The following is a 55,818-nucleotide window of genomic DNA, read 5'->3' on the forward strand; positions in this document are numbered from 1 at the left end:
TGTGCCGACTTCAAAGGGCAGTTCAGGATGCAGGACGGCAATTGGTGCTATCCGCTGACCATTACCGATCAGATGAGTCGCTATCTGCTGCTCTGCCGGGCGCTGCCCGGCACGCACAGCGAGCCGACGCGACAGGGATTCGAGTGGGCTTTCCGGGAGTTTGGATTGCCGGACGTAATCCGCACAGATAACGGGGCGCCTTTCGCATCGACCGGTTTGTCGCGGCTGTCGAAGCTGTCCGTCTGGTTCATCAGGCATGGCATCCATATCGAGACAATCACACCAGGGCGTCCTGACCAGAACGGTCGACACGAACGGATGCACCGCACCCTCAAAGCAGCGGTACTGCGAACACCGGCGGAAAATCTCGTACGCCAACAGCTGGCCTTTGAAGAGTTCGTTCAGGACTTCAACCATGATCGACCACACACCGCACTGGGCATGAAACCGCCGGCTTCCGTCTACAGACCTTCGTTGCGCCCGTATCCGGGCTACTTGCCCGCGGTCGAATATGGCCCTGAGGTTGAGGTACGCAAGGTTCGCTCGAACGGCGAGTTCAAGTGGAAGGGGCAACGAATGTTTTTGGGCGAGGCGCTGATCGGCGAGGACATCGCGCTGAAGGAAGTGGCTGATGACGTGTGGGAGCTGTACCTTTGCAACTTCTGTTTAGGCAGGCTTGAGCGCGGTGCCAACCGCGTATCAAGCCTGTAAAAGGTGTAAACGATGTCCCCGGTCTAATGTGTAAAGGATGTACCGGTCTCTACAGTGAGGGCCGGCGGTTTAACGCGGCAGTTCAATCCGCTCGACTTCCCCGGGCACCGTCGGCCAGTCCCCGGCCGCCCACTTGCGTCGCGCCTCATCGATCGCCGCCGGATCGCTCGCGACAAAATTCCAGTTGATTCGCCGTGGCCCATCCAGTGGCGCACCACCGAACAACACCGCGTGGCTGTCGCTCTCGGCGAACAGACTCATCTCTTCCCCGGCCGGCAATACCGCCAGCGCATGGGGTTCCACCGTCTCGCCATTCAGCTGCACATCACCACTCAACACATACAGCGCCCGCTCTTCATGTTCGGTCGGGATCAGCAACGTGGTCGCGGTTTGCATCTTCAGTTCGGCATACAGCGTAGGAGAAAGCACCGGCACCGGTGATTCCAGGCAAAAGCCTGACCCGGCAATCATGCGGATCTGCACGCCGAGGTTGTCGCTGACCGGCAAGGTCGCGGCCGGGTGGTGGCTGTAATGCCCCGGGCCTTGTTCGTGATCCTTGGGCGAGGCGAGCCAGATTTGCAGGCCGTGCATCTTGAAGCTTTGCTCCCACAGCGGTTCGGGCGTGCGCTCGACGTGCGCGATCGCCGTACCAGCCGTCATCCAGCTGACATCGCCGGCGCTGACCACCTGATCCGAACCCAGGCTGTCCTTGTGCTGGATCTGTCCTTCGAACAAATACGTGAGGGTCGACAGACCGATGTGCGGATGCTGTCGGATGTTCATGCCTTTGCCCGCCGGATAAACCGTTTCGAGCATGTGGTCGAAAAACACAAAAGGCCCGACGCTGCGGCATTTGGCTGACGGCAGCGGGCGCAGGATCGGCTGGCCTTCGACGTCTTCGGCGCGCGGGCGGATGATCAGGGGTTGGGTGTCCATGGTCCATTCCAGGCTGAGCGGGTGATGCGTGGAGCATAACCCGCCGGTGTCATCGAGGTGATTACTGGCTGTCGAAGCCGACTGGCGCGTGGGTTTCGATGGTGACTTCGCTGGTGGTCATCAGCTTGTGGATCGGGCAGCGATCGGCGACGCGCAGCAGTTCTTCGCGCTGGGCATCGGTGAGCACGCCCTTGAGGGTGAGGGTCACGTGCAGGGCGTATTTGCCTTTCTGTTCCTGGCTGTTGTCGCGTTTGACCTCAACGCCGACGCCGGTCAGCGGGATGTCCTTTTTCTTCGCGTACAGCTTCAGGGTCAGGGCCTTGCAGGCACCGAGGGCGGCGTCGAAGTAATCGTGCGGCTCCGGAGCCGAGCCTTCGCCGCCAGCAGTCGTCGGGACGTCTGCAAACAGCTCATGCTCATCGATCTGAACGGTGTGGCGAAAACCTTCGGCGGACACGGTATTGACGGTAACGGTCATGTGAACCTCGCAAGCTGTAGGAAAAGGGATTCGATCAAAAAAGACCTTGCAGGTATAGAGCATTTCCCACACAGGCGCGTTCCACTTTCTTGCCGGGTGAACCCTCGTTGCCCGGCGAGGGTCTAGGCTATGCCTGTCTGCCGGAGAATGCTTGTGTCCGTGTTTCGTTTGAGCCTTGCCTGCCTGATGGTTTTCACCGGCGCCGCCAGTGCCCGGGAATACACCTACAGTGACGCGCACTTGCATTACGTGGATTTTTTCCAGGAAACCGCCGGCATGCCGAAATTGCTGACGGCCATGAAGGAGAACTCCATCGAGCACGTGATGATTTCCGGCATTCCCGTGGCGAAGAAATGGCACGAAGACGAGCCAAAGCGCCCGCGTTACTACGCCGGCGATGACGCCGATGCCTATTGGTACAGCGCGACTGACGTGATCGTCGCCGACGCGGTGCAGAAGCTGACGCCGGAGCAACGCCAGTACTTTCACCCGTTTCTTTCAGGCTTCAACCCCAACGACAAGAACTCCGCCGCGCACATCCAGCGCATGCTCGATCTGTATCCCGGCTTGTGGCAGGGCATCGGCGAGGTCTTCACCCGTCACGACGATCTCACCGCACTCACCTCAGGCGACACGCCACGCGCCAACAACGAAGCCATGACCCGCATCTATCACCTGGCCGCTGAAAACGATCTGCCGGTGATGCTGCATTCCAATATCACCTCCAAGCGTGAGAAGAATCCGCTGTACCTGAAGGAAATCGAAGAGCCGCTGCGTAATCATCCGCACACCCGGTTCATCTGGGCGCATGCCGGCACCAGCGCCGAAATCCACCGTCATCAGACGCAGCTGGATTTTCTGCTGCCGACCCTCACGCGAATGCTGGAGGATTACCCGAACCTGTTCATCGATCTGTCGTGGAGCTTGCTTACGCCTTATCTGCTGGACGAAAAGGGTCAGCCGCGAACGGAGTGGGTGCAACTGGTGGAGCGCTATCCGGATCGCTTCATGATCGGTTCGGACGTGGTCGGGCGATTCAACAAACTCGGTAAGGAAATCCACGGCTTCAAGCCGTTTCTTGATGCCTTGCCCGAGACGGTCGCGAAAAAAGTCGCACGGGACAACTTCCTGGCGATATTGCCGCGAACAGCGCTCAAGTCCGGCAAACCCGCGCTGAATCGTTAATGCCGAGGGGTTCGTAGGATCAAGGCCTTTTGATATCGCGTTTTGGTCTTACGCATTTTTTAAAAGGGCCGATACCTTCTAGAGCAACCAGCTGCAGGGTTGATGCAGCGCTTTTGGAAGGAACCAGAGCAATGAGTATCCGTAGTCTCAATATTGCGCCCCGGGCCGGGCTGGGTTTTGGCGTGCTGGCGCTGATGGTGTTTGCCCTTGGGGCGTTCGCCCTGTTGCAGATGTCGAACATGCGTGCGCAATCCGACGAGGTCGACAACAACTGGCTGCCCAGCGTGATGGCGGTGGGCGAGATGAGCCAGGACATGCTGCGCCTGCGCGCGCTGACCATGCGCCTGTTGCTCAATCGCGATCCGCAGGCGCTGGAGCAGAACGTGGCCAAGCTCAATGATTTGCGCGGTGTGCTGAGTGAAGCCCAGCAGCGTTACGACAGCCTGATCGCGTTGCCCGCAGAGCGCGCGCTGTTCGACCGCTTCAAGGTCGCTGAACACAAGTACCTGGAGCTTCAGGCACAGGTGATGACGTTGTCTGCTCAGGGACGAGTGGAAGAGGCGGCCGCCATTCTCAATGGACAGATGAGCCCGCTGGCGGATGAAATTGCAGTGACCCTGCGTGAGTTGGTCGAATTGAACAAGCACAACGCCAACCTCGCCACAGAGGCCGCACGGCTGGTGTTCACCAACTCGCGGGTGTGGGTCGGGGTGATGATCGGCATCACTGCGCTGATTACCATCGCGCTGGCGTTATTGCTGACCCGCAGCATCGTGCTGCCGCTGTCGCAATCGCTCAATGTCGCGGAAGTGGTGGCAGGAGGCGATCTGACCGGGGATATCAGCATTTCCGGCAAGGACGAACCGGCGCGGCTGCTGCACGCGCTCAAGAGCATGCAGCACAACCTGCGTGACACTATCCGCCGGATCTCGGAGTCCTCCAGTCAGTTGGCCTCGGCCTCGGAAGAGTTGAGCTGCGTCACCGAAGACGCGACGCGGGGGCTGCATCAGCAGAGTCTGGAAATCGAACAGGCGGCTACGGCGGTCAACCAGATGACGGCGGCGGTGGAGGAGGTGGCGAGCAATGCCGTCGCGACTTCCGAGGCGTCCCGTGAGTCTGATCGTATTGCCCAGCATGGCCGCGAGCAGGTGCAGCAGACCGTGTCGTCCATCGAGCTGCTGGCGGACGATGTCACCGCCAATGCCACGCAGGTGGAGGATCTGGCGCAGAAGGTCTACAGCATCAGCAAAGTGCTGGACGTGATCCGCTCGATTGCCGAACAGACCAATCTGCTGGCGTTGAACGCGGCGATCGAGGCCGCACGGGCGGGAGATGCCGGACGGGGTTTTGCGGTGGTGGCGGACGAAGTGCGGGCGCTGGCCCATCGCACTCAGCAGTCGACGCAGGAGATCGAGCAGATGATCGGCGGCATCCAGCAGGGCACCGATTCGGCGGTCAGCTCGATGCAGCAGAGCAACGTCCGGGCGCGCTCGACCCTGGAGCTGGCGAAGGCCGCCGGCATTGCGCTGGAGGAAATCGCTTCGGCGTTTACCTTGATCAACGAGCGCAACCTGGTGATCGCCAGTGCGTCGGAAGAGCAGGCGGCCGTGGCGCGGGAGGTTGACCGCAATCTGATGAACATCCGTGACCTGGCGATGCAGACGTCTGCCGGGGCCAATCAGACCAGCGCTGCGAGTCAGGAGCTGTCGCGGCTGGCGGTGGACCTGAACAGCATGGTCGCCAGGTTCTCGGTCTGATCAGCGTTCGACAGGCGAAAAAAAGCCCCGCGTTTGCGGGGCTTTTTGTTGAATCAGCTGCCTTTGACTGTCTTGCCGTTGACCGTACCGTCGAGGAGCATGATGTTGTACTCCTTGCCGTCGGTTTCGACCTGTTGCAGGCGAACCAGCAGGTAATCCCAGTCCTTGGCGAACCACAGGACGGTGATGCGCTTGCTTTGTGTCGGATCGCGGACACGCTCGACCTTGATCGCATCGATCTGACCGGCCTTGGTTTCTACCTTCTCCGAACCCAGCACGCGGAAGTCGTAGGTATCGACTTCGCCATCATCGACTACCTGATAGCTCATGCTTTTCTTGCCGGCGGCCACGTCATGCTGCAGCGCCAGTTGATAGGTGGATTTGTCGACCATGCCACGGTTGAGCGGGATTTTCACCGCGTCGCCGCGGTCGGTGCCGGTCACCAGCTTGTTGGCCCAGTCGAAGTCCAGGTCAGCCTTTTTCGCCTTGCCCAGACCACCGCGTTCGAAGTGGTAGGACTGTGGCAGCAGGGTGTCCTTGTCCAGGGTCAGGGTGCTTTCCTCGGACAGGCTGGCAATCATCATCGAGGCCTTGAAGCTGAGCTTCCAGACGCCGTTGGCCTGTTTGGTCAGGCTGCGCTCGGCGGTGCCGCTCATGGGCAGCTGTTTCCAGTCGGCGGTGTAGCTGGCGGAGAACGGTTGAAGGTCTGCCGCCTGCGCGAAGGGCAGGGCGAGCAGAGCGCAAGCGAAGAGCAGGGCGCGACGCATAATATCTCCTAGTTTCGAATCAAGTGACCGCTGGCCGGCAGTGGCTGGCCATCCAGTAAAGCACCTTGCTCGCCGAGGCTCAGCCGTCCTTCGGCGAACCAGCGTACGGCCATCGGGTAGATCAGGTGTTCCTGAGCATGAACCCGCTGCGCCAGACTTTGCGGCGAATCGTGCAACTCTACCGGGATTACTGCCTGTACGACCAGTGGTCCGCCATCGAGTTCCTCGGTGACGAAGTGCACGGAGCAGCCGTGTTCGGCGTCGCCAGCCTCCAGCGCGCGCTGATGAGTGTGTAACCCTTTGTATTTGGGTAGCAGCGACGGGTGGATGTTGAGCAGGCGACCCTGGTAGTGACGGACGAAGTCAGCGCTGAGAATGCGCATGAAGCCGGCCAGTACCACGAGTTTGGGGTTGAATTCGTCGATCAGTTCGATCAGGGCGGTATCGAAGGCCTCGCGGCCCTCGAATCCCTTGTGATCCAGCGAGCGGGTGGCGATACCCGCGTCACTGGCGCGTTGCAAGCCGTAGGCGTCGGCGCGGTTGGAAATCACCGCAGCGATGCGGACCGGGCTGTCGCCGGTCCGCGTGCTGTCGATCAGGGCCTGCAAGTTACTGCCGGTGCCGGACAGCAGCACCACGACATCACAGGTGTTTGGCATCAGTGAGCCTTGAGGTTCTTCAGTTCGACCTGAGCCGCGCCTTCGGCAGCGGCAGCGATCTGACCGATGACCCAAGGCTGCTCGCCGGCGTCACGCAGGGTGTTCAGGGCAACTTCAACGTGCTCCTGAGCCACGCAGATGACCATGCCCACGCCGCAGTTCAGCACGCGGTGCATTTCGGTTTCGTCGACGTTGCCTTTCTCTTGCAGCCAGTCGAAGACGGCCGGGCGGTTCCAGCTGGCCACGTCAACCACGGCTTGAGCGCCTTTTGGCAGAACGCGCGGGATGTTGTCCAGCAGGCCGCCACCGGTGATGTGGGCCATGGCCTTGACCGCGCCGGTGTCCTTGATCAGCTTGAGCAGCGGCTTCACGTAGATGCGGGTCGGGGCCATCAGCAGTTCGGTCAGCGGCTTGCCGTCGAGCTGCACGGTTTCGATGTCGGCACCGGACACTTCGATGATCTTGCGGATCAGCGAGTAGCCGTTGGAGTGCGGGCCGGACGATGGCAGGGCGATCAGGGCGTCACCGGTGGCGACTTTCGAGCCGTCGATGATTTCGGCTTTTTCCACGACGCCGACGCAGAAACCGGCCAAGTCGTAGTCTTCGCCTTCGTACATGCCAGGCATTTCAGCGGTTTCGCCGCCGACTAGCGAGCAGCCAGCCAGTTCGCAGCCTGCACCGATACCGGTAACCACGGTGGCGGCCACGTCGACGTTCAGCTTGCCGGTGGCGTAGTAGTCGAGGAAGAACAGCGGCTCGGCGCCGCACACCACCAGATCGTTGACGCACATGGCGACCAGGTCCTGGCCGATGCTGTCGTGCTTGTTCAGGTTCAGCGCCAGGCGCAGTTTGGTGCCGACGCCGTCAGTACCGGAAACCAGTACCGGCTGCTTGTAACCGGCCGGGATCTCGCAGAGGGCGCCGAAACCGCCCAGGCCGCCCATGACTTCCGGGCGCGCAGTGCGCTTGGCGACGCTCTTGATGCGTTCGACCAATGCTTCACCGGCGTCGATGTCTACACCGGCGTCCTTGTAGCTCAGGGAGGGTTGCTTGCTCATGATCCAGGCCTTTAGGGGAGGGGATTCAGGGGTAACGACCGAGTTCAGCGGGAGCGCCGAATCCGACAGGGGCGATTGCCTCACGCGAAGTTCGGAGTGCCCGGCTGTTGCCGGTCTGCGAAGGCGCGCGATTTTATCAGGCTTGAGGGGCAGCGGCCATCCTCACGCCGACGGGCAGGGGCATATCGGTGGAAAAATTTTGCAATTGACGCTGTGGGCGACATCACGGGTGCCTGTATAAGGAACCGTCTATCGTTAGGACTGTGCAAAAACTTACCGACCGCGTGTGAATGTTTTGCGACGGCCTGTGGTCACAGGCTTGCCACAACGGTACACGCGGCCTGTTCCAGCCGCTCTTGTCGACGGGAATTCTCCATGCGTTTGTGTAAATTGCTGTTAGTGGGTGGTTTGTCTCTGATCAGCCTGGCGAGCCAGGCGGAAAATCTCAAAGGTCTTTATCAGGTGCGCGAACCGGTCACTGGCCAGTCGCCAGAGGAGCGCGATCGCGCGACCCAGGCTGCGCTGGATACGCTGGTGCTGCGCCTGACCGGCGACCCGAAAGCCCCGCAGAACCCGGGACTGGCGCCGGTTCGCAAGGATCCGCAGCAGATCATCAGTCAGTTCGGTTTCGATGCCGGGCCGCCGGAAGTGCTGAAAGTCGATTTCGATCCGGGGACCACCGAGCAGGCGTTGCGCCGCGCCGGGCTGGCGCTGTGGGGCGCCAACCGGCCCTCGATCCTGAGTTGGTGGCTGAACGATTCGACCGAGGGTTCGAGCCTGGTGGGTGACGGTCAGGCCAGTGCCACACCGTTGCGCCGCGCCGCCCAGCACCGTGGATTGCCGTTGCGCCTGCCTTTGGCGGACTTGAGCGAGCAATTGGTCGCAACCGCGCCTGCGCTTGAAGGTGCCGACCCGGCGCCGCTGCGTAACGCTTCCGAGCGCTACAACGCTGACGCCTTGCTCGCCGTGCATGCCCGCGAAGACGGTGGGCAATGGCAGGCCAAATGGCAATTGTGGCTGGGCGACAAAAAAGAGGCGGGCAACGTGCAGGGCGCGGATCAGGCCGCCGTGGCCGATGCGGTGATGCTGGCGGTGACTGAACGGCTGGCGCCACGCTTTGTGGCCAAGCCGGGCGCGTCCGGCCAGCAGACCCTGGAAGTCCAGGGCATGAATCTGGAGCACTACGCGGCGCTGCTGCGGTTACTCGAACCGTTTGGCGTGCGTCTGCAGAGTGTCGATGCCGATCGCATCCTGTATCGGGTCAACGGCAGTGCCGATCAGTTGCGGGCGCAGTTGTCGCTGGCGAAGTTGCAGGAATTGCCGGCCGAGGCGCCGGCTCCGGTCGCTGCACCTCAGCCTGCGGTCGCCGGGGCGCCACCAGTCGTTGCGCCGACGCCTGCACCGGTGGCGCCGTCTTTGCGGTTCCGCTGGTAGGTTTTCTTTCTTATATATAAGCAATGGAGTGTTACATGGCCGATACGCGGCGTTGGTTCTGGCTCGGTGGGGTGCTCCTGCTTTGCGCGTTTGTCTGGTTGCTGCATCCGATCCTTACGCCGTTTCTGGTGGCGCTGCTGCTCGCCTATCTGTTCGATCCGCTCGTCGATCGTCTTGAGCGCCTGGGGCTGTCTCGCACTTGGGGTGTGATCGCGGTGTTCGCCTTGTTCACCCTGATCGTCACCGCGTTGTTGCTGGTGCTGGTGCCGATGCTCGCCAAGCAATTAGTACGGCTGTATGAACTGGCGCCGCAAATGCTCGACTGGTTGCAGCACACTGCCGTGCCATGGGCGCAATCCAAGCTGGGGCTGTCGGACGGCTTCTGGAAGTTCGACAAGGTCAAAGCCGCGATCAGCGAACACATGGGCCAGACCACGGATATCGTCGGTGTGGTGCTGAGTCAGGCGACGGCCTCGAGCCTGGCACTGATCGGCTGGCTGGCGAATCTGGTGCTGATCCCGGTGGTGAGCTTTTACCTGCTGCGTGACTGGGACGTGATGATGGCAAAGATCCGTGGCCTGTTGCCCCGTGATCGCGAAGAGCGTGTGGTGGCGCTGGCGGGTGAGTGCCATGAAGTGCTGGGCGCGTTCGTGCGCGGGCAGTTGCTGGTGATGCTGGCGCTGGGCGTGATCTATGCGGCCGGTCTGATGATTGTCGGGCTGGAGCTGGGCCTGTTGATCGGTCTGATCGCGGGGTTGGCGGCGATTGTGCCGTACATGGGATTTGTGATCGGCATCGGCGCGGCGCTGATTGCCGGGTTGTTCCAGTTCGGTGGCGATCTGTATCCGATGATCGGGATCGTGGCGGTGTTCATGGTTGGTCAGGCACTGGAAGGCATGGTGCTGACGCCTTTGCTGGTGGGGGACCGGATCGGTCTGCACCCGGTGGCGGTGATTTTCGCGATTCTGGCCGGTGGCGAGCTGTTCGGCTTCACCGGTGTGCTGCTGGCATTGCCGGTGGCGGCGGTGATCATGGTGCTGGTGCGACACGTCCACGATCTGTACAAGGATTCCGACATCTATAGCGGGGTGGATGAGCCGGAGTTGTAATGTGATGCGCGGGCTGCCCGGTGGATTGCCGGGTTGGCCCGTCTCCTGCAGGCCATGGCGCCAAAGAAACTGTCATAAAACCAGCACGTTAACGCAAACCTTTGATTTTGCTTGGGGTCTGTCGCATTGTGCGCTCCGCTTCACGGGTATAAACTTCGCTCACTTTACACAGAGGCCACTAACGGTTCCTTGGGAACTGTTCAGTCAGCATGAAACCGATTCAGCTGCCCCTAGGTGTGCGTCTGCGTGACGACGCCACCTTCATCAACTACTACCCAGGCGCCAATGCCGCTGCACTCGGCTATGTCGAGCGTCTATGCGAAGCCGACGCCGGCTGGACCGAAAGCCTGATCTATCTGTGGGGCAAGCACGGGGTAGGGCGGACGCATCTGTTGCAGGCCGCGTGCCTGCGCTTCGAACAGATGGGTGAACCGGCGGTGTACCTGCCGCTGGCCGAGTTGATGGATCGCGGCATCGAAATTCTCGACAACCTCGAACAGTACGAACTGGTCTGCCTGGATGACTTGCAGGTGATTGCCGGCAAGGCGGACTGGGAAGAGGCGATGTTTCATCTGTTCAACCGTCTGCGTGACAGCGGTCGGCGTCTGCTGATCGCGGCGTCCACTTCGCCACGTGAACTGCCGATCAAACTGGCTGACCTGAAATCGCGCCTGACCCTGGCGCTGATCTTCCAGATGCGTCCTCTCTCCGATGAAGACAAATTGCGTGCCCTGCAATTGCGCGCATCCCGTCGCGGTCTGCACCTGACCGATGAAGTCGGGCATTTTATTTTGACTCGCGGTACCCGCAGCATGAGCGCGCTTTTCGATCTGCTGGAGCAGCTCGATCAGGCCTCTTTGCAGGCTCAGCGCAAGCTGACCATTCCCTTCCTGAAAGAAACCTTGGGCTGGTAAAACCGGGGCTTTCAGCCGATTTCGGCATATTTCAGGCGCCAGAAAACCCGCTTTCCTGTGGGGTGCACAGGCCGCGTCTCGATTCAAATAGGCTTAAGCGCTTAGATGTAAACGAGAAACCGGGAAGTCACAAAAAGATCGATTGAATTTGCAAATGAGGCTGATAGCGGGCATAGTCTCGGCTTCTTTACAACTATCAGCCACGGTCGTGCCCATGCTAAAGCGCTTCGCACCCCTCGTGCCTCTCGCACTCGTCACCCTGTTGTTCGGTTGCGCTGCTCATTCACCTGTTAATCAAGAGCAGCAACAACAGGTTAAAAATTCTGCCACCGCCCAGTCCTCCGTTATTTACCAGGAAGAGCTGGACACCGAAAAAGAACTCGCCGACTTCAACGGCAAGAAGCCTTACCAGCTTCCGGTTCTGGCCGACAGCATCCTCGAACGCGGCATGTCCCTGATCGGTACCCGTTACCGTTTCGGTGGTACCTCTGAAGCCGGTTTCGATTGCAGTGGTTTCATCGGCTATCTGTTCCGCGAAGAGGCCGGCATGAACCTGCCACGCTCCACTCGCGAAATGATCAACGTGGATGCGCCGCTGGTTTCGCGCAGCAACCTCGAGCCGGGCGACCTGCTGTTCTTCGCCACCAATGGTCGTCGCGGTCGTGTCAGTCACGCCGGGATCTACCTGGGCGACAACCAGTTCATCCATTCCAGCTCTCGTCGCAGCGGCGGTGTTCGCATCGACAGCCTGGGCGACAGCTACTGGAGCAAGACCTTTATCGAAGCCAAACGCGCTTTGGCGAACGCTCCAACCGTGGTTACCGCTCGCAAGTAATCACGCATTTGTCGCCACGCTCGTGGCGACAAAGCGGCCCTTCAGAGGCAATAGACCTAAACTTTACAAGGTGAAGTTAAAGTCTTACTTGAAGTTTGCCGCGTAGCCGCTAGAATCCTGATCTATATTGATGGCAAACCGCCTGCGTCCCAACGCAGGCGGTTTTGTTTTCTATCGAATCGGCAGTCAAAGCCGCAGCCAGATCAGGATGTTCTGCATATGACGATGTCGGCCCGCTTTGCCTTGATGTTCTTCGCCGCGCTGCTCAGCGCCTGCGCCAGCCGCACTCCGCCGCCTGCGTCGGTGGTTCGCGCTCCGATCGTATTCGGATCCTCCCAGGCCTTTTCCCCCGCTGCCGAAGACGTGCTGTTCCGCGCGCTCGGGCTGGTCGGCACGCCTTATCGGTGGGGCGGCAATACGCCGGATTCGGGCTTCGATTGCAGCGGTCTGATCGGTTTCGTCTACCGCGATGCCGCCGGCATCAGCCTGCCGCGTTCGACCCGCGAGATGATCGTCATGCAGGCGCCGAATGTCGGCAAGGAAGGGCTGCAGACCGGCGACCTGATCTTCTTCGCCACCAATGGCGGCTCACAGGTCAGCCATGCGGGGATCTACGTCGGGGAAGGGCGCTTCGTTCATGCGCCGGCCACCGGCGGCACGGTTAAGCTGGACAGCCTGTCGAAGGCGTATTGGCAGAAAGCCTATCTGAGCGCCAAGCGCGTTTTGCAGCCAGAGCATCTGGCGCATAACCCGTAACCCAGATACATAAAAACCCGTGGGAGCTGAATGGCTCCCACGGGTTTTTTTATGCCTGCAACACACTAGCGGGTCGCTGACACCCGCCACACCTTGTTCCCCACGTCATCGGCTACCAGCAATCCACCTTGCTGGTCGATCACCACGCCGACCGGACGACCCAGCGCGTTCTCGTCCTTGTCGAGAAATCCGGTCAGCACGTCAACCGGTGTGCCGCTCGGCTTGCCAGCGGCAAACGGTACGAAGATCACTTTGTAACCACTGTGCGGCTTGCGGTTCCACGAGCCGTGCTGGCCGATGAATGCGCCTTCCTTGAACTGTGCCGGCAGGCGATTGCCCTCGGCGAAGGTCAGGCCCAGTGACGCGGTGTGCGGGCCGACGGCGTAGTCCGGAGCGATGGCCTTGGCCACCATGTCCGGCCGCTGGGGTTCCACGCGCACATCAACGTGCTGGCCGTAGTAGCTGAACGGCCAGCCATAGAAACCACCATCCTTGACCGAGGTGATGTAGTCCGGCACCAGGTCGCTGCCAATCTCATCGCGTTCGTTGACGGCGGTCCACAGCGCACCGCTTTGCGGCTCCCAGGCCAGGCCGTTGGGGTTGCGGATGCCCGAGGCGAAGATCCGGTGGTTGCCGGTGGCGCGATCCACTTCCCAGATCGCCGCGCGGCCTTCTTCCTGATCGAGGCCGTTTTCGCCGACGTTGCTGTTCGAGCCGACGGTGACGTACAGCTTGCTGCCGTCTTTGCTGGCGATGACGTTCTTGGTCCAGTGATGGTTGAGCGTGCCGCCCGGCAAATCCACGACCTTGATCGGCTGGCTGTTGATTTCGGTCGCGCCGGGCTCGTAGTTAAAGCGCAGCAGGCGATCGGTATCGGCGACGTACAGATCATTGCCGACCAAGGTCATGCCGAACGGCGAGTTGAGGTTCTGCAGGAACACCGTGCGGGTCTCGGCCACGCCGTCATGATCGGCATCGCGCAGCAGGGTGATGCGATTCGGGCTGGGGACGCCGGCACCGGCGCGGCCCATGACTTTTTTCATCACCCAGCCGCGAATGCCCTTGCCGTCGTCGGGCTTGGGCGGAGCGTTGGTTTCCGCCACCAGCACATCGCCATTGGGCAGCACGTAGAGCCAGCGTGGGTGATCGAGATTTTCGGCAAACGCCGCCACCTGCGTACCTGTCGCTGCCATCGGTTTGGCGCCGGCCGGCCAGCCGATGGCCGGGGCGATGTTCACCGTCGGGATCAGGGTCTTGTTCGGTTCGGGCAGTTTCGGTGACGGACCGGTGCCGTCGGTAACTTGCAGGCTGGAGGATTCACCACAGGCGGCGAGCCCTCCGGCGATCATGATGACGAAAACGAGCTGGGGCTTGCGCATTGCTGATCTTCCCTATGAATGCATTCCTAAACATAGAGAAGCGCACAAGCCCGATGGTTCAACCCTCAGCCGCGGGCTTCCTTGAACAGCACGGCAATGCCGGGGTGATAGTTGCCGGCTTCGCTGCGCAATTTGCGGTAGGCGTAGGGGAAATACCAGGCGACGGCGCAGGTGTGTTCCTTTTGCAGGTCGTCGACCATGTCCTGCAATTCTTCCGGGCTGGCGCTGTGTTGGGCTTTTTGCGGGGCGACGAACAGGCAGCCGAGTTTCAGGTCGCTGGCGTAGCTGATGCGCTTGGCGTCGCTGGTGATATCCGCCAGGGCCTGGGTCAGATTCAGGCTGGTGACGCGCGGCCAGCGTTGAGTCGCCTGAATGAAGGCGCGATCCTCGGTGCCGGCAATAAACAAATCGGCGCGGGCGTTGCGCTCGCCTTCTTCGTTCTGTTTGCGGGTGGCAGTGTCGCGCAGGGTGACCAGTTCAGCCATCCACGCGGCGGCCGACAGCAGACCGAGGTTGGCTTTTTCGTCGTGCCAGTAGGGCGTGTCATTGTCGCCGCGCACGGCGTTGTAGCGGTCGATACAGTCAAACCAGCGTTCCAGCACCGGGCGCAGGAATTCCAGCCGCGGATTGCTGATGATCATGCCTTGCATGGGGTTCTCCCTTGTTATTGTGATGGGCTCTCTGCAGTCAAAGAGCATGGCTCTTTGATATCACTCATGTCAGTGTGGCACAAGATTGGCGTCAGTTAATTGATCGATGGCAGTTATTCGCCGCACAAGCCCCTCTTCAATTGACGCTCCACCCCCAACCCTCTAACCTTCGCGGCTTGTTTCAGGTGCTCTGTGGCGCATGTCGACAGAGTGAAACAGGGAAGCCGGTGAGGCGGGTCTTCGAGCGAAGAACCCTCACGATCCCGGCGCTGCCCCCGCAACGGTAAATGAGTAAAAGCTGCGTCTGATGCCACTGCTTAACAGCGGGAAGGCGCGCAGCCAGGCACCAGCCGCTCATGAGCCCGGAGACCGGCCTGATCCATCCAGCGGCATCACGGTGGGCGATGCCAGGCTTGTTGCCGTCTATTCTTGTGCCTGCCCGCCGTTATCCAGCCTCAACGGAGAGCTCCCCCATGACTGATTCCCCCGAGCGCGACGAGCGCCACCTGGCGCGCATGCAGCGCAAAAAAGCCGTGATCGATGAGCGCATCGCCAATTCGCCAGACGAATGCGGCCTGGTGCTGGTGCTGACCGGCAACGGCAAAGGCAAAAGCAGCTCGGCATTCGGCATGCTCGCCCGCGCCATGGGCCACGGCATGCAGTGCGGCGTGGTGCAGTTCATCAAGGGCCGCAACAGCACCGGTGAAGAGCTGTTCTTCCGCCGCTTCCCCGAGCAAGTGCGCTTTCATGTGATGGGCGAGGGCTTCACCTGGGAAACCCAGGACCGTCAGCGCGACATCGCCGCCGCCGAAGCGGCCTGGGAAGTCTCCCGCGAGCTGCTGCGCGATCCGTCGATCGGTCTGGTGGTGCTCGATGAACTGAACATCGCCCTCAAGCACGGTTACCTCGATCTGGATCAGGTACTCAGCGATCTGCAGGCCCGTCCGCCGATGCAGCACGTGATCGTCACCGGCCGCGCTGCCAAGCCGGAAATGCTCGAGATGGGCGACACCGTCACCGAAATGGGCATGATCAAGCACGCCTTCCAGGCCGGCATCAAAGCGCAGAAAGGCGTCGAACTTTGAATCAACCACGTCACTGCCCTGCGGTACTGATCGCCGCGCCGGCTTCCGGCCAGGGCAAGACCACCGTCACCGCCGCGCTGGCCCGTCTGCATCGCAATCAGGGGCGCAAGGTCCGCGTATTCAAGTGCGGCCCGGACTTTCTCGACCCGATGATCCTCGAGCGCGCCAGCGGTGCGCCGGTCTATCAACTGGACATGTGGATGGTCGGCGAGCAGGAAAGTCGACGTCTGTTGTGGGAAGCCGCTGCCGAAGCCGATCTGATCCTGATCGAAGGCGTGATGGGCCTGTTCGATGGCACGCCGTCGAGCGCCGACCTGGCGCGGCATTTCGGCGTACCGGTGCTCGGCGTGATCGACGGCACGGCCATGGCCCAAACGTTCGGCGCACTGGCCTTGGGCCTGGCGCGCTATCAGCCTGATCTGCCGTTCGCCGGCGTGCTGGCCAATCGTGTCGGCACCGTGCGCCATGCGCAGTTGCTCGAAGGCAGCCTCACCGAAGGCCTGCGCTGGTACGGCGCGTTGTCCCGGGAAACCGGGATCGAACTGCCAAGCCGCCATCTCGGTCTGGTGCAGGCCAGCGAACTGAATGATCTCGACGTACGTCTCGACGCCGCCGCCGAAGCACTCGCCGGCACATGTGAGGTAGCGCTGCCACCGGCCGTGGAATTCGCCGCGCCTGGAGTCGTTGAGACCGAAAAGCTGCTCGAAGGCGTGCGAATTGCCGTCGCCCGCGACGAAGCCTTTGCCTTCACCTACGGCGCCAGTCTCGATCTGTTGCGGGCGATGGGGGCGGAGCTGAGTTTCTTCTCGCCGATCCGTGATGCGCAATTGCCTGAAGCCGAAAGTTTGTACCTGCCCGGCGGTTATCCGGAATTGCACCACGTTGCCTTGTCGCAGAACACTGACATGCTCAAAGCGATCCGCGCTCACCACGCCGCCGGCAAACCGCTGCTCGCCGAATGTGGCGGCATGCTTTATCTGCTCGACTCCCTGACCGATGTCGAAGGCACCCGCGCTGATTTGGTCGGCCTGCTGAGTGGCGACGCCGTGATGCAAAAGCGCCTCGCTGCGCTGGCCTTGCAAGAGGTCGACCTGCCGGAAGGCCTGTTGCGCGGCCACACCTATCACCATTCCCTGACCACCACCGAACTGACGCCGATTGCCCGTGGCCACAGCCCCAACGGCGGGCGCGGCGCGGAAGCGGTTTACAGGGAAGGGCGGATGACCGCCTCGTACGTTCACTTCTATTTCCCGTCAAATCCGTCGGCGATTGCCGCGCTGTTGGTGCCATGAGCGACAACGCCTTCACTGACGCCGAGCGCGAAGCGGTCTACCGCGCCATCGCTGAACGCCGCGACATGCGCCACTTCAGCGGCGGTATGGTCGAGCCTGACGTGTTGCGACGATTGCTTGAAGCCGCACACCAGGCACCGAGCGTCGGCCTGATGCAGCCGTGGCGCTTCATCCGTATCAGCGACCGCGCCTTGCGTGGTCAGATCCAGAACCTTGTTGAAGAAGAACGCGTGCGCACCGCCGAAGCCCTCGGCGAACGCAGTGACGAGTTCATGAAGCTCAAGGTCGAAGGCATCAACGATTGCGCCGAAGTATTGGTCGCCGCGTTGATGGACGATCGCGAGCGGCATATTTTCGGTCGTCGCACGCTGCCGGAAATGGACATGGCGTCGTTGTCCTGCGCGATTCAGAACCTGTGGCTCGCCGCGCGTGCCGAAGGCCTGGGCATGGGCTGGGTGTCGCTGTTCGAACCGCAGGCGCTGGCCGACTTGCTGAAACTGCCGGCCGGGGCCAAGCCGCTGGCGGTGCTTTGCCTGGGGCCGGTCAAGGAATTTTATCCGGCGCCGATGCTGGTACTCGAAGGGTGGGCGCAGGCGCGTCCGCTCAATGAGCTGCTGTATGAAAATTTTTGGGGAGTGAGTCAATGAGTGTGGCGTTGTTGAGTGTCGCCGCGGTTGCGCTGGATGCGCTGCTGGGTGAACCGAAACGCTGGCATCCGCTGGTGGCGTTCGGCAATTTCGCCGGGCGCATCGAGCAACGTTTCAACAGCGGCGGTCGTGGCTGGCGCAGCCATGGCGTCACCGCGTGGGTGATCGCGGTGTTGCCGCTGACCCTGCTGGCCACGGCGTTTTCCTGGGCGCCTTACGTGGGCTGGATCGTCGAGATTCTTGCGCTGTATTGCGCCCTCGGCATGCGCAGCCTGGGTGAGCACGTCGAGCCGGTGGCCAAGGCCTTGCGTGCCGATGATCTGGAAGAGGCGCGCAAGCGTGTGGGGTATCTGGTCAGCCGCCAGACCGATGAGCTGGACAGCACCGCCGTCGCCCGCGCCGCCACCGAGTCGGTGCTGGAAAACGGCAGCGATGCGGTGTTTGCCGCGCTGTTCTGGTTTGCCGTGGCCGGTGCGCCGGGCGTGGTGCTCTATCGTCTGAGCAATACGCTCGATGCAATGTGGGGCTATCGCAACGAACGTTTCGAGCGTTTCGGCTGGGCGGCGGCAAAAATCGACGACGTCCTCAACTACATTCCTGCGCGGCTGGTAGCGTTGACCTACGCGCTGCTCGGCAAAACCCGACTGGCGCTGAAATGCTGGCGCACCCAGGCGCCGAAATGGGACAGCCCGAACGCCGGCCCGGTTATGGCCGCCGGCGCGGGTGCCTTGGGCGTCGAACTGGGTGGTCCGGCGATTTACCACGGCGAGCTGCACGAGCGTCCGCAACTGGGCGAGGGCGTGCCGGCGGATGCCGATTCCATTGATCGCGGCTGGCAATTGGTCCAGCGCGGGGTATGGTTATGGCTGCTGATTCTCTGCGTGGGGGCTGAGTTCTATGCTTGAGCACGGTGGCCGGTTGCGCAGGGCGGCGCTCGAATACGGCATCGCGGAAGAAGACTGGCTCGACCTGTCCACGGGGCTTGCGCCGTGGCCGTTTCCGGTCCCGGATATTCCGCTGCGGGCCTGGGCACGCTTGCCGGAAAACGATGACGGTCTGGAGCAGGCCGCCTGCGATTACTACGGTACCAGCCAGGTGCTGCCGGTGGCCGGTTCGCAGATGGCCATTCAGTTGTTGCCGCGATTGCGTCGGGCCGGCAAGGTCGGCGTGCTGTCGCCGTGTTATGCCGAGCATGCTGAAGCCTGGCGGCGCAGCGGCTATATCGTGCGTGAGGTGCTGGAGCAGGAAGTCGATTTCTTTCTCGACAGCCTCGACGTGCTGGTGGTGGTCAATCCGAACAACCCAACGGGCCTGAACCTGACCCCGGCGCGCCTGCTCGACTGGCACGCACGGCTGGCCCAGCGCGGCGGCTGGCTGGTGGTCGATGAAGCGTTCATGGACAACACGCCGCAGCTGAGTCTCGCCCCGCATGCGCATCAAGTGGGGTTGATCGTGTTGCGCTCGTTCGGCAAGTTTTTCGGTCTGGCCGGTGTGCGGCTTGGGTTCGTGCTGGCCGAGCGCAAGTTGCTCCGGTTGCTGGCCGAACAGGTCGGGCCGTGGGCAGTCAGCGGGCCGACCCGCGTGCTCGGCCATGCCTGTCTGCGCGACACCGAAGGCCACACGCATCAGCGCATCCGCAGCGACGAGGCCTGCGAACGATTGGCTGCGCTGCTCGAACGTTCCGGTTTCAAACCGCAGGGCGGCTGCGCGCTGTTTCAGTGGCTGATCACCGAACAGGCCTCCGCGTTGCACGAATTCATGGCCCGCCGTGGCATTCTTCTGCGCCTTTTCGCGCACAACAGCAGTCTGCGATTCGGGCTGCCCGCCGATGCCGCCGACGAGGCGCGCCTTGAGCAAGCCCTGCAAGCATTCGCCCTGCAACGCTCTATGGAAAACAAACCAGCATGACCACTTTAATGGTGCAGGGCACCACCTCCGACGCCGGCAAAAGCACGCTGGTGACGGCGCTCTGCCGCTGGGCAACCCGTCAGGGCGTTGCCGTGGTGCCGTTCAAGCCGCAGAACATGGCGCTCAACAGCGCGGTGACTGCCGACGGCGGCGAGATCGGCCGCGCGCAAGCGGTGCAGGCCCAGGCGGCGTTTCTCGAGCCGCACACCGACATGAACCCGGTGCTGCTCAAGCCCAACAGCGACACCGGCGCTCAGGTCATCATCCACGGTCGTGCGGTCACCAGCATGAACGCCGTCGCCTATCACGACTACAAAGCCATCGCCATGCAGGCCGTGCTTGCCTCCCACGAGCGTTTGCGTGCCGCCTATCCGCTGGTGATGGTCGAAGGCGCGGGCTCGCCGGCCGAGATCAATCTGCGCGCCGGTGACATCGCCAACATGGGCTTCGCCGAAGCGGTGGATTGCCCGGTGTTGCTGATCGCCGACATCAATCGTGGCGGCGTCTTCGCCCATCTGGTGGGCACGCTGGAACTGCTGTCGCCGAGCGAACAGGCACGGGTCAAAGGTTTCATCATCAACCGTTTTCGCGGCGACATCGCCTTGCTGCAACCGGGCCTCGACTGGCTGGAACAGCGCACCGGCAAACCGGTGGTGGGCGTGCTGCCATACGTGATGGATCTGCATCTGGAAGCCGAGGACGGCATCGACCAGCGTCAGACCGACAAGGCGGAGCAAGTCCTGAAAGTGGTGGTGCCGGTGCTGCCGCGCATCAGCAACCACACCGATTTCGATCCGCTGCGTCTGCATCCGCAGGTTGATCTGCAATTCATCGGCTCGGGGCAAGCGATACCGCCGGCCGATCTGATCGTTCTTCCGGGCTCGAAAAGCGTGCGCAGTGACTTGGCGTATCTGCGCGCCAATGGCTGGGAATCCGCCATCCGCCGTCACCTGCGTTACGGCGGGAAATTGCTCGGGATCTGCGGCGGTCTGCAAATGCTCGGCGAGCAGGTGCACGATCCGCTGGGCCTTGAAGGTGCGCCGGGTTCCAGCGCTGGTCTGGGGTTGCTGGCGTTCGAAACGCAGCTCGAAGCCGAGAAGCAGCTGCGCAATGTGCACGGGCGTCTGGCGCTGGAAGATGCCGAGGTCAGCGGTTATGAAATTCATGCCGGCGTGACCACGGGAGCGGCGCTGGAAAATGCTGCCGTGCATCTGGACGACGGCCGCTGCGACGGCGCGCAAAGTCTCGACGGGCAGATTTTCGGCACCTACCTGCATGGGCTGTTCGAGTCGCCGGCGGCCAGTGCCGCGCTGTTGCGCTGGGCCGGCCTGAACGATGTGCAGGAGGTGGATTACCACGGCTTGCGCGAACGCGATATCGAACGGCTGGCGGATCTGGTGGAGAAGCATCTGGATACCGGGCTGTTACGCGAACTCTGTGGAATCTCCCCATGCTCCAGTTGATCCTCGGCGGCGCCCGCTCCGGCAAAAGTCGTCTGGCCGAAAAACTCGCCACTGACAGCGCGCTGGCCGTGACATACATCGCTACCAGCCAGCCGCTGGATGGCGAGATGAATGAGCGTGTCGCCCATCATCGCGCTCGTCGTCCTGCCGAATGGGCGTTGATCGAAGAGCCGCTGGAACTGGCCCGTGTGCTGCGCGAAAACGCTGGCCCCGAGCGTTGCCTGCTGGTGGATTGCCTGACGCTGTGGCTGACCAATCTGCTGATGCTCGATGACGCTGAACGCCTCGCCGCCGAGCGCGAAGCCTTGCTCGAATGCCTGGCGTCGCTGCCGGGTGAAATCATTTTTGTCAGCAACGAGACCGGAATGGGTGTCGTGCCGCTGGGCGAATTGACTCGCCGCTACGTCGATGACGCCGGTTGGCTGCATCAAGCTCTGGCCGAGCGTTGTCAGCGAGTTGTCCTGACGGTCGCCGGCCTGCCCCTGACTTTGAAAGGACCTGCGTTATGACCCAAGCCTGGTGGCTGAACCCGTGCAAACCGGTGGACGCGAACGCCGTTGAAAACGCGGCGGCGCGTCAGCAGCAATTGACCAAACCCGCCGGCTCCCTCGGGCGGCTCGAATCGGTGGCGGTGCAGCTGGCCGGATTGCAGGGCCGAATCAAGCCGACACTGGATCAAGTCTGGATCGCGATTTTTGCCGGCGACCATGGCGTTGTCGCCGAAGGGGTTTCCGCGTTCCCGCAGGAGGTCACCGGGCAGATGCTGCTGAACTTCGTCAGCGGCGGTGCGGCGATCAGCGTGCTGGCGCGGCAACTCGGCGCGCAGCTGGAAGTGGTGGATCTGGGCACCGTGACCCCGTCGTTGAACCTGACGGGCGTGCGTCACCTGAACATCGGCCCGGGCACGGCGAATTTCGCCAAGGGCGCGGCGATGACTCAGGCCCAGGGTGAACTCGCTTTGCAGGGCGGTCGCGACAGTGTGCTGCGGGCGAAAGCGGCAGGCGTGCAATTGTTCATCGGCGGCGAAATGGGCATCGGCAACACCACGGCAGCCAGTGCGCTGGCCTGTGCTTTGCTCGACTGCCCGGTGGCACACCTGACCGGCCCCGGCACCGGGCTGAATGCCGAAGGCGTCAGCCACAAGGCGCAGGTGATCGAGCGGGCGCTGGCACTGCATGCGGCGCAACGTGGCGATGCGTTGCAGACGCTGTTCAATCTCGGCGGCTTCGAGATTGCGGCTTTGGTCGGCGCGTATCTGGCGTGTGCTCAGGAGGGTGTGGCGGTGCTGGTGGATGGGTTCATCTGTACGGTCGCCGCGCTGGTGGCAGTGCGCCTGAATCCGGCCTGCCGTGAATGGCTGCTGTTCGGGCATCGCGGTGCCGAGCCGGGCCATCGTCATGTGCTGGAAACCCTCGGCGCTGAACCGCTGCTCGAGCTGGGCCTGCGTCTGGGCGAGGGCAGTGGCGCGGCGCTGGCGGTGCCGTTGTTGCGCCTGGCCTGCGACCTGCACGGCCAGATGGCAACCTTCGCTGAAGCCGCGGTAGCGGACCGCCCGGCATGACGCTGCGTCTGGATCTGCTGCGCCACGGTGAAACCGAACTCGGCGGCGGCCTGCGCGGCAGCCTCGACGATGCGTTGACCGAAAAAGGCTGGGCGCAGATGCGCGAGGCGGTGAGCGGGCAGGGGCCGTGGGATCGGCTGGTCAGTTCGCCGTTGCAGCGTTGTGCGCGGTTTGCTGAAGAGTTGAGCGCGCAGTGGGAGCTGTCGGTTTCTCTGGACAAGAATCTGCAAGAACTGCATTTCGGTGCCTGGGAAGGGCAGAGCGCGGCGGCGCTGATGGAAACCGATGCCGAGGGCCTGGGCTTGTTCTGGGCGGATCCCTATGGGTTTACCCCGCCGCAGGGGGAGCCGGTCAGCGATTTTTCGGCGCGGGTGCTGGCGGCGGTGATGCGACTGCACGCGGCGCACGCGGGTGAGCGGGTGTTGCTGATCAGTCATGGTGGCGTCATGCGTCTGTTGCTGGCGCAGGCCCGTGGCTTGCCCCGTGAACAACTGCTCAATGTCGAAGTCGGCCACGGCGCGCTGTTTTCGCTGATCGTCGAGGCCGACGGTTCGCTCAGGGAAGTGCTCTGACATGCTGCCTCTGTGGATCGCCCTGCAATTTCTCAGCAGCCTGCCGATTCGTCTGCCGGGGATGCCGACGCCCGAACAGCTTGGCCGGTCGCTGCTGTTTTATCCGCTGGTGGGACTGTTGTTCGGTGTCATTCTCTGGGCGCTGAACATTTCCTTGGTCGGCACGCCGTTGCTGTTGCATGCGGCGCTGTTGCTGGCGGTGTGGGTGCTGCTCAGCGGCGCGTTGCACCTTGATGGGCTGGCGGACAGCGCCGATGCGTGGCTCGGCGGCTTCGGTGATCGCGAGCGTACGCTGACGATCATGAAGGATCCGCGCAGCGGGCCGATCGCGGTGGTGACGCTGGTGCTGGTGTTGCTGCTCAAGTTCGCCCCGTTGCTGGCGTTGATCGAACAACAGCGGGGCACGGCATTGATCATCGTGCCGCTGATCGGCCGAGCGGCGTTGCTCGGGCTGTTTCTCACCACGACTTATGTGCGGGCCGGCGGGTTGGGGCAGGCGCTGGCCGATCATCTGCCGCGCAAGGCGGGTTGGCAGGTGCTGGCAGGGAGTGCGGCGGCGTGTGTGGCGATCGCCGGGTTCAACGCTGTCGTGGCGTTGCTGCTGGCGGTTGTCGTGTTCATCTGGCTGCGGCATTTGATGGTGCGGCGACTGGGTGGAACCACCGGTGATACGGCGGGAGCGTTGCTGGAACTATTGGAGATGTCAGTGCTGGTCGGGCTGGCCTTATCTTGATCTGTAACTTGATTTAACACAGTCGCGGGTATATACACGCATCATGCTTCCATCTCAGTGTTTGTGCACCAACCTGCGTCGCGCCGCGCGTGGCGTCAGCAGGCATTACGACGGCGCTCTCGACGGCTTCGGGATCAACGTTGCCCAGTATTCTCTGCTGTGCAATCTGCAGCGCCTGGATCAGCCGAGCATTTCCGAACTGGCCGAGGCCATGGGCCTGGATCGCAGCACCCTCGGGCGCAATCTGCGGGTGCTGGAAGGCGAGGGCCTGGTGGCGCTGGCCGAGGGCGAAGACATGCGCAACCGCATCGTCCGGCTCACTGAAACCGGTGCGCAACGCCTGGCAGCAGCCTTGCCGGCCTGGGAAGCGGCGCAACAGCGGTTGATCGACCGACTGGGTGCCGAGAAGCGTGAAACCTTGCTGCGGCTATTGGATGAACTGGCCTGAGGGCCGGTTTTTTCCGAATCTAAGCGGGTATATACCCGCGACTGGAGAATAATAATGAGTTCGATGTGGCGTACGTGCGGTTGGGTGTTGCTGGGGAGTGCGCTGATTCTGGCGTTGTCATTGGGCGTGCGGCATGGCTTCGGCTTGTTTCTGTCGCCGATGAGCGCCCAGTTCGGCTGGGGGCGCGAGGTGTTCGCCTTCGCCATCGCCTTGCAGAACCTGATCTGGGGGCTGGCGCAACCGTTCACTGGCGCGCTGGCCGACCGCTTCGGCGCGGCGAAAGTGGTGTTGATCGGCGGTGTGCTCTACGCCTTGGGCCTGGTGTTCATGGGCCTGTCGGAAACCGCTTTGGGCTTGTCCCTGAGCGCCGGTCTGTTGATCGGTATCGGACTGTCCGGGACCTCGTTCTCGGTGATTCTCGGTGTCGTCGGCCGCGCCGTGCCGCCGGAGAAACGCAGCATGGGCATGGGCATTGCCAGCGCCGCCGGATCCTTTGGCCAGTTCGCGATGCTGCCGGGCACCCTCGGGCTGATTGGCTGGCTCGGCTGGTCGGCGGCATTGCTTGTGCTGGGCCTGCTGGTGGCGCTGATCGTGCCGCTGGTGAGCATGCTCAAGGACAAGCCGCTGCCGGTGCTCGGCCACGAACAAACCCTGTCCGAAGCCCTGCGCGAAGCCTGTTCGCACTCCGGTTTCTGGTTGCTGGCATTCGGTTTTTTCGTCTGCGGATTTCAGGTGGTTTTCATCGGCGTGCACTTGCCGGCGTATCTGGTTGATCAGCATCTGCCGGCCACCGTCGGCACCACCGTGCTGGCGTTGATCGGCCTGTTCAACATCTTCGGTACCTACACCGCCGGTTGGCTCGGTGGGCGGATGTCCAAACCGCGTCTGCTTACCGGGCTCTATCTGCTGCGCGCGGTGGTGATCGTGCTGTTTCTGTGGCTGCCGGTGACGACGACCTCGGCCTATCTGTTCGGCATGGCCATGGGGTTCCTGTGGTTGTCGACGGTGCCGTTGACCAACGGTACGGTGGCGACCTTGTTTGGCGTGCGAAACCTGTCCATGCTCGGCGGCATCGTGTTTCTGTTCCATCAGTTGGGTTCGTTCCTCGGCGGCTGGCTGGGCGGGGTAGTGTATGACCGAACCGGGAGTTATGACTTGATCTGGCAAGTGGCGATTCTCCTGAGCCTGCTGGCGGCGGCGCTGAACTGGCCGGTGCGCGAGCGCCCGGTCGAGCGCCTGCAACCGCGTGCGAGCGCTGCATGAACCGTTTCTGGCCGCAGATCGTCGTCACCGCGCTCGGCGCCGCGTTGCTGGCGCTAGTGTGGTGGGGCTGGCATCAGGGCGGTTTGGCGCTGATGCAGTTGGGCATGGGTGCTTGCTAGACCGGCGGGAGGGCGAGTAACGTCGAGGCCTGACGATTGCTCAAGGATGCCCGACATGCTCAAGCGCTGGTGTGCTGTTCCCGCGTTGCTGATGGCGTTGACCGGACTGGCCCAGGCCGCGGACTGTCCGGATCTGTTGCAAGGCTCGTTGCCCAAGTTGCGGGCCAAGGAATCCATCGACCTGTGTCAGCGCTACGCCGACAAACCGCTGGTAGTGATTAACACGGCCAGCTTCTGTGGTTTTGCGCCGCAGTTCGAGGGGCTGGAAGCGCTGAATCAGCGCTACAAGGCCCAGGGCCTGGAAATGCTCGGCGTACCTTCCAATGACTTCAAGCAGGAGTCCAAGGACAGCGCCGAGACCGCCAAGGTCTGCTACGCCAACTACGGCGTGACGTTCACCATGACCGAACCGCAGAAGGTGCGGGGTGACGATGCGACTCATCTGTTCCAGGTGCTGGCCAAACAGAGCAGCGCACCGAAGTGGAATTTCTACAAATACGTCATCGACCGCCAGGGCAAGGTGATCGCCAATTTCTCCAGCCTGACCAAACCGGATGATCCTGAATTTCTGGCGGCCATCGAGAAAGCCATTGCCTCCCAGCCGCTGAAACCCTGATCGACGCCCATTAAAAAGCCCCGCCTCTGTGAAGAGAGCGGGGCTTTTTAGTGGGCGAGGCATTAGCCTCGCCGTACAGCATCAGAAGCGGTAGGTTGCGCCGACACCGAAGCCGTTCGCCGAGTTTTCATACTGCGAGTTGTAGCTCTGGCCACGATCGTTTTCGTTGCGGATGTTGACCTTCTCTTCCTTCAGGTACGAGTAGGCAACGTCGATGGTCAGGTCTTCGGTCGGGCTCCAGCCGGCACCGATGCTGAAGATGGTCCGGTCGCCGGTCGGGATGCGTGGCGAACGGTCGACGTTGTTGGTCGGCGACTGGTCGAACGTCAGGCCGGTACGCAGTACCCATTCCTTGTTCAACTGGTAGGACGTACCGATGGCGTACGCCCAGGTGTCATGCCAGTTCTGTTCTTCGGTGATCTCGCCGAACTGGCCAGCCAGCAGAGGCTGTACACCGGAGTTCTTGACGGTGATCTTTTCCAGCTGGCTCCAGCGGGTCCAGGTGGTACCGGCGTAGACGTTCCAGCGATCGTTGATCGCCTGGGTGACCGAGAGGTCCACGGATTCAGGCGTGGTGATCTTCAGCGAAGCGTCGTACTTCTGGTTCGCACCCAGGCCGATCGCGCCCAGCACACCGTAGTTGACCTTGGTGTTGCCATCGAGCTTGTAGTCGACTTTCGAGTGGTAGGTCAGACCCAGGCGAGTGCTGTCGGTAGCCTGTACCAGGACGCCGATGTTGTAGCCCAGTGCGGTGTCGTCGCCCTTGATCTTGACCTTGCCATCCGGCGCTGCCTGAGTGATCGACAGGTTGGATTCCAGCGAGCCGTCGATGCGGTTGATGGTCGGGCCGAAACCGATCGACACGACATCGTTGAACTTGTAGCTGACCGTTGGCTGGAAGGTGATGATCTTGACTTCTGACTTGCTGCCGAAGTAACGGCCGGCGAAGCCGTTTTCATAGTCGGTGATCAGGCCGAAGGGTACGTACACACCCAGACCGAATGCCCAATGCTCGTCGATCGGCTTGACGTAGTAACCCATAGGTACGGAGGTGAAGGGCACCATGTCGCCTTTGTTGCTGCCGCCGTTCGGGCTGGAGCTGGCGTCGCTGATATCGGTTTTTGCGTCGAGGAATGCAACGCCACCGGTGACTTGTTCGCGCGTGATGCGCGACATGCCGGCAGGGTTGCCATAAACGGTGCTTGCGTCGTCGGCAGAAGAAGATCGCCCGGCGTACCCAGTCCCCATCCCGCTGATGCTGTGTTCGTTGATGGCAAAGCCAGCTGCGAAGATCTGGGTGGATGCCACGGTTACGGCAAGGCTAAGGGTGGTTTTGAGCATGACTTTTTTCATTATTAGAACTCCTGGTGATCACCGGGGCGAAAATTACCAACATTTTCGTCCCGGCGCTATAGTCCGTATGCCTTGAGTTAGAGCGGTTTTGTAGGACAATCCGACCAAAATCACTGCCTGTTGGGCGATGTTGTGAAAACAGCGGGTCAGCAAGCGACCTGATTCAGCGGTGAAACACAGGTTTGCCAGGCGCAGGTGAAGTCGCGCAGACGACCTTGGGGCTGAAAGGTCTGACGCCAGATACGCGCCATGCCCAGCAGATCGTCCGGCTCGGGGAGGGTAGTGTTTTGTTCTTCGACCAGCAGCCAGGCGATGGCTGTGGCATAACGCAAATTGACGGTCAGTTCCAGGTGCGGGCCGCTGAGGAAAGCATGCTGGCTGGCGAGGCCGCGAACCAGGCTGGCGCGTTCCGGATCCAGCGCCAGGTAATGATCCCAGAGGGCCTGATGGCGATGTTCGGCAATCCGGTACAGGCCGTGGCCGCGGCGGTCATGCAGGGCGGAACCGAGAGCGGACTGGCTGGCGGCAATGCCCAGCAGCAGGGATTCGGCGGTTGCGCAGTGACGTCCCAGGTAGATCAGCGTAGGACGAATCACATAGCGGCACAGTTCGCTGGCAGCGATACCCATAAATCCCTCGGATCTTGTTATTGGGCGGCGAGGCCTGAAGGGGGAGCTTGGCAGCTGTGGATCGACTCAGGCTCGCCGGAAGCGGATCACGCCGCTTGAGTTGAAGTGTAGTGTCATATTCGCGACGTAAAGGACTGTTTTTAAAATATTTCCGGCGCGCCGTTATAACCGTTATACCGGTTGGTGCTTAAGCGGAAAGAGATAAAAGTGAAACATCGGGCAATAAAAAGCCCCGCATTTCAGCAGGGCTTTTGCTTTTGCAGCCATTTCGGCTTCTCAGGCGATCAATGCCTGACGGGTGCGATCAATCACGGCCTGCAGCGGTTCGGCGCTGGAATACTGATCGGGGTACAGACGCTCGCTATGGCGGGCGATCCCGTGTTCATTGACCACGGTGAAGCTGAAGCAGCCTTTGCGAGCGGCCATGATCAGGCAGTTCATTGGAGCAAAAGCGTTGGTTAGGGTGCGAATGGCATCCTGAGTCTGGATTTGAGTCGACATAGTTATTAGGTGTTCCTACAAATGACACGGATAAGAACCGTGCAACGTTAAAACGTTCCAGTAACGTCAACCACCATTGGTCGAACGAAGAACCCGACTGGAACAAGGCAGCCAGTTCGAGCGCTATAAAAGTTGGCGCGCTTGGGCTGGCAGGTAGGTACTTAGGAGGACAGGCAACATATCAAGGGCAGAGGTTCTGGGCCCTTGGTGAAGATCCTGATCAATTTGCAGGTTGGTTCGGTCAGAGTAAGTGGTCTTCGCAACACTCTTTGCATTCGATTCAAAGACTGTGTCGTCGCAAGATTTACCTGGAAACCATCAAGGGGTCGATCCCGCTTTTTTCAGTGAAGATCTCTGTGAGAGAAACTTGACCGTGGGGGTGTGTTCGACCGGAATTGACTTTCAGCTTGGTACTAACGCCGCGGATACTAACGGAACGAATCGCAGAAGGCAAACCCGATGATCAAAAAAATCAGAATCCGCTACCCGGGCTCCCCCGCCTGCCCCGATCTGGCTCACTTTACGTCCGTCGGTCGCCACGACCCGAAAGATGCTGACGCTCTGCGCAGCGGCTTATCCCCAGCACGAATGCCAAAACGACCCGAAAAGGCGCATCGATATAACCGCGTAACAGGTACTTGTGCACATTAGTTGCGCAGACTGTAACGGCGCTGTCACAACAATCCTGACCCCGACGGCTGCCTGCATCGAAAGTTTAAGTCAATGAAAAACATCGCTTTTTTTAACTGGTGAAAAAATCGTCAGTTTGACTGCGAGCCCCGTTCCACAAGGCTTTGCGGCGACTGGAGGGCGGTTGTCCACTGAGTTATCCACAGCTTCTGTGGATTGTCCCGAGCGCTTGCTCTAGCACGGGCGTGCCGGGTTTTTTTCGACTTTACCTGTGCGAAAAAAAGAGTAGAGTGGCGCGCCTTCCGATCTGTCCCACAGTGCTTTATGAAGTTTCGTTCAGCTCCAGAATCTGTTACCTCCCAACTCCCTCGTGTTACCGCTCCCAAGCGATTTTCCGTGCGCGTGGCCGAATGGCTGCTGGACAGCCCGCGTCTGGGCGACAGCCAGAATGCCAAGCACCTCGCCGGCCGCCTGCTCAAGCAACCGGCCCGGGAAGGGGTGGTCGCGGCGCAGAGTCGCCTCGGCCAGTTGATGTGCCGCGAGTGCGGCAATGCCCGGGATCGCCGGATCGGCCAGGACCTGCTGCGCCAGGCCGCCCGCGCCGGTGACCGACGCGCGCAACAGGAACTCGGCCTGATCGAAGACTGAGCTGTCCAAGACCAGACGCCTTGGTTAACCTTCAGGCTTTATCGGATCGGCGGGAATCACTATGGCGATGGACTTGACCAGCATCCTGCTGGGGCTGGCAGGTGCGGCGGTGCCGTTGCTGGCATTGGCCTGGCAACTGCAACGTCGGGCCAGTCAGAACCAGTCTGAAGTCGCGTTGCTCGAGGAGCGGCTGGCCATGGCGCAAATGGCCCAGGACGGCCTCACTGCACAACTTGAAGCCTGCCGCGATGAAGTCGCCGATCTCGGCCAGGCCAATGCCTCGAAACAAGCGGAGCTCGCCGCCGTACGCCGGGAAGTCGAGCTATTGCAGATCGAGCGCGACGACGCCCGTGACGCCGCCCACGCCTGGAATCTCGAGCGCGCCAACAAGGAAGCCGAATTGCGGCGCCTGGACGCCCAGGCGGCTTCGCTGAATGCCGAATTGCGCGAGCAACAGGAAAGCCATCAACAACGTCTGGATGACCTGCAAGGTTCCCGTGACGAGTTGCGTGCCCAGTTCGCCGAACTGGCCGGCAAGATCTTCGATGAGCGCGAACAACGCTTTGCCGAAACCAGCCAGCAGCGCCTCGGCCAATTGCTCGACCCTTTGAAAGAGCGCATCCAGTCGTTCGAAAAACGTGTCGAGGAAAGCTACCAGGCCGAAGCCCGCGAGCGTTTTTCGCTGGCCAAGGAACTGGAGCGTTTGCAGCAACTGAACCTGCGCCTGAGCGACGAAGCGACCAACCTGACCCGCGCCCTGAAGGGCCAGAAAACCCAGGGCAACTGGGGCGAGCTGATTCTCGAGCGTGTGCTTGAGCATGCCGGGCTGGAGAAGGGCCGGGAGTACCAGACCCAGGTCAATCTCAAGGGCCCGGATGGCGAGCGTTTTCAGCCGGACGTGATCATTTACTTGCCGGGCGACAAGCAGGTAGTGGTGGATTCCAAGGTCAGCCTCACCGCGTATCAGCAATACGTCGCGGCGGACGACGATGCCATTGGCCAGATCGCCATGAAGCAACACGTGCTGTCCCTGCGCAGTCACGTCAAAGGCCTGGCCGGCAAGGATTACAAGCGACTGGAAGGTTTGCACAGCCTCGATTTTGTCTTGCTGTTCGTGCCCATCGAAGCAGCGTTTTCCGCTGCATTGCAGGCCGAGCCGTCACTGTTTCAGGAAGCTTTTGATCGCAACATCGTGATCGTCAGCCCGACCACGCTGCTGGCAACGCTGCGGGTCATCGACAGCCTGTGGAAGCAGGAGCGTCAGAGCCAGAACGCCCGGGAAATCGCCGAGCGCGCCGGTTGGCTGTATGACAAGTTCGTGTTGTTCATTCAGGATCTGGACGAAGTCGGCAATCGCTTGCAGCAACTGGACAAGGCCTACAGCGCGGCGCGCAACAAGCTGACGGAAGGGCGCGGCAACCTGGTCAGCCGCAGCGAACAGCTCAAGTTGCTCGGCGCGCGGGCCAGCAAAAGCCTGCCGGCGGATCTGCTGGAGCGCGCGATGACCGATGCCGACGGCCTGGTCGAGCTGCCTGAATAAGCCGCTCTGCTAGAGCGGCAAATAACGACTCAACAACGCCCGCAACGCCGCCGGTTTCACCGGTTTGGCCAGATAATCCAGCCCCGCCGCGTGCACCTGCGCCACCGTTTCCGGATGCCCGTCGGCGCTGATCACCACGCCAGGCACCGGCTCGCCCAGCCTTGTGCGCAACCAGGCCATCAGATCGGTGCCGGTTTCGCCGTGATCGAGGTGATAGTCCACCAGCGCCAATTGTGGCCGCACGCCGTCATCGAGCAGCGCCGCACATTCTTCGCGGTTTCGCGCGGTCCAGACCTGACAGCCCCAGCGCGTGAGCAGGCTGTTCATGCCGATCAGAATGCTGTCTTCGTTGTCGATGCACAGCACCTGCGCGCCGCTGTGCAGTTTGCCATTGATTTCCACTGTTGCTGGCGGTTGCACGGTCTGCGCTTTGGCCAACGGCACGCGGACACTGAACACGCTGCCGCGCCCCGGCCATGAGCGCACGCGCAAGGTATGGCCGAGCACGCGGCACAGACCGTCGGCTATCGCCAGACCCAGGCCCAGACCTTTTTCGGCGCGGGTCTGGTGGCTGTCGAGGCGTTTGAATTCCTCGAAGATCACTTGCTGTTTGTCCTCCGGAATTCCCGGCCCGCGATCCCACACTTCCAGACAGATTTCGCCTTTGCGCCGACGCACGCCCAGCAGCACCGGGCCTTTTGCGTAGCGGAAAGCGTTGGTGAGGAAGTTCTGCAGAATCCGCCGCAGCAACTTGATGTCGCTGTCGATGCGCAACTGGCTGCCGCGTACCCGGAAGCTCAGGCCCTGTTCCTGAGCCAATGCCTTGAACTCCGCGCCGAGAATATCGAACAGCTCATTGACCGCGAACGGCTTGCGATCCGGGTTGATCTTGCCGTTCTCAAGGCGGGAAATGTCCAGCAGGTCGCTGATCAGGTCTTCGGCCGAACGCAGCGAACTGTCCAGATGCTGCACCAGTTTCTGCGCCTCGGCGCTCAGGCCGTCTTCCTGATGGGAGAGGGCGGCGGAGAACAGCCGTGCGGCGTTCAAGGGCTGCATCAGGTCGTGACTGACGGCGGCGAGAAAGCGGGTCTTGGACTGGTTGGCCGCCTCGGCATTGCCCTTGGCTTCGGTCAACGCGACGTTGAGTTGCGACAGTTCCTGGGTCCGTTCGCTGACCCGTTGCTCCAGCCCTTCGTTGGCCTCGGTCAGCGCCTGCTCGGCTTCGCGGAACGCGGTGATGTCGGTGAAACTCATGACGAAACCGCCGCCAGGCATCGGGTTGCCGATCAGCTCGATCACCCGGCCATTGGGGAACAGTCGCTCGGAGGTGTGGGCGCGGCCCTGACGCATCCAGTGCAGACGACGGGCGACGTGAACTTCCGCTTCACCGGGGCCGCACAAACCACGCTCGGCGTTATGGCGAATGATGTCGGCAATCGGTCGGCCAACGCTGATCAAACCGTCCGGATAGTTGAACAGTTCGAGATAGCGGCGGTTCCAGGCCACCAGTCTCAGCGACTGGTCGACCACGCTGATGCCCTGGGTAATGTTCTCGATCGCGCCTTGCAGCAGCGCGCGGTTGAACTGCAGCACTTCCGAGGCTTCGTCGGCGATCCGCACGACGTCCTCCAGCTGCATTTCTCGACCTTCGATGGCGGCTTTCACGACCGCTCGCGTTGACGAAGCGCCAAGGACACCGGCCAGCAAACGCTCAGTGTGGGCGATCCATTCGCCGTCGGCGTTCTGGTTCGGGTTGAAGCCTTTGCCCTGGCGGTAGGCGAAGCGGATGAAGCTCTGCCGCGCGCGTTCTTCGCCGACAAAGCGTGCCGCCAATTGCAGCAAATCGTCGATCTGCACCGCCAGCATCGAGCGTGCATTCGGCCGGGCGCTGATTTCCTGGCCGATAAAACGCCCGGCCTGCCAGTGCTCCGACACGCGGGTGCGCGACAGCACCGAGACCCAGGCGAACAGGGTGAAGTTGCCTGCCAGCGACAGCACCACGCCTTGGGTCAGCGGGGTGATCGGCAGGTTCAACGGGTTGCTGTGCAGCCAGGCGAGTCCGGGGAAACTGTCCAGCGACCAACCGAGGCTGCGCGCAGCGATCGGCAGGATCAAGGTGTAGAACCACAGGAACGTACCGGCGGCGAGACCGGCGAATACACCACGCCGGTTGGCCTGTTTCCAGTACAGCGCGCCAAGCATCGCCGGGGCCAGTTGGGTGACGGCGGCGAAGGCGATCTGGCCGATGGTCGCCAAGCTCGCGGTCGAGCCGAGCAAACGGTAGCTGACGTAGGCCAGTAACAGAATCAGCACGATGCTGACGCGGCGCACCGAGAGCATCCACTGACGGAACACTTCGAACGGCCGCTCGGCATTGTTGCGGCGCAGCAGCCACGGTAACAGCATGTCGTTGGAGACCATGGTCGACAGCGCCACACTCGCTACGATCACCATGCCGGTGGCCGCCGATGCACCGCCGATAAACGCCAGCATCGCCAGCGCCGGATGGGCCTGGGCCAATGGCAGGCTGATGACGAAAGAGTCGGGGATGACCGAGCTGGGCAGCATCATCTGACCGGCCAGGGCGATCGGGACTACAAACAGCGCGGCCAATGCGAGGTAGGCGGGGAACACCCATTTGGCCAGACGCAGATCCTGCGGGTCGATGTTCTCGACCACCGTCACGTGGAACTGCCGGGGCAGGCAGATGATCGCCATCATCGCCACGCCGGTCTGTACCACCATCGACGGCCAGTTGATGGTTTCTTTCCAGTATTCCTCCAGGCGCGGGGCGAGCATCGCCTGATTGAACAGGTCGTCGAAGCCGTCATACAGGCCATAAGTGACGAAGGCGCCGACGGCGAGGAAGGCGAACAGCTTGACCAGCGATTCAAAGGCGATCGCCAGCACCATGCCGCGGTGGTGCTCGGTGGCATCGAGGTTGCGCGTACCGAAGACGATGGTGAACAGCGCGAGCACCAGCGACACGATCAGCGCGGTGTCCTGGGCGCGGGTGCCCATGGCGTCGGCGCCGGCACCGATCAGCAGGTTCACGCCGAGGACGATGCCTTTGAGCTGCAAGGCGATATAAGGCAGAACGCCGACCAGACAGATCAGCGCAACCACCACCGCCAACGACTGGGACTTGCCGTAACGGGCGGCAATGAAGTCGGCGATGGAGGTGATGTTCTCCTGCTTGCTGATCATCACCATTTTCTGCAGCACCCACGGCGCACCGAGCAGCAGCAGGATCGGCCCGAGGTAGATCGGCAGGAACGACCACAGTTGTTCGGCAGCCTGACCGACCGCGCCAAAGAACGTCCAACTGGTGCAGTAGACCGCCAGCGACAGGCTGTACACCCAGGCACGCACCCGTGGCGGCAGCGGTGTGCTGCGACGGTCGCCGTAGAAGGCGATGGCGAACATGATGGCCATATAGGCCAGGGCGACGGCGGCGATCAGCCCGGTGGACAACGACATGGAACACTCCCGACAGAAAACGACCGGACTCGCGCCCGGTCAGACAGTCTCGCACGGGCGCGGCGGTTAGTCAGTGTCGACCAAGGTCGTGGCGCGGCGGGGTGTCGCAGGAACAGAACCGGCCGGTTCTGCGGTCAGTCCGGTTTCAGCGCGATGTCGATCAAGCGGTGCAGTTCTCCGACTTCCAGCGGCGCTGCCGAAAACAGAATGCGAAATACCACCGGGGACACCACCAGATTGATCAGCCGATCCACGCTCGGCGCCGGTTCCTTGGGGTGGCGCTCGATGATGGTTTGCAACTGCGCGCCGATGATCGCCACGCAATAGCCCGGCGTCGCACTCGCCTGCACGTCGCGCATCATGTTGCGCCCGGGTTCCGAACTCATTTCGTCGAGGTATTGTTCGGCCCACGCGCGGATGTCGCTGCGCAGGCTGCCGGTTTCAGCCGGCTCGCTGTCGGGGCGCATGTGGGCGAGGGCAACGTCGGCCAGCAAGGTCGCCAGATCGCCCCAGCGCCGATAAATGGTTGATGGCGTTACCCCGGCGCGCGCCGCGATTTGCGGGACGGTCACCGTTGAGCGCTCCTGTTCTTGCAGAAGCGCGCGGACTGCCGAGTGAATCGACTCCTGCACCCGGGCGCTGCGACCGCCGGGGCGTAAACCTTCTTTAATAGCCATGCGGCAGACCTTAACACAAAGAATTTGCTTTAAGCGCAAGCCAAGAGCACACTCCGCAAAAGCAAAAAATTAGCTTTTGCGGAGTGTGCCCATGACCAGCCTTGCTTCCAACCGTTCCAGCCTGTGGTTTCTGGCGATCACCTTACTGAGTTTTCTCGCCGCTTCCACTGCGCCGACGCCGTTGTATCACCTGTATCAGGATCAGCTGCATTTTTCGGCAGCGGTGCTGACCCTGATTTTCGGCGTCTATGCCCTCAGTCTGCTGGCCGCGTTGCTGACGGTCGGGTCGCTGTCGGATCACCTGGGACGCAAACCGGTGATCTTCACCGCCGTGACGCTCAATGCGCTGGCGATGTTGCTATTTATCTACGCCGACAGCGTGGGCTGGCTGATCGGCGCGCGAGTGCTGCAAGGTTTCGCCACCGGCATGGCCACCGCCGTATTGAGTGCGACGCTGCTGGACACCGACCGTCAGCAAGGGCCGCTGATCAACAGCGTTGCTCCGTTGCTGGGCATGGCATTGGGTGGCATGGGCTGCGGCTTGCTGGCCGAGTTCGCTCCGGCGCCGTTGCAATTGACCTATTGGTTGCTGCTCGCGCTGTTTGTGTTGCAAGGCATCTATGTGTGGCGCCTGCCGGAAAGTGTCTCGCCGCAGGCCGGGGCGTGGGCCTCGTTGCGACCGACCCTGCACGTGCCGGTCCAGGCGCGTTCGACGTTATGGCGAGTATTGCCGCTGAATACCGCGACCTGGGCGCTCGGCGGTTTTTATGCCTCGCTGGCACCGTCGCTGGTGCGCACGGCCACTGGCTCCACCTCCAACCTGATCGGCGGCGCGACCGTGGCGGCGTTGACCGTGACCGGTGCGTTGATGATCTTCACGTTGCGCAATCGTCCCGCCTCCCGGGCGCTGCAACTTGGGGCGAGCCTGCTGCCGGCCGGCATCGTGCTGATTCTATTGGGCGTGCACAGCGCCAGTCTCTCGCTGTTCTTCTTCGGCACGCTGGTGGCCGGTTGTGGCTTTGGCTCCGGTTTTCTCGGTGCGGTGCGCAGCCTGGTGCCGCTGGCATTGCCTCATGAGCGGGCCGGATTGATGTCGGCGTTTTATGTGCTGAGTTACCTGGCGTTCTGCCTGCCGGCGTTACTGGCCGGACATTTCACCCACAGCGTGGGCCTGCTGACCACCACCGATGTGTATGGCGCGGTGCTGATCGTGTTGGCGGTCGGAGCGCTGCTGATGAGCTTCCGCGCGCAAGCGGCGAAGACCTGCAGCGCTCCATAACATCTCTGGATTCGGTTAGCCTTGGCCAGCCAACTCTTCTCACGGATCGACGCATGAAGATTATCCGCAGCAAGACCTTCACCGCCGAGCGCGCCTGGGGCGCGCTCGACATCGCCAACATGAACGGCATCACCACGCGTCTGCACTGGACCGATCAGCCCTACAAATGGCACATCAATGACGGCGAAGAAGTGTTTGTTGTGCTCGACGGTCAGGTGCTCATGCACTATCGCGAAGAAGGTGAGGAGAAGCAGGCCTTGCTCGACGTTGGCGATATCTTCTACGCCTCCATCGGCACCGAACACGTCGCTCATCCTCAGGGTGCGGCGCGGATTCTGGTGATCGAAACCGAAGGCAGTGTCTGACTGAATATCTACAAAACAGATAACAGTTAGAGATATTACCCGTTATATAGATATTCGATTCGGTTCTACCATGATCTCAACCTCACCTGAGGACAGGAGTTCATGATGATTTGCCCCAACAGCGTCAAACCCGGTATCAAGCCATTCAGCCAGCTTCAGCACCCGCTTGAAGTAATCCGCCAATTCACCCCGAACTGGTTCGCCGCCACCATGGGCACCGGCGTGCTGGCCTTGGCGCTGGCGCAATTGCCGGTGTCCATTCCCGGCCTGCGCGCGGTGGCCGAAGGGCTGTGGCTGTTCAACATTCTGTTGTTCGTGCTGTTTACCGCTGCCTACGCCGCGCGCTGGATTCTGTTCTTCGACGAGGCGCGGCGTATCTTCGGCCACTCCACGGTTTCGATGTTCTTCGGCACCATTCCCATGGGCCTGGCGACCATCATCAACGGCTTTCTGCTGTTCGGTCTGCCGCGCTGGGGCGATGGGGTCATTCAACTGGCCGAAGTGTTGTGGTGGCTGGACGTGGCGATGTCGCTGGCCTGCGGCGTGCTGATTCCCTACATGATGTTTACCCGTCAGGAACACAGCATCGATCAGATGACCGCCGTCTGGCTGCTGCCGGTGGTGGCCGCGGAAGTGGCGGCGGCCAGCGGTGGACTGCTGGCGCCGCATCTCGCCGATGCGCACTCGCAACTGGTGGTGCTGGTGACCAGTTACGTGCTCTGGGCCTTTTCTCTGCCGGTGGCGTTCAGCATCCTGACCATCCTGTTGCTGCGCATGGCCTTGCACAAACTGCCCCACGAAAACATGGCGGCATCGAGCTGGCTGGCCCTGGGGCCAATCGGCACCGGCGCCCTGGGCATGTTGCTGCTGGGTGGCGACGCCCCGGCGATCTTCGCGGCCAACGGTCTGCCGGGCATCGGCGAAATGGCGTCGGGCCTGGGCCTGGTCGCCGGGATCACGCTGTGGGGCTTCGGTCTGTGGTGGATGCTGATGGCGCTGCTGATCACCGTGCGTTACCTGCGTGATGGCATCCCGTTCAACCTTGGCTGGTGGGGTTTCACCTTCCCGTTGGGCGTTTATTCGCTGGCAACCCTGAAACTGGGCAGCACCTTGCACCTGACTTTCTTCAGCGTGGCCGGTTGTGTACTGGTGACGTTGCTGGCGGTGATGTGGCTGATCGTCGGTAAACGCACGCTGCAAGGCGCGTGGCGCGGTGAGCTGTTTGTTTCACCGTGCATTGCAGGTTTGAAGAAATAACCTGCAAAGATTAGGTAATGTGTGGCCTGGATCGCGGTTCGAGATTCTTATAAGCGTAGCCAGGCCACTCGCTACCTTCTCTTTCCAAAAACAACAGGGTCACACGGAAGATGAGTCACCCCTCACAGTTCAACCTGCTGCGTACCCGGCGCTTCCTGCCGTTTTTCATCACCCAGTCGCTGGGCGCGTTCAATGACAACGTGTTCAAGCAGTCGCTGATCCTCGCCATTCTCTATCGGCTGACCATCGAGGGTGATCGCTCGATCTGGGTCAACCTGTGTGCGCTGCTGTTTATTCTGCCGTTCTTTCTGTTCTCGGCGCTGGCCGGGCAGTTCGGGGAAAAATTCGCCAAGGACGCGTTGATCCGTCTGATCAAACTGGCAGAAATCGCCATCATGGCCGTGGGATCCATCGGCTTTCTGTTCGATCACCTGTCGCTGATGCTGGTGGCGCTGTTCGCCATGGGCACGCACTCGGCGCTGTTCGGGCCGGTGAAATATTCGATCCTGCCGCAGGCCTTGCGCGACGATGAACTGGTCGGCGGCAACGGGCTGGTGGAGATGGGCACGTTCCTGGCGATCCTGGCCGGGACCATCGGCGCGGGGGTGATGATGTCGTCGGTCAATTACGCGCCGGTGGTGTCCGCCGCGATTGTCGGCATCGCCGTACTGGGTTATCTGGCCAGTCGCAGCATTCCTCGCGCGGCGGCGGCGACCCCGGAAATGCGCCTGAACTGGAACATCTTCAGTCAGTCGTGGGCGACCTTGAAACTCGGCCTGGGGCAGACGCCTGCGGTGTCGCGCTCGATCGTCGGCAACTCGTGGTTCTGGTTCGTCGGGGCTATTTATCTGACGCAGATTCCGGCTTATGCCAAGGAGTGGATGCACGGCGACGAAACCGTGGTCACCCTGATCCTTACAGTGTTTTCAGTTGGTATCGCGCTGGGTTCGATGCTGTGCGAGAAACTTTCCGGGCGTAAAGTCGAGATCGGCCTGGTGCCGTTTGGCTCGTTCGGCCTGACCGTTTTCGGACTGTTACTGTGGTGGCACTCCGGTGGAATTCCAGAAAGCGCCGCCGGCCACAGTTGGACTGAAGTACTGGGCTTCGGCCATGCCTGGGCGGTGTTGATCGATGTGCTGGGCCTCGGGATCTTTGGCGGTTTCTACATCGTGCCGCTGTACGCGTTGATCCAGTCGCGCACCGCCGAGAACGAGCGGGCGCGAGTGATTGCCGCCAACAACATTCTCAACGCGCTGTTCATGGTGATTTCGGCAATTGTCACCATCGTGTTGCTGAGCGTGGTCAAACTGTCGATTCCGCAGCTGTTCCTGGTGGTGTCGCTGCTGAACATCGGCGTCAACGCCTACATCTTCAAGATCGTCCCCGAGTTCAGCATGCGTTTCATGATCTGGCTGCTGAGCCATTCGATGTACCGCGTCGAGCATCGCAACCTTGACGCGATTCCGGATGAAGGCGCGGCGTTGCTGGTGTGCAACCACGTGTCGTTCGTCGATGCCTTGCTGATTGGCGGCGCGGTGCGTCGGCCGATTCGCTTTGTCATGTACTACAAGATCTACAACCTGCCGGTGCTGAACTTCATCTTCCGCACGGCGGGGACCATTCCTATCGCCGGACGCCAGGAAGACATTCAGATCTACGAAAAGGCCTTCACCCGGATTGCCCAGTACCTGAAGGACGGTGAACTGGTTTGCATCTTTCCGGAAGGCAAATTGACCGCCGATGGCGAGATCAACGAGTTCAAGGGCGGGCTGACGCGGATTCTCGAAGAGACACCGGTGCCGGTGATTCCGCTGGCGTTGCAGGGGTTGTGGGGCAGTTTCTTCAGCCGCGATCCGAACAAGGGGGTATTCCGGCGCTTGTGGTCGCGGGTGACGCTGGTGGCGGGTTCGCCGGTTGCTGTTGAAGCAGCGCAGCCAGCGGAGTTGCAGGCGTTGGTCGGGGAGTTGCGCGGGACTGTCAGATAATCATTGGCTGTGCTGGCCTCATCGTGGGCAAGCCCGGCTCCCACAGGATCTCCAGTGAACATGGACTTTGTGCACAACCGAAAACCTGTTGGAGCGGGCTTGCCCGCGATGAGGCCAGTGGCTTAAGCGCTGACCTTGAGCCCGATCAATCCGGTGATGATCAGTGCAACGCTGGCCAGGCGTATCAACGCCATCGATTCGCCAAACAGGATGATCCCGGCAATCACCGTGCCCACAGCGCCGACGCCAGTCCAGATCGCATAAGCCGTGCCCAGCGGCAATTCCTTCATCGCCAGACCCAGCAAACCCAAGCTGACTGCCATGGCGGCAACGGTGAGAACGGTCGGAAGCGGACGGGTGAAACCATCAGTGTATTTCAGGCCGACAGCCCAGCCGACTTCGAACAGGCCGGCGAAAAACAGAATGATCCAGGACATGGAAGACCTCCATCGATTGACGGGGCCGTCCCCTGATTGAAAACTCGATTGAGCCGCAGGGTCGTCCCCGCGTGGCGCACATACTACCTAAAAATGTGCGCCGCACCGCGATCCGGAATCAGTCGGCCGTCTGTTGTGCCAACGTCTCACGGTCTTCTTTTTCGCTCATCCGCCGGAACCAGGTCGACAGCAGCGCCCCGGAAATGTTGTGCCACACACTGAACAATGCACTTGGCACCGCCGCCAGTGGCGAAAAGTGCGCACTGGCCAGCGCAGCACCCAGCCCCGAGTTCTGCATGCCGACTTCCAGCGCCAGGGACTTGCGCTGCGGCAGCGGCAGGCCGAACAGGCGTCCGGTGAAATACCCCAGCAAATAGCCGAAGCTGTTGTGCAACATCACCACGGCCATGATCAGCAGACCGGATTCGGCAATTTTCGCCTGGCTGGCGGCGACCACGGCGGCAACGATGATCACGATGCTGACCACCGACACCAGCGGCAGCACTTCCACCGCGTGGCGCACCTTGTCCCCAAGCACACGTTGCGCCACCACGCCGAGAATGATCGGCAGCAGCACCACTTGCAGGATCGACCAGAACAATTCCATGAACGAAACCGGCAACCAGGCCGAGGCCAGCAGCCAGATCAGCGCTGGCGTCAGCAGCGGGGCGAGGAGGGTGGTGACGGCGGCGATGGCCACCGACAGCGCCAGATCGCCACGGGCCAGCCAGGTCATGACGTTCGAGGACGTGCCGCTCGGGCAGCACCCCACCAGAATCACGCCGACGGCGATTTCCGGCGGCAGATGAAAGATCTGGCACAGCAACCAGGCCATCCCCGGCATGATCACGAAATGCGCGACCACGCCCAGTGCCACACGCCACGGATGGCGGGCGACGGCGGCGAAGTCGTCGAGTTTTAGGGTCAGGCCCATGCCGAACATCACCAGCCCGAGCAACGGCACGATCGCGCCTTTGAGGCCGAGGAACCAGGCCGGTTGCAAGAACGCGATCACCGCGAAAATCAGAACCCAGTAAGCGAAGGTGTTGCCAAAAAAACGACTCAGTGCAGCCAGTGCGCGCATGGCCTGTTCCTTATTATGTGAAAACGCCACCGAAGCGGTGGCGTTTGAAGATAACCCAAAGACTGCGCAGAGGCTTAGATGCCCTGCGGAGTCTCTTCGCCGCCCAGCGCTTCAACCAGCGCCGGCAGGAAGTCGCCGAACGTCAGCATCATCAGGGTGAAGCTGGCGTCCAGTTGGCCCAAGGCTTCGTCGCCGCCGTCCTGTTCCGCCTGATCCTGCAACAGATCTTCGAATTTCAGGCGCTTGACGGTCATCTTGTCGTCGAGCATGAACGACAGTTTGTCCTGCCATGCCAGCGACAGTTGAGTCACCACCTTGCCGGTGCTCAGGTGCAGCTGGATTTCTTCGCTGGTCAGGTCCTGACGCTTGCAACGCACGATGCCGCCGTCTTCGTGGGTGTCGCGTAGTTCGCACTCGTCCAGGACGAAGAAGTCCGGGGCGGCTTGCTGGGTGGTGACCCATTCGGTCATCACGGCGGTCGGCGCGGTTTTGACTGTCAGCGGACGAACCGGCAGGGAGCCGATCACCTCACGCAGGGTGGAGAGCAGGTCTTCGGCGCGTTTCGGGCTGGCCGAGTTGACCAGGATCAGGCCCTGTTTCGGCGCGATGGCGGCGAAGGTCGACGAGCGGCGGATAAACGCGCGCGGCAGGAACGCCTGGATGATTTCATCCTTGATCTGATCGCGTTCCTTCTTATAGACCTTGCGCATCTGCTCGGCTTCGATCTCTTCGACCTTCTCCTTGACCGCGTCACGCACGACGCTGCCCGGCAGGATGCGTTCTTCTTTACGGGCGGAGATCAGCAGGAAGTCACCGCTGACGTGCACCAGTGGAGCATCTTCGCCCTTGCCGAACGGCGCGACGAAACCGTAGGTGGTCAACTCCTGGCTTGCACATGGACGCGCCAGTTTGGTGGCCAGTGCAGTTTCCAGCGCCTCGGCATCGACAGGCAGGTCTTGGGTCAGGCGATAGATAAGCAGGTTCTTGAACCACATGGGGTGAGTCTCTCCTTTATACAAAGGGGGGCATTATTGTCTTCGCCGGGTCATAGGCCAACCCTTCTCTAAGCCTTTGGAAGGGCTGAGAAAATTATTTAAAAAAGTGCTTGCCAGAGGTTGGGTCGCTCCGTAGAATGCGCGCCACACCGAAGCGAAGGGTGATTAGCTCAGCTGGGAGAGCGTCTGCCTTACAAGCAGAATGTCGGCGGTTCGATCCCGTCATCACCCACCATTCGTTTCAAGTGTTTAGCGCAGCGGTAGTTCAGTCGGTTAGAATACCGGCCTGTCACGCCGGGGGTCGCGGGTTCGAGTCCCGTCCGCTGCGCCATATTCGGTAACCTGGAACACTGAACGCCAGGTCACCACGGAAAAACCCGCCAAGGCGGGTTTTTTTCTGCCTCGAGTTGTATATGCGGGATGTATCGTTTCACCGGTTTTCGGATTTTTTTGAAAAAAACTTCAATTAAATCAACACTTTACGAAAACTTGTGGCATAATGCGCCCCGTAACGAAGCGAAGGGTGATTAGCTCAGCTGGGAGAGCGTCTGCCTTACAAGCAGGATGTCGGCGGTTCGATCCCGTCATCACCCACCATTCGTTTCAAGCGTTTCGCGCAGCGGTAGTTCAGTCGGTTAGAATACCGGCCTGTCACGCCGGGGGTCGCGGGTTCGAGTCCCGTCCGCTGCGCCATATTCGGTTATCTGGAACACTGAACGCCAGATCACCACAGAAAGCCCGCCTGGTGCGGGCTTTTTGCTGTCCGGGATTTGGCTTTGCCGGGCCTGAACATGAGAAAGCGACCTTTGCCGGTCGCTTTTTTCGTTTCTGGCGCTGCTATTGCGCTGAGTTGCGGCTGTGGCGGTAATCACTCACCGCTTCATACACCGCTTTGCGCAGGCGGTTGATCCCGCCAATCGGGCGATGAGCGTCGATGCCGAACCAGGGATTGAACGACAGGTTGTCGCATTGCAGGTTCAACGCCGGGGTGTCGAAGTCCTGCGGGGGCAGGGTGATCCTCGCCACTGTCTGGAATGGGCTGTCCTGCTCGCGCCATTCGATGCTGGTGTCTTCGATCGGCATGTACTTGTTCGCGTCCTGGCGCTGGATCTGCAACACGAAACACGCCGGTATCCGGTCGGTCGACAGCTGTTGATTCAACGCGGTGCGCAGGAAGTTCGGCAGATCCCGGTTCTGTTTCGGCAAGGTATATGTGGGGCAGCGCTCCGGATCCGGCATCACCCGGAACTTGGCATTGGCCTCGCCGAACTTGTAGGGCGAGACCGAAAAGTAGGTCGTACGTGTCGGGCTCTCTGGTGGTGGCGAAAGGGTCGCCAGCGCAATGAACAGGTGCCGAATTTGCCAATGGCGCGGATCCCACCCCGGAAAAAACGCCATGACCTTCTTGCCGTCAGCCTGCGCCGCCACATTCTGACGGTACTCGGCGACATCGCTGACAAAGAAGTTCGGGTGACTGAACATCACAAAGTCCTGCTCATTCAGACCCTGGCGGTCACCCAGCAACTGCTTGCCCGGCACATCGAGCAGTTTGAGCGCCATGCCCCGGGCATCGCGGATGCTGTCGAATTGCGGATACGCGTTGCCGTTGGACAGGCGCATCGTCGCTTTCCACAGCTTGCCCGGTTCGCTGAAGACGCCCTGGCGCAACTCTTGCGCCAGATCCGGCAATACCTGCACGTCGGCTTTAACGCAGCCATGGGCCTTGGCATGGGCGTCGCGCAGGTAGCGGGTGCTTTCGCGGTGCTGGTCGACGATGCGCACGGCGGTCTGAATCACGTCCTGGGTCATGGCGGCTTCGCCATCTGGAATCTGCTCCAGCGCCGATACCGGGCCCCGGTGCTGCCAGGCGAACCAGGCGGTCGCCAGGGCCCAGCCGATCAGGCCGATCACCAGCAGGAGCAGCAAGGTTTTGCCCAGTATCCGTCCCAGCCAGAGCCAGAAACGCGCGAGCAGCGAAGGTCTTTTGAAGGAATTGAAGATCATGGCAGTTGCGCCTCCAGCGGGCCGCCCAGCACTTTCAGGTATTCGAGCAGCGCCCAGCGTTCTTCAGGCTGCAACAGTCGGCCGATGACGCCGTTGCCGCGCTCGCCAGCGCGAAATTCGTGGCCGCTGTTGTGGTTGCCGGTGATGCGGGTGTCGAACAGGAAGCCGTTGGTGAAGGCTTCGGTGCGGTAGCCCAGATGGCGCGGGTCGTATTCGAAGGTGCCTTTATAGAAGGTGGTGGCGCGCTCGTCCTGAGGTGATAGCAACTGATAAAGGCTCGGCACCGAGCCGTTGTGCAGGAACGGGGCCGTGGCCCATACACCAGCAAGCGGACGCGCCTTGTAGGCGACTTTTTCGCGAACGCCGATCGGCAGACCGAAGCCGTCGAGCCGGGGTTTCTCGGCAGCAGTGACGCCGGCTTCGCGGTACGCGCGGTTTTCCACGAAGGCGGTGACGTAAGCCAGTCCCTTGGCCACTGAAAGCTGGCTGAGGTCCAGCGGTTCCTTGGGTTTGGGGTGTAACTTCACGTCCATTTGTTCGAGTTCCGCCAGGTTCCATTGCAGGGCGGTCAGGTCGAAACGGTGATTGGCAATGTTGTTGGCGGCATTCGGGTCGGTGCCGATGACATCCACCGGTAACATGTGCAGGTGTTGCACCCAGCGGTCGCCTTCCTGGGTCTGGCGCGGTACGTGGCACCCGGCGCAATTCTCGGCGAACAGGGCTCGGCCCTTGGCCGCCAAGGGTTTGTCGATGACGCCGAGCACCTCTTCAGGCCATGCCGGCGGTCGCAGTTTTTGCAGGGTTTCTTCGATCTTGTGCAGATCACGCACACGTACGCTGGAGGCATAGCGGTCATCGCCCTGCAGCGGCTGGCCGTTGGCGTCGAAGAAATTCAGCGTGGCGCCGACCCCCAGCGCCTCGCCGATATTGCGCGCCATCGGTTGCTGCGCCGAGCCGTTCCATTGCACCCAGTCGAAGGTCCACATGTCCCATAGCTGCGGGTAATCCACCGGGGCGTTGGCCACGCGATAGTTGCTTGGGGAGATCGCATCGCCGAAGGTCGCGTTGGCGATACGCCCGAAGGCATCGGTGCGGCCGGGGCCTTCTTCGGTGGGGTAGAGGCCGCGATGGGTGTCATTCCAGGCCACTTTGATGAAGGTGTTCAGTGAGCGTTTGAAGTCTTTGCGCAGTTGTTCGTGGCGTGCGTCGTAGTCGTTGCCCAGCACGTGGCGGGCAAAGCGCTCGAATTTCCACGGGTTGTAGTAAGTCGAGGTGAGACTGGCGACCAATGCCTGTCCGAAACTGCCGCCGCGCAATGTAGGAACGCTGGAAGGCAACACATGCTGAGCCGAGCCGCCGTCTATGCGCACTGCCTGGCCATTGAAGTGCAATTCGCCGGTGTGGCAGGCCGCGCAGGTGATGTCGAGATATTGCTCGGAGTTGCCGGGATTCCGGTGCCGGGCGAAACCCACCGGCAGATTGCCCGGGTTGTCCGGCGTGGCTTTCTGCTGCGGATCGATCAGAAAGCCGAAGCGCGCGAGGTATTCCGGGGAGGCAAAACGTTGCTGCGAGAAAGGCAGCTCCAGCGCCTGGAACCATTCGTAACGCAAGCCTTTGACCTGCGTTCCCTGTGGGGTGAAGTAGTAGGTCTGGCGCTCTTGCTCAGTCCACTGATCCAGGTAATGCACCTGTTTCGCGGGCGTCGGGAAGGGCAATTTCGGATTGGCGACATAGTAAAGAACCGCTGCCAGGACCAGTCCCAGCAGCACCACGATCAGCGTCAGCACACGGTATAAGAGGCGCAAGATGAACATCCTTGTCGATTTGTTGCGCTGTTATGCCTGAGGCGGGTGGTGTGCGGCAAGTGGCCATTACGCCAAGTGTTGTGGGAGGTGACATCAATTGTCGTCAGAGCCAGATGACAGAAGCTTCATCACGGCGTTGGCCAAATGCGTTTTAATCCCTGAACTTATCGGAAGATTCCTGCTCTCATGCCGGTAGCCATTGGTCGTGGCGGCCTGATAAGCTCGCGGCTTTACTCGATTGCCCTTTCGGCGCATGAACAAGGAAATAGCATGAAACAGCATCGGTTGGCGGCGGCGGTTGCCCTGGTTAGCCTGGTACTCGCGGGTTGTGATTCGCAGACCAGCGTAGAGCTGAAAACCCCGGCGCAAAAAGCTTCCTACGGTATCGGCCTGAACATGGGCAAGAGCCTTGCTCAGGAAGGCATGGATGATCTGGACTCCAAAGCGGTAGCCCAGGGCATCGAAGATGCCGTTGGCAAGAAAGAACAGAAGCTGAAAGATGAAGAACTGGTCGAAGCTTTCGCCGCGCTGCAAAAGCGTGCCGAAGAGCGCATGGCCAAGATGAGCGAAGAGTCGGCAGCCGCCGGCAAGAAATTCCTCGAAGAAAACGGCAAGAAAGCCGGCGTGACCACCACTGCTTCCGGCTTGCAGTACGAAGTGGTCAACAAAGCCGACGGCCCACAGCCTAAGCCTACCGATGTCGTGACCGTTCACTACACCGGCAAGCTGACCAACGGCACCGTATTCGACAGCTCCGTCGAGCGCGGCAGCCCGATCGATCTGCCGGTCAGCGGTGTGATCCCGGGTTGGGTCGAAGGCCTGCAACTGATGCACGTTGGCGAGAAGTACAAGCTGTACATCCCTAGCGATCTGGCTTACGGCGCACAATCGCCAAGCCCGGCAATCCCGGCCAACTCGGTTCTGGTCTTCGACCTGGAGCTGTTGGGTATCAAGGATCCAGCCAAAGAAGACGCCGCTGCCGCCAAGCAATAAGCATCGGCACCGGTTTCAACAACAACGCCTCGCTTATGCGGGGCGTTGTTGCATCTGGACGATGGTCGGCGTAAACAGACCGAACCGATGCCGGTCATGGCAGTCCTAGACTTTAAGGTTGCTCGCGCTAGACGCCCGGAGCCGCCAAGTCAATGAAATATTGGGTTTTTTTATGTGTGTAAAAAACGCCCGATCTGAGCGCAGCCCTTATGAAACGGGGCTCTCAGCGCTGAAATGCAGCTCTGTTCACAAGGTTATCCACAATTTGTGTGGATAACATTTCAACGGGAGAAATAAATGAAAGCGCCGTGGAATTTCGCCCGATTCCTGCCTTTGGCCGGACGACTGCTGGCTCGAGGCCGCTTGCCGACCTTGTTGTTCGCCGTGGCCAGCAAAGGCGCCGCCCAAGGCAATCGCCTCGGCAAGCTGAAGGACGATTTGCGTCTGTTGCAGGCGCTGTGCCTGGCTTACTGGCGCGGCGAATACCGCGCGATCAGCGCCAAGGCGATCGTTTCGGTGGTGGCCGGTCTGATGTACTTCCTCAGCCCGGTGGATGCGATCCCGGATTTCATTCCCATGTTCGGCATGCTCGATGACATCGCCGTTCTCGCCTGGCTAATGAAAACCCTCGACGATGAACTGAACGCCTTCCGCCTGTGGCGTCAGCGCCAGGCGCCGGAAAAGCTCAGAGTGGTCGAGCGTCTGCCCGATACGCCCGAGCAACTTCAGCTTCAGGGGCCGAAAAAGTCCTGAATCGCGACAGCCTCTTATACAGATAGATACCCCCCACGACCTTGGCCGCTGTTAGGATTACACTTCTAGGGAAAAGTGCCGACTCGCTAAGTGTTGTTGTCCTACGGGGTAGTCATGGATATTCAGATAATTGCACGCGATGGCGAACCCGAATATGCGGTTCTGCCATGGGCTCAGTATCAGGCTCTACTGAAAGCAGCAGGCATCAACGAAGCACCGTCGCAACCGGCTCCAGCGCCGCTTGCGGCAACCCCGGACCCGATTCTTCCAGGTCTGGATCAGTTACGCAGTTTGCGCGAAGGGAAGGGCATCGCCATCGAGGCGCTGGCCCGCACGGTAGGCATCAGCCCGTCTTACCTGGCCATGATTGAAAGTGGCGAGCGTCTGCCCGACGCCGCGATTCGCCGCAGCCTGGCCTGGGAGTTGACGGTGCCAGGGTGGAGGGAACAATCGTGAGCGTACGCATCAGTCGTCAACATTGGGACGGATTGCTGGGGGAGCTGGATCAGGCGCGCAGGCAGCGCCATCTTTTGACTTATCGAGCCTTGCTTGAACGTCTGCAACTGCCCACGCCGGCCATGCAGACATTGACTGCTGCACTGGAGCATCTCGCCGCACTGGACGCGAAAGCCGAACAACCGTTGCGCAGTTCGCTGGTGATCAGCCAGGGTGCCAGTCGCCTGCCACGCACCGGTTTCTTTGAGTGTGTCGAGCGTCTGGGGCGTTTTTCCGGGCCGTCCGACGGTGTTGCCGCCGCCTCCTGGCATGCCTCGGAAGTGGTACGGGTGTTTGAGTACGAGTACCCGGAATCGGCGGAGGCCTGAGTGTTTTTACGACTCAAGGCGCGGGCAAGTTACTGGCTGGCCCGTAGGCTGTTTCACTGGTCGTGGTTTGTTCGTCAGCCCCGCGGCTGGCGCTGGCTGGAAGGGCAGTTTGCGCGCATGGCCAACCTGGGCGATGTCGGCGCGCAAAGTTTTTACGGGCACATCCTGACGTTTCGCGGGGTTGGCCTGGGCGCGCGTGAAGAAGGTGTGCGGTTGTTGCGACTGGCAGCGCTGGCCGGGGATGGCAAAGCGGCGTATCAGGTCGGTGTCATCAGTCTTGCAGGTACGCCGAGCAAAGCGCCAGATCCTTCGGAAGCCGCTCGCTGGTGGACCATGGCCGCCAAGGCCGGGCATCCGTTGGCCGAGCTCAAGTTGAAAGAGCTGGCTGGTCGAGACGCTTCTCAATAAGCAAATCACCTGTTCCGTGAACGGGGCGTGAGGGAAACCTCTCGCCCCGTTCTTGCGTCCGCAGTTCGATAAAGATCAGTTACAGACTTCTCCTACATCCTTCGCCTACTCGCCTGACTTCTTTTCTGTTTGATCCCCCGCACAGTCCCTCGCCTGATTTTTGCGCGAGGGAACGCACATGTTTGACCCGGTTTTTCGTTTCGCCATGCGCATGGGAATGCGCTGATGGATGCCGTCACCCGCATCGAGCAAGAACTCGACAGCTTTCCCCGCACCCTCGATCTCTATCGCGAACAGCTGAAGCACTGGCTCAGTCGCTCGGCAGACGGCGTCAGTCATGCGGCCGATCTGCCGTCGCTGATGGGGATGGAGCGGGTCATCCGATTCGGCGAACACAGTACGGCAGTCGCGATTGACGACAACCGCTTCTCTTCTGCGATCGTGCAATGCCCGGAATCCGGGCCGATGGAGATCGAGAGCAAGTTCGAGTCGGCGTACGACATTCCGTTGGGCGGCATCGTTGTCGATGTGGTGGCGGTGGAGGGCGGCGCAGTCAAGTCCGTCACCCTTGATGCTCAGGGCAAAGGGGAGTTCACCGGTGAGGCGGGCAAGTTTTATCGGGTGGTGGTGCACGGCGAGGCCAGCGAGCAGCAGGTTGAAGCGCTTTTCGAGTCCTACGATGGCCTGACTCGGCAGCTGGATGACTGGCTGCGCAGCGAATGGCAGGGCTTCAAGCCGCAATGGTCGCAGTCGGTGGCCACAGCAGCCGGGAACGGCATGCTGGCCGGGAGCTGGGCGGCGATCGAGGGAGTGTGGGACAGCATCGGGTTGCTGTCGGAGATCCTCAAGAATCCGCTCGAGTTTGGTGGTCGTCTGGGAGACAGAGCGACAGCGTTGGCCGAGTTCGCGGTATCGATGCCCGAAAAGATGGAGCAGCTCCAACTGCTCGTCAGTGACGAGGCGGCGCTGTGCCTGTTGCTGCGTACCGCCAGCCTCTGGCTGGAGATGCTGCCACCTAATGAAATTGCCGGAAAAACCGCCGAGGCCGTCTCGATGGTGGTGGTGCAACTGCTGATCGATGTGTTGATCGGCGTTGTGCTGACCTTTGTCGGTGCCGGGGCGGGGATTGCGTATCTGACCTTGCGTCTGGCGGAGCGTGGCGCCCAGTTACTGTCGGCGGTGATGCGTCTGGTGAAAGCGATGTTCGGCATCGTCAGCACCTTCATCGGCTACGTGAACCAGTACAAAACCGTCGCCGCACGAGGCATCGCCGCCGGGGTGAAAAAGGGCCGCATGCAATTGCGCTGGGATGCCCGGCGTAATGCTTCCCTGAAAAAAGACGAGCACCACGACGACACGCCAGATCAGGCGAAGAACCCCAACGGTGACAGCGCCGATTGTGCGCCGAGGACTTGCACCAATGGCTGTCCGGTGTCGATGGTCACTGGCGAAGAGCTGCTAACGCTGACCGATGGTGTGCTCGATGGGCTGTTGCCGTTCGAGTTCAGCCGGTTGTACCGCAGCAGTGCGGCCGAGATCGACGTCGGGCTGGGGTTTGGCTGGAGTCATTCGCTGGCGCATCGGCTGGAGATTGATGGCGCTTCGGTGGTCTGGGTCGATCACGAGAACCGGCGCACGCGGTTTCCGCTGCCGAATGTCGAGCGGCCGGCCATTCACAACAGCTTGTCGCGGGCGGCGATCTTTCTCGGGGATGAGCCGGAGGAGTTGATTGTTGCGCTGGCGGGGGACGCGGCGCGGTTTTATCACTTTCGGGTTGGGCGTCTGACAGCTGTCAGCGATGCCTATGGCAATCGTCTGACGGTGCATCGGGATCTTTCCGACCGGATTCAGCGTCTGGACAACGGGGCTGGCCGTTCCTTGTTGCTGCGCTATGAGCGAGCGCATCTGGTTGCGGTCGATTATCAGGTTTGGCGCGATGCGGTCTGGCGCACCGAGCAGACGCTGGCCAGCTACCGCTTTGATGCCCGCCATCGATTGATCGAGGCGTCGAACGCCGTCGGCGAGACTGAGCGTTACGACTACGACGACCAGCACGTCATCCTGCAACGGCAACTGGCGGGCGGCGCGAGTTTCTTCTGGGAGTGGGAGCGTGCCGGCAAGGCAGCGCGTTGCGTGCGGCACTGGGCGTCGTTTTCGCAGATGGATACGCGTTACGTCTGGGATGACGCCGGCAGTGTCACGGTGCAGTACGTCGACGGCACTGAAGAAACCTACGTCCACGACGATACGGCGCGGCTGGTGCGTCAGGTCGCCGCCGATGGTGGCGAACAGCTCAAGGCCTACGACGCGCAGGGCCGATTGGTCGCCGAGCAGGATGCGCTGGGGGCGGTCACCGAATACCGCTACGACGACGCCGGACGGCTGATCGCGCTGATTCCGCCGGACGATGCGCCGACGTCCTACGAATACCGCAACGGTTTCCTGCACAGCCGTTCGCGTGGCGATGCGGTGTGGACGTACCGGCGCAATGCCCAGGGTGATATCACCGAAGCGGTCGACCCGGATGGCCACGTCACCCATTACCACTACGACGCGCAGGGGCGGTTGCTGTCGGTCCGTTATCCGGACAGTGGTCGCCATGTGTTCATGTGGAACGACCTGGGCCAGTTGGTCGAGGAAAGTCTGCCGGACGGTGGGGTGCGGAAGTTTTCCTACGATGCCTTGGGGCGGCGGACGACGGCGCAGGACGAACATGGCGCGGTCACCCGTCATGCCTGGGACGCCGTTGGCCGGCTGATCCAGACCACCTCGCCGAATGGCGCCACCCGCGCCTGGTCCTACAGCGCCTACGGCCAGATCACCGCCGAACGCGATGAACTGGGGCGCATCACCCGCTACGAATATGACGATGACCTGCATTTGGTCAGCCGGCGGATCAACCCCGACGGCACCCGGCTGCAGTACCGCTACGACCATGCGCAGCTGCTGCTGACGGAAATCGAGAACGAGTCGGGCGAAAAGTACCGGCTGGACTACACGCCTACCGGACTGATCCGACAGGAAACCGGCTTCGATGGCCGGCGTACGGCGTATGCCTACGACCGCAACGGTCACCTGCTGGAAAAGACCGAGTTCGGCGACGACGGCTCGACGCTGGTCACCACTTACCAGCGCGACAGCGCCGGGCGATTGCTGCTCAAGACCCTGCCGGACGGGGTCGAGGTCAGCTATCGCTATGACCGTTTAGGCCGTTTGGTCGGCGTGGATGACGGCCAGGATCACCCGCTGGCCTTCGAATACGACCTGCAGGACCGGCTGGTGCGCGAGCATCAGGGCTGGGGCACCTTGCGTTACACCTACGACGCCTGCGGCCAGCTCACTCGCATGCGTCTGCCGGACAACAGCAAGCTCGACTACCACTACGCCAAGGGCGGCGCGCTGACCGCGATCGACCTCAACGGCGCCTTGCTGACCCGCCACGTCTACCAGAACGGCCGCGAACAGCAACGTCAACAAGGCCTGCTGCTCAGTGAATATGCCTACGACGAACAGGGCCGGTTGCGGGTTCATTCTGTCCATCAGCATGACCGAGCGCTGTACTTGCGCCACTACAGTTACGCGGTCAATGGCAACCTGGCGTCTATCGCCCACAGCCGTCACGGTCAACGTAGCTATTACTACGACGCCCTCGACCGTCTGGCCAGCGTGCGCCACACCCGCGACGACCTGCCGGAAAACTTCGCCCACGACCCGGCCGGCAACCTGCTGATGCAGGACCGCCCCGGCCCGACACAGATCAAAGGCAACCGCCTGCGGATGCAGGGCGACCGCCATTACGACTACGACGCCTTCGGCAACCTGATCCGCGAACGCCGCGGCCGCGCGCAGATACTGATCACCGAATACCGCTACGACAGCCAGCACCGCCTGATCGGCCTGACCCGCCCGGATGGCAAAACCGCGACCTACCAATACGACGCCTTCGGCCGGCGCATCCGCAAGACCGTCAATGGCCAGACCACCGAGTTTTTCTGGCAAGGCGACCACCTGATCGCCGAAAGCAGCACGACCCAGCATCGCAGCTTCATCTACGAACCCGGCACCTTCCGCCCATTGGTCATGCTCGACGGCAAAGGCCCGAAACGCGCCTGCCCGTTCTACTACCAACTCGACCACCTCGGCACCCCGCAGGAATTGACGGATTACAGCGGCGAGATCGTCTGGTCCGCCAAATACAGCGCCTACGGCAAAGTCACCTCGCTGGAACTCGCGACCGAGGATTACCTGAATCAGCCGCTGCGCTTTCAGGGGCAGTACTTCGATGACGAAAGCGGGCTGCATTACAACCGGCACCGGTATTACGACCCGGACATGGGTCGGTACCTGACGCCGGATCCGGTGAAGCTGGCGGGTGGGCTGAATCAGTACCGGTACGTGCCGAATCCGATGGGGTGGGTGGATCCGTTGGGGTTGACCTCCAATTGTCCGCCGCCGAACAAGCCGGGCTGTCCGGTGCCGGATGGGGTGGGTGGTTCAGTTGTTGATGAGGGTGAGCCAGCGCTGCCGAAGATGACGGCGCAGGAGCGGCGGGCGAGGATTGATGAGTTAGCTGAGGAAAATGCTTATAGGCGTTTACATGACATGGAGGATCCAACGAATGGAGAGCATTTTCTGGAAAAACACGGTGCCCAAACTACCTTGAACTCTCAATTTGAACGAGTGACCTCAGCTAAAAATCCGACGACAGGAATCGTGGAGGTTTATAGCAGTGGGAAGAAGAAAGGGCAGCCTATGATCCCATCGGCGGCCACGCATTTTTTGAGTCATAGAGATCAGTTAAATGCTATTTATAGAGCACAGCTGATTCTTCGATACACAAACCTACAAATATCGAAGAGGCCGATTGATATGGGGAAAGTGATTGGTGAGGGATACAAGAAAGGAAGCCTTGAGTATGGAAGGCAAACGAAGGCGGTAGTTATTCTTGATGCAAATGGGCGTGTAAAGACAGCATATACGGATTTTGATTGATGAAAGTTTCATATGAGATTGTCGATATAAAAAATCTGCTTTTTGTTTTTGATATAGAGAATTTAAGAAATGACGAGAGGGAGAGGTTTATAGTTTCCAGAAATGTAAATAATGATGAAGAGCTAACTGAGTTGTTTGATGTTCTTTTGAAACCTGAATTTTTGGACTATACCCCTCGCGAACAGGCTTCTCTAACAGAAACCATCGCTCATTTTTTAAAGGAGGGTGACAGTTTTGATCGTGTGTTTGGGCGAATGACGACGTATTTTGACGACGATATTTTGGATCAGCGCCGATTTATGCAGGTTCTGCTGAAGTGTTTGGTCAGATATCAGCTTGAAAATATCAAGGGGTGAAATACTGAATGATTGAGGTCATTGAGGGGAGATGGTCATTCAACGACTTTAAATATTTCGAGAACGTGATGAGTGTGGCGGAGCAGGTTTATAAAAAGTGTGAGGTGATTAATGCTATGAGTAGTTCGAATGATTCAGCCATAAAGTCGTTTTATAAGCAGATAATGGATTTTCGTCATGATAAGACTAGCCTTGAGGGTGAGTTCTATCTTAGTTGCAGAGCACGATTCGACCTGAGTTTGTTTGGTGGTCCTCGGCTTTGATGGGAGAAGGATGGAGATAATAACGTTCAGGCTGATTGGGCAGCCCCCTTCGCGACCAAGCTTTCTCCCACTGGGATCTGTGTTGTTTGGCGCGTCAGCGTTGGCCAACGACCTGCGGTGAATGAAGTTCAGGAACCGTAAGGCTATCAATCAAATGCACGCTATACCCCGGAACATTCTTCGCATGATGCTTCGCCTGCGAAGCCATTTCCGCCAACTGACTCG

52 protein-coding genes, 4 tRNA genes, 2 pseudogenes and 1 riboswitch (1 of these 59 only partly in view) are annotated in these 55,818 nt (G+C 61.0%); of the genes and pseudogenes, 40 read left to right on the plus strand and 18 right to left on the minus strand.

Annotation, left to right across the window (positions count from 1 at the left end):
• Nucleotides 1-711 (plus strand): integrase core domain-containing protein (locus ACKUG4_RS09040; protein ID WP_445433852.1); only part of this gene is annotated, 711 nt, incomplete at its 5' end.
• A gap of 69 nt (nt 712-780) precedes the next feature.
• Here the strand turns inward: ACKUG4_RS09040 and ACKUG4_RS09045 are convergent.
• Together ACKUG4_RS09045 and ACKUG4_RS09050 are read right to left on the minus strand one after the other, a co-directional pair.
• On the minus strand, nt 781-1,647 hold the full coding sequence (locus ACKUG4_RS09045) for a pirin family protein (protein WP_064594499.1): 867 nt from the start codon (nt 1,645-1,647) through the stop codon (nt 781-783).
• A gap of 61 nt (nt 1,648-1,708) precedes the next feature.
• Nucleotides 1,709-2,125, minus strand: a complete 417-nt coding sequence (locus ACKUG4_RS09050) for an OsmC family protein (protein ID WP_007959010.1) — start codon at nt 2,123-2,125, stop codon at nt 1,709-1,711.
• A 129-nt stretch (nt 2,126-2,254) separates the two neighbouring features.
• On the opposite strand from ACKUG4_RS09050, the gene ACKUG4_RS09055 reads away from it, so the two are divergent.
• The 3 genes and pseudogenes from ACKUG4_RS09055 to ACKUG4_RS09065 all read left to right on the plus strand — a co-directional run bounded on the left by ACKUG4_RS09055 (nt 2,255) and on the right by ACKUG4_RS09065 (nt 5,067).
• A complete protein-coding gene (locus tag ACKUG4_RS09055) occupies nt 2,255-3,310 on the plus strand; it encodes an amidohydrolase family protein (protein ID WP_445433853.1) in 1,056 nt (351 codons plus the stop codon).
• Nucleotides 3,311-3,441: 131 nt separating this feature from the next.
• Nucleotides 3,442-3,969 (plus strand): annotated as a pseudogene (locus tag ACKUG4_RS09060) (MCP four helix bundle domain-containing protein); the annotation flags it as partial.
• 54 nt (nt 3,970-4,023) lie between these two features.
• Nucleotides 4,024-5,067: a methyl-accepting chemotaxis protein gene (locus ACKUG4_RS09065; protein ID WP_445434027.1), complete on the plus strand. Its 1,044-nt coding sequence runs from the start codon at nt 4,024-4,026 to the stop codon at nt 5,065-5,067.
• Nucleotides 5,068-5,120: 53 nt separating this feature from the next.
• Here ACKUG4_RS09065 and ACKUG4_RS09070 read toward each other — a convergent pair whose 3' ends face one another.
• The 3 genes from ACKUG4_RS09070 to purM are packed head-to-tail and all read right to left on the minus strand — an operon-like array spanning nt 5,121 to nt 7,551.
• Nucleotides 5,121-5,834 carry a DUF3108 domain-containing protein gene (locus tag ACKUG4_RS09070; protein ID WP_007950391.1) on the minus strand — a complete coding sequence of 238 codons (714 nt, stop codon included), beginning with the start codon at nt 5,832-5,834 and terminating at the stop codon, nt 5,121-5,123.
• 8 nt (nt 5,835-5,842) lie between these two features.
• Nucleotides 5,843-6,493: a phosphoribosylglycinamide formyltransferase gene (purN, locus tag ACKUG4_RS09075; protein WP_085611491.1), complete on the minus strand. Its 651-nt coding sequence runs from the start codon at nt 6,491-6,493 to the stop codon at nt 5,843-5,845.
• Nucleotides 6,493-7,551: a phosphoribosylformylglycinamidine cyclo-ligase gene (gene purM, locus ACKUG4_RS09080; protein WP_011333132.1), complete on the minus strand. Its 1,059-nt coding sequence runs from the start codon at nt 7,549-7,551 to the stop codon at nt 6,493-6,495. The genes purN and purM overlap by 1 nt, the downstream gene beginning before the upstream one ends.
• Before the next feature lie 375 nt (nt 7,552-7,926).
• Between purM and ACKUG4_RS09085 the strand changes: the two genes are divergently transcribed.
• The 5 genes from ACKUG4_RS09085 (at nt 7,927) to ACKUG4_RS09105 (ending at nt 12,599) form a co-directional block, all read left to right on the plus strand.
• On the plus strand, nt 7,927-8,985 hold the full coding sequence (locus ACKUG4_RS09085; RefSeq protein WP_445433854.1) for a DUF2066 domain-containing protein: 1,059 nt from the start codon (nt 7,927-7,929) through the stop codon (nt 8,983-8,985).
• 35 nt (nt 8,986-9,020) lie between these two features.
• Nucleotides 9,021-10,094 (plus strand): AI-2E family transporter, encoded by a 1,074-nt coding sequence (locus tag ACKUG4_RS09090; protein ID WP_039769808.1) that lies wholly within the window; start codon nt 9,021-9,023, stop codon nt 10,092-10,094.
• Between the two features lie 209 nt (nt 10,095-10,303).
• Nucleotides 10,304-11,008, plus strand: a complete 705-nt coding sequence (gene hda / locus ACKUG4_RS09095) for a DnaA regulatory inactivator Hda (RefSeq protein WP_007950396.1) — start codon at nt 10,304-10,306, stop codon at nt 11,006-11,008.
• Between the two features lie 214 nt (nt 11,009-11,222).
• Nucleotides 11,223-11,843, plus strand: coding sequence for a C40 family peptidase (locus ACKUG4_RS09100; RefSeq protein WP_039769810.1), 621 nt, complete (start codon nt 11,223-11,225; stop codon nt 11,841-11,843).
• A 219-nt stretch (nt 11,844-12,062) separates the two neighbouring features.
• Entirely contained in the window at nt 12,063-12,599 is a 537-nt protein-coding gene (locus ACKUG4_RS09105; protein ID WP_445433855.1) for a C40 family peptidase, read from the plus strand.
• A 65-nt stretch (nt 12,600-12,664) separates the two neighbouring features.
• On the opposite strand, the gene ACKUG4_RS09110 is transcribed toward ACKUG4_RS09105, so the two are convergent.
• Both ACKUG4_RS09110 and ACKUG4_RS09115 read right to left on the minus strand, forming a co-directional pair.
• A complete protein-coding gene (locus ACKUG4_RS09110) occupies nt 12,665-13,978 on the minus strand; it encodes a PQQ-dependent sugar dehydrogenase (protein WP_445433856.1) in 1,314 nt (437 codons plus the stop codon).
• Between the two features lie 65 nt (nt 13,979-14,043).
• On the minus strand, nt 14,044-14,628 hold the full coding sequence (locus tag ACKUG4_RS09115; protein WP_064594511.1) for a hypothetical protein: 585 nt from the start codon (nt 14,626-14,628) through the stop codon (nt 14,044-14,046).
• 166 nt (nt 14,629-14,794) lie between these two features.
• Nucleotides 14,795-15,020, plus strand: a riboswitch (cobalamin riboswitch).
• Between the two features lie 81 nt (nt 15,021-15,101).
• Between ACKUG4_RS09115 and cobO the strand changes: the two genes are divergently transcribed.
• The 14 genes and pseudogenes from cobO to ACKUG4_RS09185 all read left to right on the plus strand — a co-directional run bounded on the left by cobO (nt 15,102) and on the right by ACKUG4_RS09185 (nt 26,335).
• Nucleotides 15,102-15,713 (plus strand): cob(I)yrinic acid a,c-diamide adenosyltransferase, encoded by a 612-nt coding sequence (gene cobO / locus ACKUG4_RS09120; protein ID WP_064378669.1) that lies wholly within the window; start codon nt 15,102-15,104, stop codon nt 15,711-15,713.
• Nucleotides 15,710-17,005: a cobyrinic acid a,c-diamide synthase CobB gene (locus ACKUG4_RS09125; protein WP_445433857.1), complete on the plus strand. Its 1,296-nt coding sequence runs from the start codon at nt 15,710-15,712 to the stop codon at nt 17,003-17,005. Before cobO ends, ACKUG4_RS09125 begins: the two co-directional genes overlap by 4 nt.
• Complete coding sequence (bluB, locus tag ACKUG4_RS09130; protein ID WP_445433858.1) at nt 17,002-17,652, plus strand: 5,6-dimethylbenzimidazole synthase; 651 nt, start codon at nt 17,002-17,004, stop codon at nt 17,650-17,652. Before ACKUG4_RS09125 ends, bluB begins: the two co-directional genes overlap by 4 nt.
• Entirely contained in the window at nt 17,649-18,557 is a 909-nt protein-coding gene (gene cbiB / locus ACKUG4_RS09135; protein WP_064594520.1) for an adenosylcobinamide-phosphate synthase CbiB, read from the plus strand. Before bluB ends, cbiB begins: the two co-directional genes overlap by 4 nt.
• Complete coding sequence (gene cobD / locus ACKUG4_RS09140; RefSeq protein WP_445433859.1) at nt 18,550-19,560, plus strand: threonine-phosphate decarboxylase CobD; 1,011 nt, start codon at nt 18,550-18,552, stop codon at nt 19,558-19,560. Before cbiB ends, cobD begins: the two co-directional genes overlap by 8 nt.
• Nucleotides 19,557-21,015 (plus strand): annotated as a pseudogene (locus tag ACKUG4_RS09145) (cobyric acid synthase); the annotation flags it as partial. The gene cobD and the pseudogene ACKUG4_RS09145, both read left to right, overlap by 4 nt.
• Nucleotides 21,011-21,532, plus strand: a complete 522-nt coding sequence (gene cobU, locus ACKUG4_RS09150; protein ID WP_445433860.1) for a bifunctional adenosylcobinamide kinase/adenosylcobinamide-phosphate guanylyltransferase — start codon at nt 21,011-21,013, stop codon at nt 21,530-21,532. The pseudogene ACKUG4_RS09145 and the gene cobU, both read left to right, overlap by 5 nt.
• On the plus strand, nt 21,529-22,584 hold the full coding sequence (cobT, locus tag ACKUG4_RS09155; protein WP_445433861.1) for a nicotinate-nucleotide--dimethylbenzimidazole phosphoribosyltransferase: 1,056 nt from the start codon (nt 21,529-21,531) through the stop codon (nt 22,582-22,584). Before cobU ends, cobT begins: the two co-directional genes overlap by 4 nt.
• Complete coding sequence (gene cobC, locus ACKUG4_RS09160; protein WP_445433862.1) at nt 22,581-23,156, plus strand: alpha-ribazole phosphatase family protein; 576 nt, start codon at nt 22,581-22,583, stop codon at nt 23,154-23,156. Before cobT ends, cobC begins: the two co-directional genes overlap by 4 nt.
• 1 nt (nt 23,157) lies before the next feature.
• Nucleotides 23,158-23,889 carry an adenosylcobinamide-GDP ribazoletransferase gene (locus ACKUG4_RS09165; protein WP_445433863.1) on the plus strand — a complete coding sequence of 244 codons (732 nt, stop codon included), beginning with the start codon at nt 23,158-23,160 and terminating at the stop codon, nt 23,887-23,889.
• 43 nt (nt 23,890-23,932) lie between these two features.
• The gene (locus ACKUG4_RS09170; protein WP_007950413.1) at nt 23,933-24,337 is read left to right on the plus strand and encodes a MarR family winged helix-turn-helix transcriptional regulator; all 405 of its coding nucleotides are present in this window, start codon (nt 23,933-23,935) and stop codon (nt 24,335-24,337) included.
• Nucleotides 24,338-24,391: 54 nt separating this feature from the next.
• Nucleotides 24,392-25,600: an MFS transporter gene (locus ACKUG4_RS09175; protein WP_011333148.1), complete on the plus strand. Its 1,209-nt coding sequence runs from the start codon at nt 24,392-24,394 to the stop codon at nt 25,598-25,600.
• Entirely contained in the window at nt 25,597-25,719 is a 123-nt protein-coding gene (locus tag ACKUG4_RS09180; protein WP_007950415.1) for a hypothetical protein, read from the plus strand. Before ACKUG4_RS09175 ends, ACKUG4_RS09180 begins: the two co-directional genes overlap by 4 nt.
• A 55-nt stretch (nt 25,720-25,774) precedes the next feature.
• The gene (locus ACKUG4_RS09185) at nt 25,775-26,335 is read left to right on the plus strand and encodes a glutathione peroxidase (protein ID WP_039769833.1); all 561 of its coding nucleotides are present in this window, start codon (nt 25,775-25,777) and stop codon (nt 26,333-26,335) included.
• Nucleotides 26,336-26,416: 81 nt separating this feature from the next.
• Here ACKUG4_RS09185 and ACKUG4_RS09190 read toward each other — a convergent pair whose 3' ends face one another.
• The 3 genes from ACKUG4_RS09190 to ACKUG4_RS09200 all read right to left on the minus strand — a co-directional run bounded on the left by ACKUG4_RS09190 (nt 26,417) and on the right by ACKUG4_RS09200 (nt 28,818).
• Complete coding sequence (locus ACKUG4_RS09190; protein ID WP_085648477.1) at nt 26,417-27,688, minus strand: OmpP1/FadL family transporter; 1,272 nt, start codon at nt 27,686-27,688, stop codon at nt 26,417-26,419.
• 146 nt (nt 27,689-27,834) lie between these two features.
• Nucleotides 27,835-28,317, minus strand: coding sequence for a hypothetical protein (locus tag ACKUG4_RS09195; RefSeq protein ID WP_064594536.1), 483 nt, complete (start codon nt 28,315-28,317; stop codon nt 27,835-27,837).
• A 276-nt stretch (nt 28,318-28,593) separates the two neighbouring features.
• Complete coding sequence (locus tag ACKUG4_RS09200) at nt 28,594-28,818, minus strand: hypothetical protein (RefSeq protein WP_007950419.1); 225 nt, start codon at nt 28,816-28,818, stop codon at nt 28,594-28,596.
• A 954-nt stretch (nt 28,819-29,772) separates the two neighbouring features.
• On the opposite strand from ACKUG4_RS09200, the gene ACKUG4_RS09205 reads away from it, so the two are divergent.
• Nucleotides 29,773-30,096: an SEL1-like repeat protein gene (locus tag ACKUG4_RS09205; RefSeq protein WP_085611478.1), complete on the plus strand. Its 324-nt coding sequence runs from the start codon at nt 29,773-29,775 to the stop codon at nt 30,094-30,096.
• Nucleotides 30,097-30,271: 175 nt separating this feature from the next.
• A complete protein-coding gene (locus ACKUG4_RS09210) occupies nt 30,272-31,636 on the plus strand; it encodes a DNA recombination protein RmuC (RefSeq protein ID WP_178076170.1) in 1,365 nt (454 codons plus the stop codon).
• A gap of 9 nt (nt 31,637-31,645) precedes the next feature.
• Here ACKUG4_RS09210 and ACKUG4_RS09215 read toward each other — a convergent pair whose 3' ends face one another.
• On the minus strand, nt 31,646-35,116 hold the full coding sequence (locus ACKUG4_RS09215) for a hybrid sensor histidine kinase/response regulator (protein ID WP_445433864.1): 3,471 nt from the start codon (nt 35,114-35,116) through the stop codon (nt 31,646-31,648).
• 134 nt (nt 35,117-35,250) lie between these two features.
• Nucleotides 35,251-35,793: a TetR/AcrR family transcriptional regulator gene (locus ACKUG4_RS09220; RefSeq protein WP_445433865.1), complete on the minus strand. Its 543-nt coding sequence runs from the start codon at nt 35,791-35,793 to the stop codon at nt 35,251-35,253.
• Between the two features lie 91 nt (nt 35,794-35,884).
• Here ACKUG4_RS09220 and ACKUG4_RS09225 point away from each other — a divergent pair, with 91 nt between their 5' ends.
• From ACKUG4_RS09225 to ACKUG4_RS09240, 4 genes are all read left to right on the plus strand, one after another.
• Nucleotides 35,885-37,072, plus strand: a complete 1,188-nt coding sequence (locus ACKUG4_RS09225) for an MFS transporter (protein ID WP_445433866.1) — start codon at nt 35,885-35,887, stop codon at nt 37,070-37,072.
• A 53-nt stretch (nt 37,073-37,125) separates the two neighbouring features.
• Nucleotides 37,126-37,437: a cupin domain-containing protein gene (locus ACKUG4_RS09230; protein ID WP_236191016.1), complete on the plus strand. Its 312-nt coding sequence runs from the start codon at nt 37,126-37,128 to the stop codon at nt 37,435-37,437.
• Nucleotides 37,438-37,542: 105 nt separating this feature from the next.
• The gene (locus ACKUG4_RS09235) at nt 37,543-38,694 is read left to right on the plus strand and encodes a TDT family transporter (RefSeq protein ID WP_445433867.1); all 1,152 of its coding nucleotides are present in this window, start codon (nt 37,543-37,545) and stop codon (nt 38,692-38,694) included.
• 110 nt (nt 38,695-38,804) lie between these two features.
• Nucleotides 38,805-40,679: an MFS transporter gene (locus ACKUG4_RS09240; protein WP_445433868.1), complete on the plus strand. Its 1,875-nt coding sequence runs from the start codon at nt 38,805-38,807 to the stop codon at nt 40,677-40,679.
• Between the two features lie 122 nt (nt 40,680-40,801).
• On the opposite strand, the gene sugE is transcribed toward ACKUG4_RS09240, so the two are convergent.
• The 3 genes from sugE to rdgC form a co-directional block, all read right to left on the minus strand.
• Nucleotides 40,802-41,116: a quaternary ammonium compound efflux SMR transporter SugE gene (gene sugE / locus ACKUG4_RS09245; RefSeq protein WP_085682912.1), complete on the minus strand. Its 315-nt coding sequence runs from the start codon at nt 41,114-41,116 to the stop codon at nt 40,802-40,804.
• 118 nt (nt 41,117-41,234) lie between these two features.
• Nucleotides 41,235-42,200 (minus strand): bile acid:sodium symporter family protein, encoded by a 966-nt coding sequence (locus ACKUG4_RS09250; protein WP_445433869.1) that lies wholly within the window; start codon nt 42,198-42,200, stop codon nt 41,235-41,237.
• A 74-nt stretch (nt 42,201-42,274) separates the two neighbouring features.
• Nucleotides 42,275-43,195, minus strand: coding sequence for a recombination-associated protein RdgC (gene rdgC, locus ACKUG4_RS09255; protein WP_114881971.1), 921 nt, complete (start codon nt 43,193-43,195; stop codon nt 42,275-42,277).
• A gap of 159 nt (nt 43,196-43,354) precedes the next feature.
• Between rdgC and ACKUG4_RS09260 the strand changes: the two genes are divergently transcribed.
• From ACKUG4_RS09260 to ACKUG4_RS09275, 4 genes are all read left to right on the plus strand, one after another.
• Nucleotides 43,355-43,430, plus strand: a tRNA-Val gene (locus tag ACKUG4_RS09260).
• 19 nt (nt 43,431-43,449) lie between these two features.
• A tRNA-Asp gene (locus ACKUG4_RS09265) sits at nt 43,450-43,526 on the plus strand.
• Between the two features lie 190 nt (nt 43,527-43,716).
• Nucleotides 43,717-43,792: transfer RNA gene (locus ACKUG4_RS09270), tRNA-Val, on the plus strand.
• Between the two features lie 19 nt (nt 43,793-43,811).
• Nucleotides 43,812-43,888, plus strand: a tRNA-Asp gene (locus tag ACKUG4_RS09275).
• A 144-nt stretch (nt 43,889-44,032) separates the two neighbouring features.
• Here ACKUG4_RS09275 and ACKUG4_RS09280 read toward each other — a convergent pair.
• On the minus strand, nt 44,033-45,169 hold the full coding sequence (locus tag ACKUG4_RS09280) for a catalase family protein (RefSeq protein WP_221399669.1): 1,137 nt from the start codon (nt 45,167-45,169) through the stop codon (nt 44,033-44,035).
• A gap of 26 nt (nt 45,170-45,195) precedes the next feature.
• Nucleotides 45,196-47,004, minus strand: a complete 1,809-nt coding sequence (locus ACKUG4_RS09285) for a di-heme-cytochrome C peroxidase (RefSeq protein WP_445433870.1) — start codon at nt 47,002-47,004, stop codon at nt 45,196-45,198.
• A gap of 270 nt (nt 47,005-47,274) precedes the next feature.
• Between ACKUG4_RS09285 and bamJ the strand changes: the two genes are divergently transcribed.
• The 7 genes from bamJ to ACKUG4_RS09320 all read left to right on the plus strand — a co-directional run bounded on the left by bamJ (nt 47,275) and on the right by ACKUG4_RS09320 (nt 55,330).
• The gene (gene bamJ / locus ACKUG4_RS09290; RefSeq protein ID WP_445433871.1) at nt 47,275-47,997 is read left to right on the plus strand and encodes a BamJ family beta-barrel-assembly machinery protein; all 723 of its coding nucleotides are present in this window, start codon (nt 47,275-47,277) and stop codon (nt 47,995-47,997) included.
• 297 nt (nt 47,998-48,294) lie between these two features.
• Complete coding sequence (locus tag ACKUG4_RS09295) at nt 48,295-48,750, plus strand: YkvA family protein (protein WP_007950434.1); 456 nt, start codon at nt 48,295-48,297, stop codon at nt 48,748-48,750.
• A 114-nt stretch (nt 48,751-48,864) separates the two neighbouring features.
• Nucleotides 48,865-49,206, plus strand: a complete 342-nt coding sequence (locus ACKUG4_RS09300; protein ID WP_007950435.1) for a helix-turn-helix domain-containing protein — start codon at nt 48,865-48,867, stop codon at nt 49,204-49,206.
• A complete protein-coding gene (locus ACKUG4_RS09305; RefSeq protein WP_003223109.1) occupies nt 49,203-49,574 on the plus strand; it encodes a hypothetical protein in 372 nt (123 codons plus the stop codon). The genes ACKUG4_RS09300 and ACKUG4_RS09305 overlap by 4 nt, the downstream gene beginning before the upstream one ends.
• A complete protein-coding gene (locus tag ACKUG4_RS09310; protein WP_085608825.1) occupies nt 49,575-49,982 on the plus strand; it encodes an SEL1-like repeat protein in 408 nt (135 codons plus the stop codon). It abuts the gene before it with no gap.
• Between the two features lie 225 nt (nt 49,983-50,207).
• A complete protein-coding gene (locus ACKUG4_RS09315; protein WP_445433872.1) occupies nt 50,208-54,974 on the plus strand; it encodes an RHS repeat-associated core domain-containing protein in 4,767 nt (1,588 codons plus the stop codon).
• On the plus strand, nt 54,974-55,330 hold the full coding sequence (locus tag ACKUG4_RS09320) for a hypothetical protein (RefSeq protein WP_445433873.1): 357 nt from the start codon (nt 54,974-54,976) through the stop codon (nt 55,328-55,330). The genes ACKUG4_RS09315 and ACKUG4_RS09320 overlap by 1 nt, the downstream gene beginning before the upstream one ends.
• A 357-nt stretch (nt 55,331-55,687) precedes the next feature.
• Here ACKUG4_RS09320 and ACKUG4_RS09325 read toward each other — a convergent pair whose 3' ends face one another.
• Nucleotides 55,688-55,818, minus strand: the 3' end of a protein-coding gene (locus ACKUG4_RS09325; protein WP_445433874.1) for a bifunctional diguanylate cyclase/phosphodiesterase. It continues 1,660 nt past the right edge of the window; the window shows 131 of its 1,791 coding nt (coding positions 1,661-1,791); its start codon lies beyond the right edge, outside the window; its stop codon occupies nt 55,688-55,690.

The sequence above is a fragment of the Candidatus Pseudomonas auctus genome, from assembly GCF_048654275.1.
Lineage (GTDB): Bacteria > Pseudomonadota > Gammaproteobacteria > Pseudomonadales > Pseudomonadaceae > Aquipseudomonas > Aquipseudomonas pharyngis.

What these genes read in the sequence shown, in the direction of transcription:
- ACKUG4_RS09045 (WP_064594499.1), bottom strand. Translation starts at nt 1,647, where the DNA reads ATGGACACCCAACCCCTGATCATCCGCCCGCGCGCCGAAGACGTCGAA.
- ACKUG4_RS09050 (WP_007959010.1), bottom strand. Translation starts at nt 2,125, where the DNA reads ATGACCGTTACCGTCAATACCGTGTCCGCCGAAGGTTTTCGCCACACC.
- ACKUG4_RS09055 (WP_445433853.1), top strand. Translation starts at nt 2,255, where the DNA reads ATGCCTGTCTGCCGGAGAATGCTTGTGTCCGTGTTTCGTTTGAGCCTT.
- ACKUG4_RS09065 (WP_445434027.1), top strand. Translation starts at nt 4,024, where the DNA reads ATGATCGGCATCACTGCGCTGATTACCATCGCGCTGGCGTTATTGCTG.
- ACKUG4_RS09070 (WP_007950391.1), bottom strand. Translation starts at nt 5,834, where the DNA reads ATGCGTCGCGCCCTGCTCTTCGCTTGCGCTCTGCTCGCCCTGCCCTTC.
- purN (WP_085611491.1), bottom strand. Translation starts at nt 6,493, where the DNA reads ATGCCAAACACCTGTGATGTCGTGGTGCTGCTGTCCGGCACCGGCAGT.
- purM (WP_011333132.1), bottom strand. Translation starts at nt 7,551, where the DNA reads ATGAGCAAGCAACCCTCCCTGAGCTACAAGGACGCCGGTGTAGACATC.
- ACKUG4_RS09085 (WP_445433854.1), top strand. Translation starts at nt 7,927, where the DNA reads ATGCGTTTGTGTAAATTGCTGTTAGTGGGTGGTTTGTCTCTGATCAGC.
- ACKUG4_RS09090 (WP_039769808.1), top strand. Translation starts at nt 9,021, where the DNA reads ATGGCCGATACGCGGCGTTGGTTCTGGCTCGGTGGGGTGCTCCTGCTT.
- hda (WP_007950396.1), top strand. Translation starts at nt 10,304, where the DNA reads ATGAAACCGATTCAGCTGCCCCTAGGTGTGCGTCTGCGTGACGACGCC.
- ACKUG4_RS09100 (WP_039769810.1), top strand. Translation starts at nt 11,223, where the DNA reads ATGCTAAAGCGCTTCGCACCCCTCGTGCCTCTCGCACTCGTCACCCTG.
- ACKUG4_RS09105 (WP_445433855.1), top strand. Translation starts at nt 12,063, where the DNA reads ATGACGATGTCGGCCCGCTTTGCCTTGATGTTCTTCGCCGCGCTGCTC.
- ACKUG4_RS09110 (WP_445433856.1), bottom strand. Translation starts at nt 13,978, where the DNA reads ATGCGCAAGCCCCAGCTCGTTTTCGTCATCATGATCGCCGGAGGGCTC.
- ACKUG4_RS09115 (WP_064594511.1), bottom strand. Translation starts at nt 14,628, where the DNA reads ATGCAAGGCATGATCATCAGCAATCCGCGGCTGGAATTCCTGCGCCCG.
- cobO (WP_064378669.1), top strand. Translation starts at nt 15,102, where the DNA reads ATGACTGATTCCCCCGAGCGCGACGAGCGCCACCTGGCGCGCATGCAG.
- bluB (WP_445433858.1), top strand. Translation starts at nt 17,002, where the DNA reads ATGAGCGACAACGCCTTCACTGACGCCGAGCGCGAAGCGGTCTACCGC.
- cbiB (WP_064594520.1), top strand. Translation starts at nt 17,649, where the DNA reads ATGAGTGTGGCGTTGTTGAGTGTCGCCGCGGTTGCGCTGGATGCGCTG.
- cobD (WP_445433859.1), top strand. Translation starts at nt 18,550, where the DNA reads ATGCTTGAGCACGGTGGCCGGTTGCGCAGGGCGGCGCTCGAATACGGC.
- cobU (WP_445433860.1), top strand. Translation starts at nt 21,011, where the DNA reads ATGCTCCAGTTGATCCTCGGCGGCGCCCGCTCCGGCAAAAGTCGTCTG.
- cobT (WP_445433861.1), top strand. Translation starts at nt 21,529, where the DNA reads ATGACCCAAGCCTGGTGGCTGAACCCGTGCAAACCGGTGGACGCGAAC.
- cobC (WP_445433862.1), top strand. Translation starts at nt 22,581, where the DNA reads ATGACGCTGCGTCTGGATCTGCTGCGCCACGGTGAAACCGAACTCGGC.
- ACKUG4_RS09165 (WP_445433863.1), top strand. Translation starts at nt 23,158, where the DNA reads ATGCTGCCTCTGTGGATCGCCCTGCAATTTCTCAGCAGCCTGCCGATT.
- ACKUG4_RS09170 (WP_007950413.1), top strand. Translation starts at nt 23,933, where the DNA reads ATGCTTCCATCTCAGTGTTTGTGCACCAACCTGCGTCGCGCCGCGCGT.
- ACKUG4_RS09175 (WP_011333148.1), top strand. Translation starts at nt 24,392, where the DNA reads ATGAGTTCGATGTGGCGTACGTGCGGTTGGGTGTTGCTGGGGAGTGCG.
- ACKUG4_RS09180 (WP_007950415.1), top strand. Translation starts at nt 25,597, where the DNA reads ATGAACCGTTTCTGGCCGCAGATCGTCGTCACCGCGCTCGGCGCCGCG.
- ACKUG4_RS09185 (WP_039769833.1), top strand. Translation starts at nt 25,775, where the DNA reads ATGCTCAAGCGCTGGTGTGCTGTTCCCGCGTTGCTGATGGCGTTGACC.
- ACKUG4_RS09190 (WP_085648477.1), bottom strand. Translation starts at nt 27,688, where the DNA reads ATGAAAAAAGTCATGCTCAAAACCACCCTTAGCCTTGCCGTAACCGTG.
- ACKUG4_RS09195 (WP_064594536.1), bottom strand. Translation starts at nt 28,317, where the DNA reads ATGGGTATCGCTGCCAGCGAACTGTGCCGCTATGTGATTCGTCCTACG.
- ACKUG4_RS09200 (WP_007950419.1), bottom strand. Translation starts at nt 28,818, where the DNA reads ATGTCGACTCAAATCCAGACTCAGGATGCCATTCGCACCCTAACCAAC.
- ACKUG4_RS09205 (WP_085611478.1), top strand. Translation starts at nt 29,773, where the DNA reads ATGAAGTTTCGTTCAGCTCCAGAATCTGTTACCTCCCAACTCCCTCGT.
- ACKUG4_RS09215 (WP_445433864.1), bottom strand. Translation starts at nt 35,116, where the DNA reads ATGTCGTTGTCCACCGGGCTGATCGCCGCCGTCGCCCTGGCCTATATG.
- ACKUG4_RS09220 (WP_445433865.1), bottom strand. Translation starts at nt 35,793, where the DNA reads ATGGCTATTAAAGAAGGTTTACGCCCCGGCGGTCGCAGCGCCCGGGTG.
- ACKUG4_RS09225 (WP_445433866.1), top strand. Translation starts at nt 35,885, where the DNA reads ATGACCAGCCTTGCTTCCAACCGTTCCAGCCTGTGGTTTCTGGCGATC.
- ACKUG4_RS09230 (WP_236191016.1), top strand. Translation starts at nt 37,126, where the DNA reads ATGAAGATTATCCGCAGCAAGACCTTCACCGCCGAGCGCGCCTGGGGC.
- ACKUG4_RS09235 (WP_445433867.1), top strand. Translation starts at nt 37,543, where the DNA reads ATGATTTGCCCCAACAGCGTCAAACCCGGTATCAAGCCATTCAGCCAG.
- ACKUG4_RS09240 (WP_445433868.1), top strand. Translation starts at nt 38,805, where the DNA reads ATGAGTCACCCCTCACAGTTCAACCTGCTGCGTACCCGGCGCTTCCTG.
- sugE (WP_085682912.1), bottom strand. Translation starts at nt 41,116, where the DNA reads ATGTCCTGGATCATTCTGTTTTTCGCCGGCCTGTTCGAAGTCGGCTGG.
- ACKUG4_RS09250 (WP_445433869.1), bottom strand. Translation starts at nt 42,200, where the DNA reads ATGCGCGCACTGGCTGCACTGAGTCGTTTTTTTGGCAACACCTTCGCT.
- rdgC (WP_114881971.1), bottom strand. Translation starts at nt 43,195, where the DNA reads ATGTGGTTCAAGAACCTGCTTATCTATCGCCTGACCCAAGACCTGCCT.
- bamJ (WP_445433871.1), top strand. Translation starts at nt 47,275, where the DNA reads ATGAAACAGCATCGGTTGGCGGCGGCGGTTGCCCTGGTTAGCCTGGTA.
- ACKUG4_RS09295 (WP_007950434.1), top strand. Translation starts at nt 48,295, where the DNA reads ATGAAAGCGCCGTGGAATTTCGCCCGATTCCTGCCTTTGGCCGGACGA.
- ACKUG4_RS09300 (WP_007950435.1), top strand. Translation starts at nt 48,865, where the DNA reads ATGGATATTCAGATAATTGCACGCGATGGCGAACCCGAATATGCGGTT.
- ACKUG4_RS09315 (WP_445433872.1), top strand. Translation starts at nt 50,208, where the DNA reads ATGGATGCCGTCACCCGCATCGAGCAAGAACTCGACAGCTTTCCCCGC.
- ACKUG4_RS09320 (WP_445433873.1), top strand. Translation starts at nt 54,974, where the DNA reads ATGAAAGTTTCATATGAGATTGTCGATATAAAAAATCTGCTTTTTGTT.